Source organism: Derxia gummosa DSM 723 (assembly GCF_000482785.1).
GTDB lineage: Bacteria > Pseudomonadota > Gammaproteobacteria > Burkholderiales > Burkholderiaceae_E > Derxia > Derxia gummosa.
In genome coordinates, this window is sequence record NZ_AXWS01000014.1 from 56,859 (window position 1) to 113,267 (window position 56,409).

Sequence of the window (56,409 nt, forward strand, 5' to 3'; positions counted from 1 at the left end):
ACCGGGCTCATGCGGCACTCCGGCCGTCGGCGACGGCAGTGCCCGGCGGCACAGGCCACGCCGCCATCACACGCCCCATTGCGCGGCCGGCTCCATGCCCGCCAGCACCGCGAGCGTCTGCTGCATGAGCGCGACCTGCTTCTCGACGCCGTCCTTCACCGAGACGATGTCGATCGTGGTGATGACGAGCTGGCGGCCGGCGCGCACCACCTCGGCGTGACCGACGAGCTTCTCGCCCACGGCCGGCGCGAGGAAGTTGATCTTGAACTCGACCGCGACGATGCCGTCGTCGATGCCGGCCCTGGTGCAGCCGGCCGCACCGCCCACCGAATCTCCGAGCGTCGAGATGATGCCGCCGTGGTAGTAGCCGTGATGCTGGCTGACGGCCTCGGAGAACGGCAGCTCCATCGAGCAGCGTCCGGGCGCGAGGCTGACGATGTTCAGTCCAAGCAGGCGCGCGGGGCCTTGCGCGGCGTAGGCGGTGCGGATCTTGGCTTCGAGTCGGGGGTCGAGCGTGGCGGTCATCGTGGACGGGATCGGTGGCCGGGCGGGCCGGCGCTGGGTGGGAAGAAAGGCCTCGGGCGGCAGCATCTTGCCGCGCCGGCATGATGCCGGTGGCCGGACATGCCGGCTCGCCGACCGGCCGCCGAGAGGGTACAAGCGCCGGCAGGCCCTGTTCTATTCTCCATACCCCACCGCACGCCGCACCGCCCCATGAGCCACGCCGCCCTCGACTACCCGTTTTCCGAACCGCCGCCGCCCGCCACGCTCCAGCAGGTCGCGCCCGGCATCCACTGGCTGCGCATGCCGCTGCCGGTCGCGCTCGACCACATCAACCTCTGGCTGATCGAGGATGAATTCGAGGGCCGCCAGGGCTGGACCGTGGTGGACACCGGCATCGGCAACGACGCCACCCGCGCGCTGTGGGAGGAGGTGTTTGCCGGCTGGTTCGACGGCCATCCGCTGCTACGCGTGATCTGCACCCACATGCATCCCGACCACGCCGGCCTCGCCGGCTGGCTGTGCGAGCGCTGGAAGGCGCCGCTGTGGATGAGCGCCGCCGAATACCTCACCGCCTACGCCGCCTCGCACGGCGTGCGGCTGAACGACGGCGCCAGCATGGTCGAGCACTTCCGCACCCACGGCCTGCCGGCGTCCGACCACGAGACCATCCGCGATCGGGGCGGCTTCTATGCCAGCCATGTCACGCCGCTGCCGGGCAGCTATCGCCGGCTGGTGGCGGGCGAGGCCTCCCGGCTCGGCGGCCATGACTGGCGCGTGATCGTCGGCCTCGGCCACTCGCCCGAGCATGTGTCGCTCTACTGTGCGGGGCTTGATGTGCTGATCGCGGGCGACATGCTGCTGCCGCGCATCTCGGCCAACGTCACGGTGCCGGCCTGGGAGCCGATGTCGAATCCGCTCGCCGACTATCTCGACGGCCTGCGTGCCTTCCTTGCGCTGCCCGCGAGCATGAAGGTGCTGCCGTCGCACGGCCTGCCCTTCACCGGCGCGCACGGCCGCGTGAACGACCTGATCGAACACCACGCCCAGCGGCTCGATGAAACCCGCGCCGCCTGCGTCGCCGATCCCGGCGGCATCACTGCGACCGGGCTGGTGCCGATCCTGTTCCGCCGCAAGCTCGACATGCACCAGATGACCTTCGCGCTCGGCGAGGCGCTGGCGCATCTGCACTGGCTGTGGTTCGCGGGCGAGGTCGAGCGTGTGCAGACGGACGGGGTCTGGCGCTTCCGGGCGCTGAACGGCTAGCGCGCGGCTGCCCTTCGGCAGCCGGCCCGGGCCGGCCTCGCTGCTGACACCGCCCTGCCCCGATGGTGTCGCGGCGCGGGTGGCGGCGACCGAGCGCTGTGGCGCTCAGTCGTCGCCGCGCGGCTGGATGAGCGGCGAGGCCTCGTCGCCGTGGGCGCGCCAGCTCTGGATGCGGGTGGCGGGCGTGTCGTCGGCCTCGGCGGCGTCGATCGCCTCGGTCAGCGTCATCGGGCGCGCGAAGGGCGTGCCGGGCGGCGCGGATGGATTGCCGGCGCGTGTTGACGGCGCGCCCGCGCGCGTCGCCGGGCTGCGCGTCTGGGTATGCGGCGCGATGACCGTGGATGGCCCGTCGGCCGGGCGGACGGCGCGAACGCCGGGCGTGGTGGTGCGCGGATCGGACATGGCCGTCGGCGTGCCGGGGCGTGCCGCCTGGGCCCGCGTCGCGGGCGTGGCCTGCGCACGGGTCGTGGGCGCGCCCGCCTGGGTATCGGTCGCGCGCTGGGTGGTCGCGCCGCCCGCGCCGCTGCGCGGGGTCAGGCGCGGATGGCGGATCTTGCGCAGATCGACGCGCGGCTTGCGCGGCGCGTTGGAGAACAGCAGGTCATACAGCGCGTTGGGCAGCAGCCGCAGCAGCGTCGCCACCAGCCCCATGCGCCACGGGATCACCTGGAAGCTCGTGCCGCGCGCGATGGCCTTGGCGGCCGCCTCGGCAAAGGCGTCGGGCTGCATCAGGAAGGGCATCGGATAGGGATTGCCGCGCGTCATCGGCGTGTCGATGTAGCCCGGCGCGAGCGTGACCACGCGCACGTTGTAGTGCCGCATCTCCAGCCGCAGGCTCTCGGCATAGGCGATCGCCGCCGCCTTCGACGCGCTGTAGGCGCCCGCGCCCGGTAGACCGCGGATGCCGGCGACGCTGGCCATCGCCACCAGCGTGCCGCGCCGCTTGGCCTTCATCGCCTCCAGAAACGGCTGGAAGGTGGCGACCAGGCCCATGAGGTTGGTCTGCACGATCTGCTCGAACACGCCGAGGTCTTCCTGCAGCTCGGTGAGCGTGCCGGCCGAGATGCCGGCATTGGCGATGACGATGTCGGGACAGCCGAACTGGCGCATGTGCGCCATCGCGGCGGCGCGCAGCGCCTCGGTGTCGTTCACGTCGGCCACATGCACGCCGTAGCGCGAGCGTGTGAACGGCGCATGCGTCGGCAGCGAGGCGACGAGGGTGTTGAGCTTGTCCTCGCGCCGCGCCACCAGGCCGATGACCGCGCCCTCGCGCGCATAGCGCCGCACCAGCGCGGCGCCGATGCCGCTCGACGCGCCGGTGATGAACACGTTGAGGGGCCGCTGGCGGCCGTTGCGCGGCAATTCCGCCCCGACGTCGAGAAAGGGGATCAGCGACCGGAACGAAGCCGGTCGAGCACGAAGTCCATGGTCCGCACCGTCGCCTCGCGTGAGCCCGCCATCGAGGGTGCCGTCAAGAACCGGCCACCCAGGCCGACCGAAGGTGTGCCGTCGATCTTCCATGCGTCCACCACGCGGCGCTGGTTCTGCGTCCGGGCCTGGACGCCGAAGGAATTGAAGGTATCGGTCCATTTCTTCTTGTCGATCCCTTGCCTGGCGATGAAGTCGGCAATCGCGTCCGGCGTGTTGAGCACCACATGGTCGCGGTGCATGGCGTTGAAGACCGTGTCATGCAGGCGGTCGGCCTCACCCAGCGCTTCCAGGGCGTAATAAAGCCGGGTGTGGATCTCGGCGCGCGGGTCGAAGGCAACCGGGGCGCGCTTGATGACCACATCGGCCGGCTTGCGCGCGACCCAGGCCTCGAAGGTCGGCAGCCATTCGAAGCAGTGCGGGCAGCCGTACCAGAAGAAGTCGAGCACCTCGATCTTGCCGGCCGGCGTGCTCACGGGCTGGGGCGGGTCGACGCGACGGTATTCGCGGCCCTCGGTCGGCGCGGGTTGCGCGACGGCGGGCAGGCTCGCGGCCAGCGGCAAGGCGGCGGCGCCGAGCATCAGGCGACGGCGGACTTCGGAACTGGCGACGACGGACGGTAGGACTCGGTTGGCGGGCATGTCGGGCTGGCCGCGCGGGGCGGCGTGGGATCAAGTTAGTGGACAAGCCGGCGGGGGGTTCGGTCCCGGCGGCGGGAACGGTCACGCGGCGCGCGCGGGCCGACAAGCGTACGACCGTGGCGCCACGGGGGCGCGGTTGCGGCGCGGAGCGGATTCCGCGACCGGTGTGCCACGGGCCGACCAGCATCCGTCGCTCTCCGGCCCGCACGCATTACATGAACAGCGTGCGCTCACGGCGCGCGCACCACCGAGGCGTCGATGCCGTTCTGCGCCAGGGTCTGGCGCATGCGGTTGAGGTCGTCGAGCTTGAGCACCGGACCGATGCGCACGCGGTAGATCGGGTCGCCAGCGCCTTCGCGCGGGCTGACGCGGGCGTCATAGCCGAGCAGGGCGAGGCGCGCGCGCATGGCGTCGGCATCGGCTTCGTTGCGGAAGGCGCCGGCCTGGAGCAGGTAGCGGGTCTCGGGCGCGGTGGCCGGGGCGGCGGTCGTGCCGGGCGCGGGAATCGCGACCGCACCCGGCACGGCGGCGGGCGCGGCGCTTGCGGTCGGGGCCGCGCCCGCCGCCGGACGGGCGGCCGTCTGGCCGGTGGTGCTGCCCGGCGGCTGCGAACCGGCCGGTTGCGGCTGGCCCGCGGCGGCGCCGGTGGGCGCGGCGGGCGTCTCGCCGGGCTTGCGGCCGGGCATCAGGTCGTAGAACGAGAACTGGCGGTCGCCCTGGGGCTGGGCCGGCGCCGGACGGGCTGCGGCGGACTGGCCCGCCGCAGCCTGCGGTGTCTGGCCGGATGACTGTGGCGCAGACTGCCCTGCTGCCGGCTGGGCCACCTGCCCGGGCGCGGGCTGGGTCGGTGCCGGTTGGGTCGGAGCCGACTGGGCCACCGGCGGTGCGACGGTCGCGGACGGCATGCCCCCATCGCGGCCGTAGAAGGGCTTGTTGGGATCGGGCGGCGCGCCCGGCGTGTCGGGGCCGACCTTGACGTTAGGCCGGTTCACGAAGGGCACCGGCGCCTTGGTGATGAACAGCGCCACACCCACCGCGACCGCCAGCCCGGTCACGAGGCCGAGGATGAAGCCGAGGAAGGTGCCGCCACGCAGGCTGCGCGGCGGGGCGGAGGGAGGTCGTTTCATGGCTTTCCTTCTGAGACCGGCACGCCGGCCGGCGCGCGGCGCGAGGGTCCGGCCGGGCTGGCACCGCCGCCGCGAAGGCCGACGACATCCGCCCGGCCGCGCCTCACATCTTGTCGGGTGCGCTCACGCCGAGGAGGGCGAGCGCGTTGCGCAGCACCGTGCGCGTCGCCAGCAGCAGCGCGAGGCGCGCCGTCTTGAGCGCCGCGTCGTCCACCAGCACGCGCTCGGCGTTGTAGAAGCTGTGGAAGTCGGCGGCAAGCTCGCGCAGGTAGAAGGCGACGAGGTGGGGCGCGAAATCGTTGGCGGCGACGGCGAGCGTGTCCGGGTACTCGGCGAGGCGCTGCATGAGCGCGAGCGCCTTCTCGTTGCCCTCGCCCGCGAGCGGCGCGAGGTCGGCGGCGGCCAGCACGTCGTCGGCGATGCCGCCGGCGTTCAGCACCGAGCAGATGCGCGCATGCGCGTACTGCACGTAGAACACCGGGTTCTCGTCGGTCTGCTTCACCGCGAGATCGACGTCGAAGATGAATTCGGTATCCGCCTTCCGGCTCGCGAGAAAGAAGCGCACCGCATCGCGGCCGGTCCAGTCGATGAGGTCGCGCACGGTCACGTAGCTGCCGGCGCGCTTGGAGATCTTCACCTCCTCGCCGCCCTTCATGACCGTGACCATCTTGTGCAGCACGTAGTCGGGGAAGCCGTTGGCGATGCCGATGTCGAGCGCCTGGAGGCCGGCGCGCACGCGGGCGATCGTGCCGTGGTGGTCGCTGCCCTGGATGTTGACCGCCTTGGTAAAGCCGCGCTCCCACTTGGTGACGTGGTAGGCCACGTCGGGCACGAAGTAGGTGTAGGTGCCGTCGGACTTGCGCATGACGCGGTCCTTGTCGTCCTTCACCTTGCTGCCGGCGAGCTGGCCAAGGTCGGCGAAGTCGGTCGTGCGCAGCCAGAGCGCGCCTTCCGATTCATAGGTCTTGCCCGAGGCGACGAGCGCATCGACCGCCGCCTTCACCTTGCCGTCGGTGTAGAGGCTCGACTCCAGGTAGTAGTTGTCGAAGCGCACGCCGAAGGCTTGCAGATCGAGGTCCTGCTCGTGGCGCAGATAGGCCACGGCGAACTGGCGGATCGAGTCGAGGTCGTCGGCATTGCCGCTGCCGGTGAACTCGCGGTCGTCGGCATGCACGGTCTTGCCGGCGAGGAAGTCGGTGGCGATGTCGGCGATGTAGTCGCCGTTGTAGGCGGCGGCGGGCCAGCCTTCGTCACCGGGCTTGAAGCCCTTGGCGCGCGCCTGCACCGAGATGGCGAGGTTGCCGATCTGCACGCCGGCGTCGTTGTAATAGAACTCGCGATGCACCTTCCAGCCTTGGGTGGCGAGCAGATTGCAGATCGCGTCGCCGAGCGCGGCCTGGCGGCCGTGGCCGACATGCAGCGGGCCGGTCGGGTTGGCCGAGACGAACTCGACGATCACCTTGCCGGGGCCGGCGTCGGCGCCTTCCGCGCCGCGCGCGCTCGGCGCGAGGCCGAACCGCGCGCCCTGCTCCAGCACCTGGCGCACCACCTGCTGCTTGGCGCTCGCACGCAGGCGCAGGTTCACGAAACCGGGGCCGGCCAGCTCGGCCGATTCGATCAGCGCGGCGCCCTCGGCGTCTTCCTGAAGCGCCTTGACGATGTTTTCCGCGAGTTCGCGCGGGTTTTTCCTGAGCGGTTTCGCGATCTGGAGCGCGACGTTGGTGGCAATGTCGCCATGCGCGACGGCCTTCGGGCGTTCGAGCGCGATGTTGGGCGTGGCACCGGGGGCTGCGACCTGCACCGCGCGACCGATGGCGGCGATGAGGGCGGTTCTGAGTTCGGGAAGCATGAAAAGGCAATCGCGGAGGGCGGCGCGCGACGGCGGCGCCGGGCCGTGGATTGTAGCGAAGGGGTTGCCATGAATCGCCCGGCCTCCTCCGCCCTTTTCGCGGCTTTGGCCGCCGGCCTCCCGACCGATGATCTGCCTGCGGACCCGGTTACCGGGCGCCGTCCTTCAGCAGCTCCGTTTCAACATCCGCCCGCAGGGGGCCAGCACCATGATCGAAGAACATTTCCCGTATGCCGTCGGCGCCATCGTGTTCGCGCTCGCCGCGAACGGCATGTGGGTACCGGCCATCTTCGTGGGTGCGCTCGCGCTGATGGCCTCGCCGCTCATCTACGCCCGTGATCCGCACGAGTCGGACTACGAGGCCGAGGACGACCTGCGCCGCCACGACCGCCTGCACCGCGACATCCGCCGTCATCACGAAGACTGACCCCGACCGGCGCGGCGCGCGAACACCGCACGCATGAATCGCGCGCCCCACGGCGCACGACTCCCGCCGACCGGCCCGTCGCCGCGACGCGAACCGAAACACGCCCGCCCGGCTCCTCGCCACGCACGGGCGCACAATCGCCGCATTCGGTTTCAGGAGGCGGCGATGTCATTGGTCAGGTTCTCAAGCAAGGCTGCGGCCGAGGTCTTCATGCTCGAAGACCATGCGGCGCGGCTGCTGCAGGCGATCGGCAAGGAAGCCGAGCCGCGCGGTGTCATCACCGCCGTCCAGATTCCCGACGCCCTCGCCCGCCTGCGCGGCGCCATCCGTGCCGAGCAGCAGGCCGAGGTCGAAGCCGCCGCGCGCGGACTGCCGACAGTGGATGAAGACAACGACGAGGCGCGCGAGCGCCGCGCCAACCATGTGAGCCTCGACCGCCGCGCCTTCCCGCTCATCGACATGCTTGAGAAGTCGGCGGCCAAGGGGGTGGACGTGCTCTGGGGCGTGTAGGCCCTTCCAACAGCAACACTTCGCACGTGACAAGGCCCGGTGCCCGCCTCGCGGCGACACCGGGCCTTGTCATGAGCGCGCCGCATGCGCGACAGCGGCGCCTGACCGTTCGGACCCGGGCATGAAACCCGGGCTGACGACGGCTGCCGCCACTGCCACGCCACCGACTGTCAGCGCACGCTGCCGCGCCGGAAGAGATTGATGATCGCCAGCAGGATCACCGCGCCGAGCAGCGACACCACCAGCCCCGAAAGGCTGAAGTCGCCCGCGTTGATGGTGCCTGCGCCGATGAGCGGACTGATGAGCCAGCCGCCGAGCAGCGCGCCGACGATGCCGACGACAATGTTCAGGAAGATGCCCTGCTGGGCATCGGTACGCATGATGAGCGAGGCGATCCAGCCGAGGACGCCGCCGACGATGATCCAGGCGATGAAACCCATTGCTTCTCTCCCAGGGGGGTTGCGAGGTTGAAAGATGTCGTCGAAAGGCGGGTTCGACGTGGACGCAGTGTGGTGGCGGGCCGTCGGCCCGCGTGTAGGAATGGCCGCCGTCGCGCTGTCGGGCGCGCGCACCGCGGAGCCGTCGAATCGCCCGACTTTCCCTGCCCGCCCGGCGCACGCCGACGGCCCAAGTCTTCGAGGTTGCTGCATGAACCCCTCCCGCCCGCCCCGCTCCGATGCCGACATCGCCGAGGACGATCCGCTCGACGCGCCACTGCCCGAGCTCGAACTGCCGCCCGCGCTGGCGCGCGGCGAACGCCGCCTCGCCGGCCTCGCGCGCGCCGCCTGGCGGCTCCTGGCCGATGTGGGCGGACAGGGCTTGCGCACCCTCTTCTTCGAGCAGCACGGCGCGCGTCTGCCGACGCGCGAGGGGCCGGTCACGACACTGCTGTTCGTGCTCGCGGCCTACGCAGCCGCGTTGCGCTGGGTGCCGGAGTACGGCATGGGGCCGGGCAGCTTCTATGCGGCGTTCTCGCTGCTCGTGATCGCGGCCGCGAGCGCGAGTCGGCCCCAGCGCTTTCGCGTGGCGGCGGCGCTGTGCGCTGGCAGCGTGGTGCTCGACCTGTTCGCGGCGACGCTCTACGCGCTGTTCGCGGGGCAGGACTGGACGGTGCTGAACCTGACGACCGCAGGCTGGGGAATGCTCGCGGGCGTGGTGGCGATGCGGCGGATCGGGCGGCAGCGGGCGTGATGTCGCAAGCGCTTGCGCGGGATTGATCGCGGCCCCTGGCACGCGCCTGCGTCAAGCGATCACGGCGGCAGGAGCGCGATCAGGTGCTCGGCCGGCCCTCGCCCGGGGCGCGCACCGCGGCCCCATCGACCTGCGCCGCCTCAGGAGGCGCCGATCCCCGCTCCGCGGCGCCCCAGCGAACAGACAGGCCGCAGCCGCCCGATCACCCGTTCGCCGCGTGAATCGAATCCCGCACGATCGGATAGATCCCGTTCGTCCACTTCCGTCCGCTGAACACGCCGTAGTGCCCCACGCCGGTCTGGATGTGATGCGTGCGCAGATAGGGCCGCACGCTGCGGCACAGCTCCTGCGCCGCCATCGTCTGGCCGATCGAGCAGATGTCGTCGCGCTCGCCTTCCACCGTCAGCAACGCCGAGCGCCGGATCGCCGCCGGATTGACGCGCCGGTCGCGCCAGTTCAGCAGGCCGCGCGGCAGCAGATGCTCCTGGAAGATGTTGCGCACCGTCTCCAGGTAGAACTCCGCCGGCAGATCGGCGACCGCCAGGTACTCCTCGTAGAAATCGGCGATCTGCGCCGCCGCCGCGTCATCGCCCGCGACCATGTGGTCGTACATCGCCTTGAAGCTCTGCATGTGCCGCTCCAGGTTCATGCTCATGAACGCCGTGAGCTGCACGAAGCCCGGATACACGCGCCGCCCGAAGCCCTTGTGCGGCGCCGGCACCGTGCTGATGAGCTTGGTCTCGAACCATTCGATCGGCTTGCTCGTCGCCAGCTCGTTCACCTTGGTCGGGTTGATGCGGCAATCGACCGGGCCGGCCATGAGCGTGAGGCTCAGCGGCTGGGCCGGATCGTCGTCCTCGGCCATGATCGCCGCCGCCGCGAGCGACGCCGGGCAGGGCTGGCAGATGCTCATCAGATGGCTGCCCTCGCCCATCGCGCGCAGGAAATCCATGATGTGCTCGACGTACTCGTCGAAGCCGAAGCGCCCCGCCAGCACCGGCACGTCGCGCCCGTTGGACCAGTCGGTGATGTACACCTCGTGGTCGGTGAGCATGGTGCGCACCGTCTCGCGCAGCAGCGTCGCGAAGTGGCCCGACATCGGTGCCGAAAGCAGCACGCGCGGCTCCCCTTTCACGCCTTCCTTGCGAAAGCGCACCAGCTTTGCGAACGGCGTCTCGGTCACCACCTCCTCCACCACCGCGAAGCTGCCGCGCGGCGTCTCGACCTTCGCGATGCCGAACGGTGGCCGCTTGTGCGTCAGCCGCATGCGCGTGAACACGTCGCAGGCGGCACCGAAACGACGCAGCGCGCTCGGCTGCTCGATCTCGTAGCCGCTGTCGGCGAGGCCGCGCTCCATGGCCTGCGCGAAGGCGGCACCCGCCTGCGCGAACATGCGCCACGGCGCGATGAGGTCGTTCTGGAGCTGGTAGGCGGTGTAGGACATCGATCGTTCTTCCGTTGCGGCGCCGGGCGCCATGCGTTGGCGCATCGGCAGCAAGTTGCGGGCCACTTCATCGCAATGGCGCGGAGTTTGCGAGCCCGTCCGTCGGAGGATGCGCGGGAACAATGCCGGTGCATATGCCGATGGTCCCGACTGGAATGCGGCGCGTAATCTCGATCCGACGGCTGGCGATCCCGGCCCCGCATGGCGCATCCCTCACCCATTGCAGGCGCCAAGACCCGAACGGAGACCTTTCATGCCCCAGGCCACTTCCCCCGCGGTGCTCACGATCAGCAGCAAGAACTACTCGTCGTGGTCGCTGCGTGGCTGGCTGCTTGCCCGCCTCGCCGGCATCGACTTCGTCGAGAACGTCGTCTCGCCCGACGACCCGTCGGCGCGCGCCGAGCTGCTGCTGCTGTCGTCATCCATCCTCGTGCCCGCGCTCAAGCATGACGACGTGACCGTGTGGGACACGCTCGCCATCGCCGAGTACCTCAACGAACTCAAGCCCAAGGCCGGCCTGCTGCCCGCCGACCGCGCGGCGCGCGCGCATTGCCGCGCCATCAGCGGCGAGATGCATTCGGGCTTCAGCGCGCTGCGCTCGGCACTGCCCATGAACCTGCGCGGCCACTTCCCCGGCTTCAAGGTCTGGACCCGCGCCCAGGCCGACATCGACCGCATCTGCGCCATCTGGAACGACTGCATCAACCGCTACGGCGGCCCCTTCCTGTTCGGCAAGAAGCCCACCATCGCCGACGCGATGTACGCGCCGGTCACGACGCGTTTCCGCACCTACGACGTCAAGCTCGACCGCGTGAGCTACGCCTATTGCGACACCATCCTCGCGATGCCCGAGATGCAGGAGTGGATCGCGGGCGCGAAGGCCGAGCCGCTGGAATACGACGAACTGGAAGCCGAGTTCTGAACCGTCTGAAGCTGCGGCGCGCGGCGCCCGAGGTCACGCCGCGCGGCGAGCTGTGGCGCCGCGAGGAGCTGGTGAGCCTGCTGAGCGGCGCCGGCACGCTGGCGGGCTTGTGCATCACGGTGGTCGCGCTCATGAAGACCATCGGCGGTGGCACGGCCACGATCGTCGATGACCTGTTCGCGCTCGGCGCGTTGCTGTTCCTGCTGTGCGTGTACGCGATCTTCTGGGCGCTGCGCACGCGCCGGCCGCAGCTCGTGCGCCGGCTCACGCTGCTGGCCGACGCGCTGTTCCTCGTCGCGCTCACGCTCATGACGGGCGCGGCCTTCGTGCTGGTCTATACGGTGTGGTGAGGCCGGTCGGTGCAAGCCACCGGCAAATGCTTCGCGCCGCGCCCGCCATGCGCTCGGGCCACAACGCCCCACCGTTTGCACGGCCAAAAAAGTCCGACCCGAATACGAGCCGAAAGCAACATTCCGGAAACGCCCATTCCTGCAATTCGGCCGATTGTCGGGATCGGACAAAGGCGATCCGGCCATAAAAATTGCCGTGATAGCTTGCGTGGAATTCGTCCCATGGGATGTTTTCCACCTCCGGATCATGCGCCATTTCATCCTCGCTTCCGCCAAAGCAATCGCTCTGGCCGGAATGTGCGCAGGTGCAAGTGGCAGTGCTCACTCGCAGCAGGTTGCTCACGACGACCCGCGCATTGGTGGTGTCGCGATCGACCAGACTATTACGGTCAATGGTCAGCTCTATTACCGATATTTCTCGTCCTTCTGGCGCGACAAGGAAGCGGCTGATCGTTTCGTGATTTCAGTTCACGAAAAACCATCTGCCCGCTGGGGCAGCAGCATTTTTGTCGAATACCGGCAGCAGCGCATTCATCAGGCGCGTCTGCCCAATGCTTCCGGTCGTATCGAAGCAGTTGCGCGTGAAGCCGCCGAGCAGTGCTACCAGAATCTTCTCGATACCGAAGCCAGCCGCCTGCTTTTTCGCGAGGCGGATCTCGGCCCGGACGAACTCTGATTTCTCATGAAGCTTCGCTCCATTGCCCTTGCCACCGCGTGTTTCGCCTCGATCCCCGCCTTCTCCACCGAACTGGTTTATGTGCCGATCAATCCGGTTTTTGGCGGCAGCCCGCTCAACGGAGCGGTGCTGCTGAACAACGCCCAGGCAGAAAACAAGAAAGTCGATCCGGCCAGCAAAGCCGCCAGCAGTCGCACGAATGCACTCAAGGATTTCAATGATTCGCTTCAGCGCGTAATTCTGAGTCGACTCGCGTCGGCGGCTTCGACCAACATCTTCAATTCGGATGGCCGACTGATTCCGGGCACAATCGAGACCGGTGATTTCCGCATCACGATTCTCGATACCGGGGGCGGAGTGCTCAGCATTACCACGATCGACAAGGCCACGGGCGAATCGACCACGTTTCAGGTCAGCCAGTAATGGAGATTCCTGCCCGCAAATGGCTGGCACTTGTGGCTGGCCGGCATGCAGCCACAATGATCGCGGCAATCAATACGGTCATCCAGCTTGCGGCCTGTGCCGCCCCCGGGACTCCAGCCGCTCCTCACGGCAATGCGGCATTGACACCCGCAACCGCCATTACCCGCGATCTCGTGCAATTGCCTCCACCACGCGGACGGATCGTCGCTGCCGTATACGGATTCCGGGATCAGACAGGGCAATACAAGCCTTCGCCCGACAGCTCGTTTTCGACTTCCGTCACGCAGGGCGCAGCATCATTGCTGATAAAGGCACTGACCGATTCAGGCTGGTTCGTGGCCGTGGAGCGTGAGAATCTTCAGGATCTGCTCACCGAGAGAAAAATTATCCGCGCACTGGAGAACCCTGGCGACAAATCGGCGCCGGGTGTGAATCTCCCGCAGTTGATGCCGGCAAACATCCTGATCGAGGGCGGCGTCATCAGTTATGAATCAAACGTGCGGACCGGCGGCAACGGTGCGTTATATCTGGGCATCAGCCTGTCGGAGCAATATCGGATCGATCAGGTGAGCGTCACCTTGCGAAGCATCGATGTACGTACCGGACAAATTCTTAATTCGGTATCCACCACCAAGACCATCTATTCACAGGAACTCAAGGGCGGCATCAACCGATTCGTGAGTTTCAAGGAATTGCTGCAGATGGAAAGCGGCTACACGCGCAACGAACCGGCTCAGTTGTGTGTGCGCGAAGCCATCGAGGCGGCGGTCGTGCATCTGGTCGTGCGCGGCGTGCGCGACGGACTGTGGGCCTTCGACCGCTCTGAAGACATGGCGTCGCCCCTGGTTCGGCGCTATCTCGCTGAAGGCTACGACGGTGTGGCGCCATCGCTTGGTGCCACGTCCGTCGATGAGACCGACAAGGGAAGCTGATGACGACTTTGCATGTCCACACAGGGCTCCATTCAGCAAAGAGGGCCGATCTGGCAAAGACCGCCAGCCTTTCGATTGCCTGGATCTCATTCCCGCCAATTGGGTCGGCATCGCCCCGACGGCAATTCCCCGCGCTGCGACGGCCGGTCCACGCCCTGTGGATCGGCCTGCTGCTGTTCTCGGCCCAGGCTTTTTCGGCCGATCTTGTGGAAGGCCGCGAATTCGGTGCGGCCGATATTCCCTCAGCCGCGCCCCGCATTCCGCTCAGTGCGGTCATTCAGCAATCTGGGAATCGCAACCAGGCAATGATCGATCAATCCGGCCAGACACTGGACGCACGCCTGATCCAATCGGGCAATGACCAGTCCGTGACGATCCTTCAGTCCGGCATCGGCCATTCCGCCGACATCACGCAGCGGGGTGGCTCGAATTCGGCCGCACTGGCGCAGATTGGAGAAGCGAATCGGGCAATCCTGATACAGGACGGGATCGGCAATCGGATCGATGCGGCGCAGGCAAGCGCCGCCGGCGCCCTCCGTATCGAGCAGATCGGCAATTTCAATCAGGCCGACATCCGCCTGCGCAGCGGCAGTTCGCCGCTGTCGGTGGAGCAGCGCGGCCAGGCAATGACGACCCGGGTGATCCAGTTTTGAGGGCGCGGATCGCCATTTGACAAAGCCCCGACCAACCAACATCAGGAAGACGACATGAAGCGAATCCCGATCGCCGTCGCGATTGCCACGGCGCTTGCCGGCACGCCGCTGGCCGTCATGGCCGCCGAAGCCAGCATCAATACGACCGGCACGTCGAATCAGGCTTATGTGAGCCAATCCGGCAACCAGACCGAATCGGCCGTCGTCGTGCAAAGCGGCAACAACAACAATGTCGGCACACCGGGTTCTGGTGCCTATTACTACGCCAATGGCGGCATCAATCAGAATTACAGCAACAACGCCAAGGTCAGGGTCTATCAATCGGGCAGCAGCAATTCTGCGGGCGCTCGCCAGGATTACGTGACGAATGCGACGGCCACCATCCAGCAATCGAGCGGTGCCTACAGCAAGAGTGCTTCCATCACCCAGACTAATGGTTCCTCACTGACCGCCACGATCTATCAGAACAATACGCAATATGGTTCGGCTGCCATTGCTCAATCGGGCAACAACCAGCGCGCAAATGTCACTCAGCAAAGCGGCGCCAACTACACCAATGCCAGTCTGAGTCAATCGGGCTTCAACAATGCGGCGGCGGCGCAGCAAATTGGCTCAACGTCGTACTCAAGCTATTACGGCACGCCGAGCTCGTCCATCACGACTTCGCAGAGTGGCAATGACAATACGGCGTCCGGCCTTCAGGATCGGGTGAGCGGGGGGAATATCTCGATTTCACAATCGGGCTCCTTCAATACGGCCAATGCCACCCAGGAGCGCTCGACCGAAGGCTACTATTATTACGGCTATCCGTATTACTACTACGGATATGGCGCAGCGCCGATTGGCTCGTCCAGCATTTATCAGACCGGTTTCCTGAATAGCGCCAGCAGCGTGCAGCAAAGTGCCCAGTCGCTGTCCAGTTCGATTTCGCAATCGGGCAATCGAAATCGTGCAACGACGATGCAGATAGGCAGCTCCAATTCGGCGTCCATTTCGCAGTCGGGGGACGACAACATTGCGTCGGTGATGCAGACCGGGGCGTCCGGCAGCGCCAGCATCACTCAGGTCGGCAGCCTCCACGTCGCGTCCGTGCAGCAAAGCGCCGCGTCGTCGAGCACGGCCTGGATCTCGCAGACCGGCGCTGGCCAGCGTGCGTCAGTCACGCAGGTCGGCAGCGGTCATGCCGCTGGCATCTACCAGCGCTGATGCAGGGGCGGATCCGCAAGCGGCAAGCGCGCGCAGCCGGTCGGCCAGCCCCGAATGCCGCCGCGTGACGCGGCCGACGCAGGCCGCGAGCAGCGCCGGATCGGCCCAGAGCCTCAGTTCGCGGCGCGCGCGCGTCACCGCCGTGTAGATCAGCTCGCGCGCGAGCAGGCGCTGGGCGGCGCCCTCCACCGGCGGCGGCAGCACGATCTCGACACGGTCGAATTCCGAGCCTTGCGCCTTGTGGATGCTGAGCGCCCAGGCGGTCTCGCAGGCCGGCAGGCGCGTGACCGCGAAATCGCGCAGCTCATCGCCGAGGCGGAACCAGGCGCGCGGCCCGTCCTCGCCGTGCAGCACGAGGCCGACATCGCCGTTGGCGAGGCCGGTGCCGGGATCGTTGCGCGTGACGAGCAGCGGCCGGCCGTGCGGCCAGTCGCCGGCCAGGGCGGCATCGGCGCGGCCGGCGTCGGCGAGGCGGCGCGCGACCAGCCGGCCGAGCGCGGCATTGAGCGCGCGCGTGCCGCGCGGGCCGTCATGCACGGCGCAGAGCACGCGGGCGCGCTCGAAGGCGGCGAGCGCGGCGGCGGGTGCGCAGTCGGGCCGGGCCAGCTCGGCCAGCGTCGTGTCGAACAGCGGCAGCAGCTCGCGCGCGAGCGCGGTGTCGCCGAGCGGGCGGGGGTCGAGGCTGACGGGGGCGCCGCCGCCCGGTAGCGCGAGCGCGTCCAGCACGGCGGTGGCCTTGCCCGAGCGCAGCGCGGCGGCGAGCCGGCCGACCGGGCTGTCGGCCGCGAAGCGCTGGCCGGCGGCGAGTCTCGCAATCGCTTGCGGCAGCGGCGGCGCATCACCAGCGGCGAGCTCGGCGAGGACCAGGCCGGTCTCGACCGAGGCGAGCTGGTCGGGATCGCCGAGCAGCACGAGCCGGGCGCCCGGGCGCACCGCGTCGGCCAAGCGACGCGCGAGCGTGAGGCCGAGCATCGAGACTTCGTCGATGACGACGAGGTCGGCGTCGAGCGGCCGGCCGGCGTGATGGCGGATGGCGTCGGCCTTGCCGGGCACGAGGCCGAGCAGCGCATGCACGGTGCGCGCGGGCGGCAGATGGCGGCGCCGCGCCACGAGGTCGGCCGGCAGCAGCGCGAGCTGGCTCGCGAGCGCCTCGTTCATGCGCGCGGCGGCCTTGCCGGTGGGCGCGGCGAGCAGCACGCGGGTATCGGGCTCGGCCTCGAGCACGGCGGCGATGCAGCGCGCGACGGTGGTGGTCTTGCCCGTACCCGGCCCGCCGGTGATGACGACGAGCCGCTGCGCGAGCACGCGCTCGACGGCGGCGCGCTGGGCCGGGTTGGGGCGCAGGCCGTGGAAGAGACGATCGACGAGGGCGGAGACGGCGCCGGTCGCGGCGGGAGAGGTGCCGGCCGGCGCTTGCGCCGGCGGTGGAAGCAGCTCGGCGAACAGGTCGCCGGTGACGCCTGCGGGCAGCGCCGCGCCAGCGCCGGCCGGCATCGGCGGCGCGACCGGATCGGCCTCGCCCGCAAGCGCGTGCAAGGCGACCGCGAGCCTCAGTTCGGAATCGAAATGCCGCGCGAGGTAGAGCCGGCCGTGGTCGTCGAGCACGAGCGGACGGTCGGGCGGTGGCGCGACGCGCTCGCCGGGCGCGATGGCCGGGCCGGCATCGGCGGTGGACGCGGCCTCCACGGCCTGCCCGTCGGCGCGCACCGCGAGCACGACCGGCGAGGCGAGCAGCACGCGGCGCAGCGCGGCGGCGCCGAGGCCGGCGCTGGCGGCGAGTTCATCGAGTGGCAGGCAGGCGTGGCCGGCCGCGTGGGCCTCGACCAGGGCTTCGGTGGCGACGGCGAGATGGCGCTCGGCCGCCGCCGCGCCGCCGAGCCGGGCGTGATGGAAGCCGATGAGCCTGCCGAGCGCGCCGCCGAGGCCGGGCGTGGCGCCATCGAGCAGCAGGCCGATGCCGGGACGGGCGATGCTCATGCGGCCTCCTTGCGGCCTTGCGCCGGCCGGTCACCCCAGGGCAGCGCGCGGTCGAAGGCGAGCAGCGCCGCCACGTCCACGGGCACATGGCAGACGCCGTTGCCGGGCAGCGCGGGCGTCATGCCGCGCAGGAAGAGGTAGAGCGCGCCGCCGAGATGGCGCGCCGGGTCGTAGCCGCGCAGCCGCAGGCCGAGCCAGCGGTGCAGCGCGAGCAGGTAGAGCCAGGCCTGGAGGCGGTAGCCCTCGGCTGTCATGGCGGCGTCGAGCGCTGCGGGGCGGTAGTCGGACAGGCGGTCGCCGAGCCAGTTGGACTTGTAGTCGGCGAGCCACCAGCGGCCGTCGTGGGCGAACACGAAGTCGATCACGCCGCGCAGCCAGCCGCCCGCGATGCCGAGCCGGCCGGTATCGACCGGTGGCAGCGCGACGCCGTGCTGGCGCAGCGCGTCGAGGCCACGTTCGAGCGCATGCGGTGAAAGCGGTATCGCAAATTCGACTTCACGCGCGGTATGGGCGCGCGGAAGGCTGGCGAGACTGGCGCCGGCCGACGCGGCAACCGCGCGCGGGACGCCGGACGCGCCGGACGCGCCGGTGCCGGGTTCGGCCAGGGCGGCGAACAGCGGCGCGGCGCCGATCGCGTCGATCCAGCCGGCGAAGGCGGCGCGGCGGTCGGCGGGGCCGGCGGCCGGCGCGGCGTCGGCGGGTGCGACCGAGGGCGGCGCCTCCGCCGTGCCGCCGAGGTCCATGCCCCCGCCGGAATCAGCCGTGCCGGTGAGCGCGCCGCGCGGCCAGGGCAGCGCGGGCTGGCGCGCGGCGGGGCGGGTCCAGTCGAGCGGCTCGAGGAAGGCGTGCAGCTCGACGCCGGCCTCGGGACCGCGCGGCCAGTGCCAGCGCAGGTCGGCGTCAGCCTGCACCTCGGCAGCGCGCAGTACATCGGCGGTGCGACGCGCCTCGGCCGCCACCGCGAGATCCGCGGCGGCATCGGCGTCGGGGCCGGTCGGTGCATCGACGGCGCGCCCGGCTTCACGCAGCGCGCTGCCGGCGAACTCGTCGCGCTCGGCGGCATGGTCGCCGGCGTCGCCCCGGCCGTGCAGCAGGCCGGTGAAGCTGGTGTAGCGCCAGGCCGGCGCGATCCAGCCGGGCGGCGCGGCGGCGGCGAGCGCGAGATCGTCGGCGCCCTCGGCGAGCAGCGGGCCGATGTTGCGCGGCTCGGGCGGCGGCGCGACGGCGATGGCCTCGGGCGCGCGCTCGCGGATCGCGTCGAGCGCGGCGCGCACCGCGTCGGGCTCGGCCTCGCCGTCGAGCCCGAGCAGCCAGCCGAGCGCCGATTGCGCGAGGCCGTCGAAGGGGCCGGCCACCGCGAGGCAGGCCTGCCTGGCGCGCGTGACCGCGACGTAGAGCAGGCGCAGCGCCTCCTCGGCTTCCTCGTCCCAGGCGGCGAGCGTGGCCGCGTCGTCGGCCGCGAAATGCAGCGTCGGCGCGCGCGTGGCGGGGTCGTGGAAGAACACCGGCCCGGCCGCCGCGACGGCCGACTTCGGCCCGCCCTCGGCCTTGGGCGGCTTGCGCGCGGCCCAGAGAAAGGGCAGCACGACCACCGGGTACTCCAGGCCCTTGCTCTTGTGGATGGTGACGATCTGCACGAGGTTCTCGTCGCTTTCGAGGCGCAGCTGGGCGGTCTCGCCGGCGCTGCCGGGCGCGTCGATGCGCGCGGCGAGCCAGTCGGCCAGCGCCTCGGGGCCGGGCAGGTCGCGCGCGGCGGCATCGCACAGTTCCATGAGGTGGGCGCAGTTGGCGAGCCGGCGTTCGCCGTCGGCGAGCACGCCGAGCCGGCCGGCGAGGTCGTGGGCGAGCGCGAGGCCGCGCAGCATGGCGAACACGCCCTGGGCGAGCCAGACCTCGCGCGCGGCGGACAGCAGCTCGAAGCCGTCGGCATGGCGCGGGAGGACGGAGGACGGGCCTGCAAGCGCTTGCGGCGCGTCCGGGGCGGTACCCGACGCGGCGGTGCCGGGGCGGGCCGCGCCGGCACCGGATACGCCCGGCGCGGCGACGCCCGCCATGCCGGACGGTACCGGCGCGCTGGCCGCCTCGTCGGCCAGCGCGCGCCGCCCTTCGAGCACCTCGGCGGCGCTCCAGCCGAACCACGGCCCGGCGAGCGCGGCGCGCGCGGCGACGCTGTCGCGCGGGTTGGCGGCGCCGCGCAGCAGGTCGAGCAGCGCATGCGCCTCGGGCGTCTCGAACACCGCGCGCCGGGCGCTGAGCGCACAGCCGATGCCGGCCGCGAGCAGGCTGCGGCGCATCAGTTCGCCCTCGGCGTTGGTGCGCACGAGCACGGCGCAATCGCCGGGCGCGAGCGGACGGCCCTGGATGCGGGCGCCGGTGCTGCTGTCGCTGCCGGCCCGCTTCGCCGTCGCGCCGGCCGCCAGCAGCTCGGCCAGCGCCGCCGTGGCCGCGCGCGCCGCGTCGCCGAGCCGGTCGGCCTTGGTGTCGGCGGCCGCGTCGAGCCAGAGCCAGCGGAAGGGCGCGGGCGCCACGCCGTCGACGAGCAGCGGCGGCACCGTGGCGCCGGCCTCGGCGGGCGGATAGGGCAGCCTGGGCAGGCGAAACGGATGCTCGCGCGCGAACAGCGCGTTGAAGGCGGCGAGCAGCGGCGCGGTCGAGCGGCGGTTGTGCACGAGGCTGCCGGCCGACTCGGCGCGACCGATGGCGTCGTAGTAGGCGTCGAGGTCGGCGCCGCGAAAGGCGTAGATCGCCTGCTTCGGGTCGCCGACGAACAGCGCGAGCGCGCTGTCGCCGCGCTCGCCGTAGATGGCGCGGAAGATGGTGTTCTGCGTCGGGTCGGTGTCCTGGAACTCGTCGATGAGGGCGGCCGGATAGCGCTCGGCCAGCGCGGCGCCGAGCGCCTCGCCGCGCGCCGGATCGAGCAGCGCGTCGCGCAGCCGCGTGATGAGGCTGGAGAAGCCGAGGCCACCGGCGCGTTCGAGCCGCCCGGGCAGCTCTCTGCAAACGCTTGCAAACGCGTCGCGCAGCGCCCACGCGACGACCTTGCGGCCGGCGCCGGTCTCCTCGACGGCGGCGGCGCAGAAGGCGTCGATGCGCGCGCACAGCGGCTGCGTGAAGCGCGCGGTGGCGCCCTTCTTCATGCGCGAATGCAGGCGCTCGGCGCCGAAGCGGGTGAAGGCATCGAGCGCGTCGGCGTCGGGCAGCGCGTCGCTCCAGACGGCGGCGTCGATGCGCGCCTGCCAGCCGTCGATCCAGGCGGCGCGGTAGGCGGTGCCACTCAGGTCCTTGCAGGCGCGCACGGCGTCGGCCAGCACGGCGCCGTCGCGCTGCCAGTCGGCGCGCAGCGCGGCCCAGTCCCGCGCCAGGCCGGCCAGCGCGCTGCCGAGTTCGGGCGGCTCGCCGCCGAGGCAGGCCGCGCCCTCACGGTTGAGCAGCGGGCCGATTCTTTCGGCCAGCACGGCGGGCGCCTCCCAGGCGGCCTGGACGCGCGCGGCGAGCCAGGGATGGAGCGGCGCCGGGCACCAGGCGGCGTCGGTCGGATCGTGGGCGACGACCTTGCGCCGCCACCAGTCGGCGACGGTCTCGCGCACCGCGCCGGCGATGTCGTCGAGCAGTTCCAGCTCGAAGCGCTGGCGGCCCGAGAAGGCACGCTCGGCGAGCGCGCGCTGGCAGAAGCCGTGGATCGTGAAGACCGAGGCTTCGTCATAGCTGCGCAGCGCGGCGACGAGCTGGCGACGGGCAAGCGCGAGATCGGGCAGCGCGGCGGTGTAGCGGGCGCAGAAGCCGTCGTCGTCGGGCTGGCGAAGGCTTGCGGAGCCGCCGGGCGCGAGGTCGCCGGACGACGCCGGATCGTGGGCGTCGCGGGCGGCGGCGAGACGCCATTCGACCCAGCGCAGCAGCAGGTCGAGCCGGTCGCGGATGCGCGCGCGCAGTTCGGCCGTGGCGGCCTTGGTGAAGGTGACGACGAGGATGCGGCCGATCTCCAGCCCGCGCTCGATCACGAGCCGCGCGACCAGGCCGGCGAGCGTCCAGGTCTTGCCGGTGCCGGCGCTGGCCTCGATGTAGCGCAGGCCGGTGAGCGGAGCGTCGAAGGCGGGGATGGCTGGCGCGATGGCGGCCGGCGTGCCGGCGTGAAGCTGATCGGGCGGCGTCATTGCAGTTCCTCTTCCCAGGCCTTGAGCCGCGCCCCGATGACCTTCTGATTGATGACGACCGCGTCGAACGCGGCGCCGTAGAGCCGCAGCGCGAGCGTGGGGAAGTCTTCGGTCCAGGGTGTGGCGACGCTGGCGGCGAAATCGGCGGCGTCGGGGATGTGGTCGGGCGTGCCGCCGAAGATGAGGCGCCAGGCGCCGTCGTCGCGTTCATGCGCGCGGTCGCCGGCCCAGAACTGGGCTTCGGCGGCGGCGCGTGGCGGCGGCTCGCCGCGCTCCTTCCAGCGGCCGAGCAGGCCCCAGGCGGTGCGCGCCGGGCACCACGGCGGCGCGGTGAGGCCGAGGCGCGCGTCGGCCACGAGACGTTCGAGCGGCGCGCGCCAGTTGCCGTCGGGCAGCTCGACCATCAGCGCCTCGCCGTCGGCGCAGAGGTGGATGGTGGGGCCGACCTGCCGGCCGGCGTGGGCGCAGGCGAGCAGGTGCGCGACCCACAGTTCGGCCCGCATGCGCGCCGAGCCGCCGCGCTCGACGAGGTTCCAGGCGCCGAGCGCGTGGATGTAGGGCAGGCGCGCGACGACGCGCTCGGCGCCGAGCCTGACGAGCACGTTGCGCGGCGGCTCGCTCGCGGCGAGCAGCGGCAGCGCGCGGCGTTCGAGCGCCTGGGCCTGCTCGACGATGCGCTCGCCGAACAGCGCGCCGGGCACGCCGGACGGGATGCGCGCGTCGGCCTCGGCGCGACCGCGCAGGCTGGCCGCGTCGGCGCCCGCGAGCAGGCGACGCGCGAAGTCGTCGGCGAGGCCGGCGGCGCCGAAGCGGTCGAGCGCGAAGGGTTCTTCGGGCTCGGGCGCGGCCTCGTGCCAGGCGGTGGCGAGGCCGAGGCGACGGCGCAGGAAGAAGCGCGCCGGATGGGCGAGGAAATCGCGCAGGAAGCCTGCGTCGAGGTCGGCGCCGGAGTCGGCGGGCGCGGGCAGCGGCGCGGGCAGGAAGGGCCGGACGGCGAGCGGGCCGAGCGCGCGGGCGCTCGCGGGGCGCGTGACGTTGGCGGCGGCGGCGACCAGCTCGGTGCGAAAGCTGCGCTGCGGCGGCGTGCGCGCGGCGCCCTCGCCGGCCGGCGGCGGCGCGCCGAACAGGCGCGGGCTGAAGGCGTGCAGCGGGTGGTCGATGACGAGGCGCTCGCGCAGCGGGAGCGGCCTTGCAATCGTTTGCACTGCGGCCGCGTCCGCGCCGGACGACGCGCGCCCCGCAGCGCCAGCCGTCGCATCCGCCGTGCCGTCATGTCGCCCGATCCAGTCGAGCAGCTCGGCCACGACGATCGCGGGCGGCAGCTCCTCGCCCGTCTGCGCGTCGAAGCCGCGCCACGACAGATGCACGGCCTCGCGCGCGCCGAGCAGCGCGGCGAGGAAGGCGGCGCGGTCGTCGATGCGGCGGGCGCGCTCGTTGCCCTTGGGGTCGGGCGCGAGCAGGTCGAACTCGACGCGTTGCGGGCTGCGCGGGATGGCGGCGTCGTCGAGGCCGAGGATGGCGATGACGCGGTAGGGGTGGTGGCGCAACGCGCCGTAGGTGGTGAAGGTGATCTGCCCCTGCGGCACGGCGCCGGGCGCGCTCGCGTCCAGCTCGCAGGCGAGGCGGTCGCGCATGAGCGCGAATTCCACCGGCGCCTCGTGGCCGCCGGCCGCCGCGTTGCGCGCGACGCGACCAAGCGCCTGTTGCAGCCGGGCCATCGCGTCGGGCACGTCGTCGGGCGCCGCAAGCGCTTGCATGAAGATGGCGCCGAGCCAGTCGGCCCAGTCGCGCACCGGGCGCGGGCGGGCGATGCCGGCGCGCAGCTCGGCCACGACGCGGGCCCAGTCGAGCAGGCCGCCGAGGGCGTCGAAGGCCGAATCGTCGAGGCCGGCGTGCGGCAGCGTGCCCGCGAACACGCCGTCGCCCGCGCCGCGCTCGCCGAAGGCGATGCCGAGCAGCAGCCGCTCCAGGCCCCAGGCCCAGGTATGGCGCGGATCGGCCGGCGCTTCGTGGGAGGCGCGGTCGGCGGCGTCGAGCGCCCAGCGCACGCCGGCGCCGGCGAGCCAGTCGGGCAGCAGGGCGAGCGCGCTGTCGTCGAGGCCGAAGCGGCGCGCCACCGGCGGCAGGCGCAGCAGGTCGAGCGCGGCATCGACGCCGAGGCGCGAGCTGGCGAAGTCGAGCAGCGCGAGCGAGGCCTGGCCGAGGCCGCCGTCGCCGGGCTGCGCGAGGCCCGACACCGCGTAGGCGATGCGGCGCTCGCGCGGCTGGGTGCCGAACACGGCGTGGATGGCGGGCGCGGCCACGTCCAGCTCGGGCAGCCAGACGAGGATGTCGCCGGGCTTGAGCGTGCGGTCGGCCGCGAAGCGCGCGAGCAGCGCGTCGTGCAGCGCCTCCAGCTCGCGCACGAGGCCGTGGCAGCGGTGGAAGCTGAGCGAGCGGTCGGGCAGCGGGTCGGGCGCGGCGGGCTGGCCGGCGGCCGGCGGCTCGCGCGCGGCATCGGCGCGGCGGGCCGGGCGCGCGGCGGACGACGAGGCGGGCGCGGCGAGCGTCAGCCGCACCGCGTCGTCGAGGTCGAACACCGAGCGCTGGATCTGCGCGAGCAGGCTGCTGCCCTCGGGCGGCGGCTCGTCGAAGAAGTCGATCGGCTCGCTCACGGGCGGCGGCGGGCGCTTCGCGGCCTCGGCGGTGGACGGGTCGAGCAGGCGGTCGAGGTCGCGCGCGGCGTCGATCGCCTGGGCGCCGAAGGCGGCGAGCAGGCCGTGGCCGATGTCGTGGGCGTCGGCGGCGTCGGGCTCGTCGCGTTGCAGGCGGGCGCGGCGCTTCTCGCTCACGAGGTCGGCGAGGTAGTGCGGCGACGGCGTCTGGGCGTAGACGATCACGTCGGTGTGGCGCGCGAGCGCCATGAAGGCGCGCCAGTAGATCGGCGCCATCGCGGGCAGCGCGAACAGGTGCAGGCGCGGCGGCAGCGCGCAGTCGGTGCCGCGCTGGTCCAGCTCGGCGATGAGGCGGTCGAGCGGATGCACATGCCCCTCGAAGCCGAGCCGCGCGACGATGCGCCGCCACAGCGCGGCCTGCCAGGCCTGGGTCGCGGGCTGGCCGGCGGCGGGCACCTCGCGGCCGGCGGCCCATTCGCCGAGCCATTCGGGGCGGATCGACAGATAGCCGTCGAACACGCGCGCGAGCCGCTCGGCGAATTGCAGGCGCGCGAGCGGGTCGGCGGCGTCGAGGTAGGCGAGCAGTGGCGCGAGGTCGGCGACGCTGGCGCCGGCGATGGCGCGCGCGCCGTCCGGGGCGGTGCCGCGCATGCCGGCGCCGGCCGGCGGCGCGGCGGCGCCCGGGGCCGAAGCGCCGCCCTCGCCCGCCGCGCGCGCCTCGGCCGCGAGTCGCTCGGCCTCGTCGAGCAGCCGCCACACCAGCGCGCCGGGCGCGAAGGGCGGGTCGGCATCGGTGCCGGGCACGCATTCGACCGCGATGTTCCACAGTGCCTGGGCCGCGTAATCGACCGCGAGGCTCACGCCGATGCCACGCGTCTGCGCCATCCGCTGGAGCAGCCAGCGCCCGGTGCCGAGGCTGCCGACCACCACGCGTTCGGGCGCGAGCAGTTCGGCCGGATCGGCGGGCGGGCGGCGGTCGAGCAGACCGAGAAAGACCTGGGCGAGCGGTTCGAGCGACTGGCTGCGGATGATCTGGAGCATCGGGCGAGTATGCCGGGCGTGTCCGGCGCGAGGCGGTGACGGGTCTGTCGATGGCGAGGTGCGGGCAGCCGCGGCGCAGCGGCAGGAACCGCTGCGCCTGCCGGGCCGACGGGCGCGGCGCGCTGCCGTCTGACACAAGCCCCCTGCCCGGGCAAGCCTGGCGCGCCCTGTCCGTCGGCATTCACCCGCACGGGCGAGCGGGCGTGACTTCCTCCACGCCGGACGAAATCCGCGCGGCAGCGAAATGCGCCGAGCGGCGGCATCCGCCGCCGCGCCACCGTCATTCCCTCCCCAGGAGAACCGCCATGCCCGCCCTGCCCCGCCTCACCAGCGCCGCCCTGCTCGCCCTCGGCCTCGCCGCCGCGACCGTGCCCGCGCTCGCCGCCGACGACGCCGCGCCGACCAAGCCCAAGGCCACCAGCAAGCTCGGCGAATGCAGCCACGCCGCGAAGGAGAAGGGCCTCAAGGGCGACGCGCGCAAGGCCTCGATCAAGGAATGCATGGCCGCCGGCAAGACCGACAAGGCCGCGCCGGCCAAGGCGTCAGCGAGCTGATCGGCACCAGCCGGCGCGGCGAGGCGGCCATCGCGCGGCCTCGTCCCCGCGCGCGGGCCACCCGCAACACCCGCTTGCATCCGCAACAGAGTTCTCCGCGCCCGCTTCAGCCGGCCGCAAGGCCGGCGCTGATCGAATGACCCCGCCGTCGCAGCACACGACGGCAACCGATCAGACCAGCAAGGAGAAACCTCATGTCGAACTCCCTCCGCACCGCCCTCGTCGCCGCCAGCCTCGCGCTCGCCGGCCTGGCCTCGGCTCACGCCGCCGACGCGCCGGCCGCCAAGCCGCACACCGCCCGCTACGAATGCGCGAAGGACGCGAACCAGCAGGGCCTGAAGGACGACGCCCGCAAGAGCTTCATCAAGGACTGCGTGGCGAAGAAGAAGGCCGAGGCCGCGCCCACCGCCGCCGCCGCGCCGCAGAAGTGATCGGCGGCGCCTTCGCCCACAGTCCCGTCCCCGCGCCGGCCCGCCAGCATCCGCGTGGCCGCGCCTTCGCAAGGAGCCCCAGCATGAACACCCGCAACCGCGCCATCCACGCCACCGCCCTCGCCTTCGGCCTCGCGCTCTCGCTCGCCGGCGCCGCGCGCGCCGCCGATGCCGACGACAAGAAGCACAGCCATCTGCACGAGTGCAACCGCAACGCCGACGAGAAGAAGCTCACCGGCGATGCGCGCAAGGACTACGTCAAGCAATGCGTCGTCACCCTCGCCAAGGACGCGAAGACGATCGAGGACAAGAAGGAGGACGCCGGCAAGAAGTGATGCCGCGCCGGATCAGTCGTCGGCGAGCTTGCCGAGCCGGCGCCGGGCTTCGTCGATGAAACGGCGCTGCTCGGCCGGCGTGCCGAGCGGGAAGGTTTCGGTGTCGAGGCCGGACAGCGTCATGAGTTCGGCGCGCGCCTTCTCCTTTCCGCTCGCGGCGATCAGCTTCGCGAACAGCCGGTTCTGGAGCATGAAGCTGTTGCGCGGGCTTTCGCGCAGCGACCGCTGGCCGCGCAGTTCGCGCGCGGCCACGGCGAGCGGATCGGCCGGCGGGGGCGCGAGCCAGTCGGAAGGGATCTGGATGTCGTCGCTCATGGCTCTCATCTCACCAGCTGGTTGATCTCGATGATCGGCAGCAGCACCGCCAGCACGATCACCAGCACGATCACGCCCATCAGCAGGATGAGCGCGGGTTCGAGCAGGCTCGTGAGCACCATGGTGCGCCGGGTCAGGTCGTCGCCCTGGCCGGTGGCGGCGCGTTCGAGCATCTCGGGCAGGTTGCCGGTGCTCTCGCCGGAAGCCATCAGATGGATGAGCACGGGCGGGAACAGCCCGCGCTTCGTCCCGCCGTCGCCCTTGGCGCCGGCCGCGAGCGCGCGCGCCAGCGACGAACCTTCGCGCACCCGCACGATCGCGGCGTCCACGTCGCGCCGCATGGCCGTGTTGCCGACGGTGCGCCCGCCAGCCTCCAGCGCGCGCAGGATCGGCACGCCGCCGCCCACGAGGATGGCGAGCGTGCTCGCGAAGCGCGCGGTGTTCAGGCTCTGCACGAGGCGGCCCATCACGGGGAGCGTCAGCACCCAGGCATCGAAACGCGCGCGGAAGCTCTCGACGCCCAGCGCGCGCTTGAACCCGTAGCCGATGCCCGCGACGCCCAGCCCGAGCAGCCAGCCGTCGGCACGCAAGAAGTCGCTGAGCCAGATCATCACCAGCGTGAGCGTGGGCAGCTTCTGCTTGGTCTGGTCGAACACCGCGACCACCTGCGGCACGACGTAGGTGAGCAGGCCGATCACCACCAGCAGCGCCACCGTGCTGACGATGGCCGGGTAGACGAAGGCCATCGTCACCTTGCTCGTGAGCGTGTTGCGCTCTTCCACATAGGTGGCGAGCTTGTCGAGCACGCGGCCGAGGTCGCCGGAGGTTTCGCCGGCGGCGACGAGCGCGCGGTAGATGTCGGGGAAGTCGCGCTTGCGGCGTTCGAGCGCGCCGGCCAGCGTCGAGCCACCGAGCACGTCGGTGCGCACGCCGGCGAGCAGGTCGCGCACATGGTTGCGCTCGGCCTGCTCGATGAGCGCCGACAGCGCGCGTTCCAGCGGCAGGCCGGCGCCGAGCAGGCTCGCGAGCTGGCGCGTGAGCAGCGCCAGCTCGGTGTTGGACAGCTTGCGTCCGCGCAGGCGCGGCGCGCCGTCGGACTGGGCGGTACCCGCGGCATCGGCCGAGATCGGCTCGACCGTGAGCGGCGCCAGCCCGCGCGCGCGCACCAGCGAGCGCGCATGCCGGGCCGATTCGGCCTCGATCACGCCGGAGTCGGTCTTGCCTGCATCGGTCAGGGCTTCGAAACGGAATGCAGCCACGCCTGTCCTCGAAAAATCGGGTCACACATCATAAGACGCGGGAACACGGCGGCCGGGCGCGGGCTGCCGGGCGCGCCCAGACTGGCCGGCCATCGCCGCCCCCGAGGACAACGCCAATGACCCCGCCGCTCCAGCCTTCCCTCGAACTCGCCGTGATCGGCAACTCGCGCATCGGCGCGCTCATCGACACCCGCGGCGACGTGGTCTGGATGTGCGTGCCGCGCTTCGACGGCGATCCGGTGTTCTGCGCCCTGCTCGACGGCCAGTCCGTGCCGCGCATGCCACCCGAGGCCGCCGACCCGGACGATCCCGCCAACGCCGCGTCGCCCGTGGTCGCCATCCACGGCGAACCGCGCGCCACGGCCGAAGCAACCACGGCCGGCGCCGCGCCCGAGAGCCGCAACCCGCCCGTCCGCGCGCGTGGACGCTTCAGCATCGACATCGAGCATTGCGCCGCCGTCGAACAGGAATACCTGCGCAACACGCCGATCCTGCGCACCGTCAAGCGCGACGGCGCGGGTAACGCGATCGAGATCCTCGATTTCGCGCCGCGCTTCTACCAGTACGGCCGCATCTTCGCGCCGGTGACGCTGGCGCGCGTGGTGCGCCGGCTCGCGGGCCGGCCGCGCATCCGCGTCGATTTCGACCCGCGCTGCGAGTACGGCGCCGCCACGCCTCAGATCACCTTCGGCAGCCACCACATCCGCGCCCTCATCCCCAGCCACGCGATGCGCCTGACCACCGACGCCTCGATCAGCGCGGTGCTGGAAAAGCGCGCCTTCATCCTGGAGAACGAGGCCAGCTTCATCTTCGGCCCCGACGAGACGCTGTCGCAGGCGCCGAGCGAAGCCGGCCGCCACCTGCTGAGCGAGACCACCGCCTACTGGCACCGCTGGGTGCGCAACCTCGCCGTGCCCTTCGAATGGCAGGACGCCGTCATCCGCGCCGCCATCACGCTCAAGCTCAACGCCTTCGAGGACAGCGGCGCGATCATCGCCGCGCTCACCACCTCCATCCCCGAGGCGGCCTACACGGTGCGCACCTGGGACTACCGCTACTGCTGGCTGCGCGACGCCTACTTCGTGGTCAACGCGCTCAACCGCCTGGGCGCGACCAGCTCGATGGAGCGCTATCTGCACTACCTCGAGAACATCGTGGCCGAGGCCGGCAACGACCAGCTCCAGCCCTGCTACTCGATCAACGGCGACGCCTTCCTGGAGGAACTGAGCATGCCCGGCCTGGCCGGCTATCGCGGCATGGGGCCGGTGCGCAAGGGCAACCTCGCCTACCTCCAGGTCCAGCACGACGTGTACGGCTCGGTCATCGTCGGCGTCACGCATGCCTTCTTCGACCAGCGGCTCGCGCGCACCGGCGACGAGGCGCTGTTCCGCCAGCTCGAACGGCTCGGCCACCAGGCCTGGGCCAATCACGACAAGCCCGACGCCGGCATCTGGGAGTTCCGAGGCCGGCAATCGGTGCACACCTTCTCGTCGATGATGTGCTGGGCCGCCTGCGACCGGCTCGCGCGCATCGCGCGCCAGCTCCACCTGCCCGACCGCGAGCATTTCTGGGCCGACCGCGCCACCCACATCCATGCCGTCATCTGCGAGCGCGCCTGGAGCGAGCGCATCGGCGGCTTCTCGGCCGTGTTCGGCGGCGACGTGATCGACGCCAGCCTGCTGCTCATGGGCGAACTCGACTTCCTGCCCGCCGACGATCCGCGCCTGCGCGGCACCGTGCTCGCCATCGAGGCCCATCTGCGGCGCGGCGACTTCCTGCTGCGCTATGCCGAGCCCGACGACTTCGGCACGCCCGAGGTGGCCTTTCTGGTGTGTGCCTTCTGGCTCGTGCAGGCGCTCGCGCGCATCGGCGAGACCGAGCGCGCGCGCGAGCAGTTCGAGCAGCTGCTCGCCTGCCGCAACCGCTTCGGCCTGCTGTCGGAGGACATCGACTTCGGCAGCCGCGAGCTGTGGGGCAACTTCCCCCAGACCTACAGCATGGTGGGGATCATCATGTGCGCGATGCGACTGAGCACCCGCTGGGAGGACGCGTTCTGACCGTTCCTCCTGATGGGAAGGCAGACGTGGACAGTTCCGGCTACCCTCCGGGCTCGGTCCGCCGCCGGCGGACCTCAGCAAACAACAAGACATGTGCGTGTGGCTGGCCGCAGCAGCCCCGCGCCTGCCCGCGATGCCCTGGTTTCCGTCCGCGATCGCCCACGCCTTCCGCCTACGTCGCCGCGCGCGCCGTGGGCTGGCGGCACAGGTGGCGCGGCTCGGCGGCTGGCTCGCCGCCCTGCTCTGCGCCCTGCCGGCCGGCGCGCATGACGCCACCGAGCTGAGCCTCGAGGAGCTGGCCGCCGAGCCGGTGTTCAGCGGCTCGAAGTTCCCGCGCCGCATCGCCGACGTGCCCGGCGCGGTCAGCGTCATCACCGCCGACGACATCCGCGCCCACGGCTGGCGCAGCTTCGACGAGGTGCTCGGCGCGCTGCGCGGCGTGTTCGTCAGCAACGACCGCAACTACTACTACCTGAGCGCGCGCGGCTTCGGCCGGCCCGGCGAATACAACCCGCGCTTCCTGTTCCTGCTCGACGGCCAGCGGCTCAACGACGACGTGCTCGGCCAGGCCCCGGTCGGGCGCGACCTGCCGATCGATGTCGGCATGATCGAGCGCGTCGAGTTCATCTCCGGGCCGGGCTCGGCCTCGTTCGGCAGCGGCGCCTTCATCGGCACGGTCAACATCGTCAGCCGCGAACCGGCCTCGATGCCCGGCTGGCGCGCGCTGGCCGGCGCCGGCAGCAACGGCATGCGCGAGGCCCGCGCGAGCTGGGGCGGCAGCCTGGCCGACGGCACGGCCGACCTGGTGCTGTCGGCCGGGCGCTACCGCAGCCAGGGCGCGCGACTGCATTTCGACGAACTCGAGGGCATCGACGGCAGCAACGCCACCAGCGCCCCCGGCCGCGACGCCGAGCGCGCCGACAACCTGCATGCGCGACTGCGCGCCGGCGCCACCACCTTTACCCTCGCCGCCAACGAGCGCGAGAAGCAGGTGCCCACGCCGGCCTACCGCACGATCTACGCCGATCCCGGGTTCGAGACCGGCGAGCGGCGCGTGCTGCTCGGCGCCGAAACCGGCTGGAACGCCGCGCCCGACCTGCGCCTGAGCCTGCTCGGCGGCTGGATGTCGATGCGCGGCAGCGGTCACTACCCCTACTACAGCCCGGTCTCGGGCGATCCGGTCGTCGTCGCCCAGGGCTGGGGCAATGACCGCGGCAATCTCGAACTGCGCGCCGACTGGACCGGCCTGGCCAACCACCGCATCGCCGGCGGCATTGAACTGAAGCGCAACTTCCGCCGCGTGCAATCGGTGATCGGTCCCTTACAGGGCCGCGAGCGCAACGACCCGGGCAGCCTCGCCGGCGTGTACGCCGAGGACGGCTGGCGCTTCGCCGAGCACTGGCAGCTGGATCTCGGCCTGCGCGCCGACAGCTACTTCAACGACGGCGGCACCCAGATCAGCCCGCGTGCGGCGCTGATCTGGCAACCGACCCAGACCACCAGCGTCAAGCTCGTCGGCAGCCGCGCCTTCCGCACCGCCAGCCAGTTCGAGGAAATCTTCCTGCCCCAGGTGCTCCAAGGCACGCCGCGCCAGTTCGCGCCCGAGACCATCCGCGACACCGAGCTGATCGTCGAGCACTACGCCAGCAACAACTGGCGCAGCCAGGCGAGCTTCTGGACCTATGACGCCAGCCGGCTCATCGGCACCCGCAAGGAAGCCTTCGGCGGCGCAGACATCACCGGCGAGGGCACGCGGCGCGGCCACGGCATCGACCTCGAAACCGAATTCGCGCTCGACGGCGGCACGCGGCTGCGCGCGAGCGCGGCCTGGCAGACGCTGCGCTCGACCTGGGGCTCGCCGACGGCCGCGCCGTATTCGGCTGGGCCGTTCCAGGCCTCGGCCGCCGCCGATGGCGGCCCGATCGTCGGACTCATGCCGGCCAGCTTTCCGCGCGGCGGCACGCCCAACGCGCCGCGCCTGCAGGGCGGCATGCAGCTCAGCCATCCGCTCGGCATGGGCGAGGCGCGCGGCGCGGTCGAGCTGCGCGCGATCGGCAGCCGGCTCGGCCCCGACGGCGCGCCGGTGGCCGGGCGCGCCATCGTCAACGTCAACCTGTCGGCGCTGCCGCTCGGACGCCGCACCACGCTCGATGTCGGCGCCTTCAACCTGTTCGACCGTCGCAGCTACGACGTGGCGAGCGCCGACAACGTCGGCTACGACGGCGAGCAGCTGCGCCGCATCCCGCAGGACGGTCTGATGCTGCGCGCGCAGCTACGGGTGGCGTTCTGATGCTGCACGCCCTCGGTCGTACCTTCGGCGCGCCCCTGCGCCTGCTGCTCGCGCTGGCCTTCGGCCTCGCCTCGCCGGCCCAGGCCGCGGGCGAGGGCGAGGTGAAGGCCGGCTATCTGGCCAACTTCGCCGCCTTCACCGAATGGCCGCCCGAGCGTGCCGGCAACGGCATGCTGCGCCTGTGCCTGCTGGGCGCCAGCGAACTCGACCATGCGCTCGAACGCATCGACGGGCGGCTCGTGAACGGTCGGCCGATCCATCTGCTGCGGCTGGCCGAGCCGGTCGGGCTCGATCGCTGCCAGATGCTGTTCATCGGCCGGGGCGCGCGCGCCAGCCTGCCCAACGTGCTCGACGCCCTGGCCGGCCAGCCAGTGCTGACCGTGGCCGACAGCGACGGCTTCGCGCGCCGCGGCGTGATGATCAACATGGTGCTCACCGCCGACCGCGTGGGCTTCGAGATCAACCGTGCCGCCCTGGCCCAGACCGGCCTCGCGGTCAGCGCGCGCCTGCTGCAACTCGCCCGCGAGGTCTACTGACATGCCCTTGCGCGCCCGACTGTCCGACACCCTCGCCGCGCGCCTGGCGCGCATCAACCGGCGCAGCGCGCTGCTGACCTTCCTGCTTGCGGCCACGCTGGTCGGCGGCACGGAGATGCTGTTCGTGCGCGACGACGCGATCCAGTCGGGCCGCCGCGTCGCCGGCCTGCTCGCGCGCAACAGCGGCGCCGCCCTCGCCTTCGACGACGCGCGCGTCGGCGGCGATGTGCTCGACTCGCTGCGCGGCGACCCGGCGGTGGGCAGCGCCGTCATCGTCGGTCTCGACGGCCATGTGCTCGCGCGCTTCACGCGCGGCGGCATCGAGGACACCACGGCCGGGCACGGCGAACCTCTCGCCGACGACAGGGCCGCCGCCGACGCCGACGAGCGCTTCGGCGTGCTCACGCTGCGCTTTCGAGAACCGGTGGTGGTGGCCGGCGACACCATCGGCCATGTGGTGCTGGTGGAGGACATCGCGCCGGTCATCCGCCATGTGGCGCTGCGTGCCGGCGCGCTGGCCGGGCTGCTGCTGCTGGCGCTGCTGCTGTCGGCGCGGCTGCTCGCGCGCCAGCAGGCCGAGGTCGCGCGCCCGCTCGGCCAGCTCACGCGCCTGACCGAGCATGTGCGCACCACCGGCGACTACGCGCGCCGCAGCGGCATCGACCGCGCCGACGAGATCGGCCGGCTCGCCTCGGCCTTCGACGCAATGCTCGGCCAGATCCAGGACCGCGACCGCCAGCTCGCCCAGCAGCGCGACGGCCTGGAGCAGCTGGTGCAGGAACGCACCGCCGACCTGCTTCGCGCCACCGAGGAGGCGCGCGCCGCCAACCGCGCCAAGAGCGAATTCCTCGCCGTCATGAGCCACGAGATCCGCACCCCGCTCAACGGCGTGATCGGCATGACCGAGCTGCTCGGCACCACCACGCTCGACGAGCGCCAGCGCCGCTACGTGACGGCGGCGGCGGCCTCGGGCCGGCATCTACTCGGGCTGCTCAACGACATCCTCGACTTCTCGAAGGTCGAGGCCGACCGGCTCGCGCTCGCGCCCGAGCCGGTGGAGCCGGGCCGGCTCGCGCGCGAGGTGATCGAAGCCTTCCTCGCCGAGGCCGCCGCGCGCGAGCTGCGCATCGAATGCGACATCGCCGCCGACGTGCCGCTGTGCGTGCGCGCCGACGGCCTGCGGCTGCGCCAGGTGCTGGTCAACCTCGTGGGCAACGCGATCAAGTTCACGCCCTCGGGCTGGGTGCGGCTGGAACTCACGGCCGCGCCGGCCGAAGGACCGGACAAGGTCTGGCTGCGCTTCGCCGTGGCGGACAGCGGCATCGGCATCGCGCCCGACGCGCGCGAGCGCATCTTCGACGCCTTTACCCAGGCCGACAGCTCCACCACGCGGCGCTACGGCGGCACCGGCCTCGGCCTCGCCATCAACGCCCGGCTGGTGCGCCTGATGGGCGGCGAGCTGAAGGTGGACAGCCAGCTCGGCGCGGGTTCGAACTTCCATTTCGCGGCGGTGTTCGACTGCCTCTCGCCCGCGCACGAACATGCCGCCACCGCGCGCGCCGCCGCCGCGCCGCGCCGCCAGCGCGTGCTGGTGGCCGAGGACAACGCGGTCAACCAGGAAGTCATGCGCGCGATGCTCGACTGCTGCGGCGTCGACATCACCCTCGCCGCCGACGGCCGCGAGGCCGTCGCCGCCGCGCGCGGCACTGCCTTCGACCTCGTGCTCATGGACTGCCTGATGCCGGTGCTCGACGGCTACGAGGCCACGCGCCACATCCGCGCCATCGAGCAGGCCGAGGCCCGCGTGCCGGCCGCGATCATCGCCGTGACGGCCAACGCCACCGAGGATGACCGCCGGCTCTGCCTCGCCGCCGGCATGGACGACTTCCTCGCCAAGCCGGTCTCGCTCGACGCGTTGCGCGCCGTGCTCGACCGCTGGCGCGACGGGCGCGGACGGGCCGGCGAGCAGGCGGCCTGAGCGACGGCACCGCCGGCCCGGCCGCTCGCGTCCCAGCCGCCCGGCGCGAGTGGCACGCGCACCCCGGCACGGGCCGCGAGCGAACGCCCCGCGCCCGCGCACCCGCCGCCGCGCGCCCTACTTCGCCACCGCCGCCATCTGGTACACCAGCGCCGCGCCGCCGCCGCCGAGCAGCGGGCCGACCACCGGAATCCACGAATAGCCCCAGTCGCTGTCGCGCTTGCCGGGGATGGGCAGCAGCGCATGCACGAGGCGCGGGCCGAGGTCGCGCGCCGGACTCATCGCATAGCCGGTCGGCCCGCCGAGCGAGATGCCCAGGCCCAGCACCAGCAGCGCCACCGGCAGCGCGCCCATCGCGCCCAGCCCCACCTGCGGCGAGGCCATGCACAGCACCGCGAACACCAGCGCGAAGGTGGCGATCGCCTCGGTCAGCAGGTTGTGCGGCACGCTGCGGATGGCCGGGCCGGTGCAGAACACCGCCAGCTTGAGGTCGGCGTTCTCCTCGGCCGCGAAATGCTGGCGGTAGGCCAGCCAGACGATGAAGGCACCGAAGGCGCCGCCCGCCATCTGCGCCGCCACGTAGCCGGGCACCCGCGCCCAGTCGAACTTGCCGGTCAGCGCCAGCGCCACCGACACCACCGGATTGAGATGCGCGCCGCTGTACGACGCGGCGATGAACACGCCGACGAACACCGCCACGGCCCAGCCGAACACGATGACGATCAGATCGGAACCGCGCCCCTTGGTGCGGGCGAGCAGGACGTTGGCGACGGCGCCATCCCCGAGCAGGACGAGCGCGGCCGTGCCGATGAATTCGGCGAGAAGCGGTGACATGGGAACTCCGGTGTTTGTGCTTGGAATCGTTGTGGGACCGGCCCGCCGCCGGTGCCGGCGGCTTGAAGGCCGGAGGGCGCGCGCCGTCTCCTGCGCGCGCCGGGCAAGCCGGCCATGCCGGCCGGATCGGGCCGGGCCGATCGGGGCTCGGGCGCCCCGGTCGGCCACGGCTCCGCCGTGCTTCAGGCGTCGGCCCAGGCCTTGGCGGCGGTGACGGCGCGGTGCCAGCCCGCGAGCCGGCGCTCCACCTCGGCGGCGGGCAGGTCGGGCGCGAAGCGGCGGTCCTGCGCCCATTGCGCGCGGATCTCGCCCACGTCCTTCCAGTAGCCGACGGCCAGGCCGGCGAGGTAGGCGGCGCCGAGCGCGGTGGTCTCGGTCACGGTCGGGCGCACCACGTCCACGCCGAGCATGTCGGCCTGGAAGCGCAGCAGCAGGTTGTTGGCGACCGCGCCGCCGTCCACGCGCAGTTCGCGGATCGGCGTGCCGGCGTCGGCCTCCATCGCCTTGAGCACATCGACCGACTGGTAGGCGATGGCTTCGAGCGCGGCGCGCACGAGATGGGCGGTGGTGGTGCCGCGCGTGATGCCGAACACCGAGCCGCGCGCCCGCGGGTTCCAGTGCGGCGCGCCCAGGCCCGCGAAGGCCGGCACGAGATACACGCCGTCGGTGCTCTCGACGCTGGCGGCGAGCGCCTCGGTCTCGCCGGCGCTGCGGATCAGGCCCAGGCCATCGCGCAGCCATTGCACGACCGCGCCGCCGATGAAGATGCTGCCTTCGAGCGCATAGGTGACCTCGTCGCCGAGCTTCCAGGCGATGGTGGTGACGAGGTTGTTGCGCGACTCGATCGGCTGGCTGCCGGTGTTCATCATGAGGAAGCAGCCGGTGCCGTAGGTGTTCTTGACCATGCCCGGCTCCAGGCACATCTGGCCGAACAGCGCGGCGTGCTGGTCGCCCGCGATGCCGGCGATGGGGATGCGCGAGGCGAACACCGTGGTCTCGGTCGGCTGGATCACCTCCGACGAGCCGGTCACGCGCGGCAGCATCGAGCGCGGGATGTCGAACAGGGCCAGCAGCTCCTCGTCCCATTGCAGCGTGTGGATGTTGAACAGCAGCGTGCGCGCGGCGTTGGTCACGTCGGTCACATGGCTGCCGCCGCGCGAGAAGTTCCAGATCAGCCAGCTGTCCACGGTGCCGAAGGCAAGGCGGCCGGCCTCGGCGGCTTCGCGCGCGCCGGGCACGTTGTCGAGGATCCAGCGCACCTTGGTGGCCGAAAAGTACGAGTCGATCGGCAGGCCGGTCCTGGCGCGGATGGCGGCTTCGAGGCCGCGCGCCTTGAGCTGGTCGCAGAAGTCGGCGGTGCGGCGGTCCTGCCAGACGATGGCGTTGTAGACGGGCTTGCCGGTCTCGCGGTCCCAGACGATGGTGGTTTCGCGCTGGTTGGTGATGCCGATGGCGGCGATGGCGGCACCGTTCAGCCCGGCATGGGTGACGGCCTCGGCGGCGGTGCCGGCCTGGCTGCTCCAGATGTCGGCCGGGTCGTGCTCGACCCAGCCCGGCTGCGGATAGATCTGCGGGAATTCCTTCTGCGCGACCGACACGATGCGGCCGGCGCGGTCGAACAGGACGGCGCGCGAGCTGGTCGTGCCCTGGTCGAGCGCGAGGATGTACTGGTCTGGCATGTCTGCTCCTCCAAATGGCATGGATGGGATGGAACGCGCGGCCGGGTTGTGATGGATGTTGTGCGCCGGCCGGCGGGGATGGGCCGTCAGGCCGGCTGAGGAGCGGGCATCGGGCTGGGCGGTTGCGATGAGAGATGACGCGCGAGCCAGTCCTCCAGCGCCGCCTTCGAGGCGGGCGTGGCGTGCAGGCCGAGCTTGCTGCGGCGCCAGAGGATGTCGTCGGCGGTGCGCGCCCATTCCTCGGCGGTCAGATGGCGCAGCTCGGCTTCGCGCAGCCCGGGACTGATCTCGGCGCCGAGGTCGTCGAGGCAGCGCGCATCGCCAAGCACCCGCGTGACGCGCGAGCCGTAGCTGTGCGCGAGCCGCAGCGCCATGCGCTCGGGCAGCCAGGGATGGTCGCGCCGCAGCCGCGCGAGGAAGGCGCCGAAGTCGGCGCCGGGCAGGTCGCCGCCGGGCAGCGGGGCGGTGGCGGTCCAGCCGGAGCGGGCTGCGACGGAAGCGCCGGCAGGCGCGTCGGCCGCGGCGGCCTGTCCGATGGCCACGCCGCTGCCCGTCCTGCCCTGCGCCGCCGCGCTGCCGGCCACGCCCAGCGCCGCCGCCATGCGGTCGGTCGCCTCCTCGGCGAGCTTGCGGTAGGTGGTGATCTTGCCGCCGAAGATGTTGAGCAGCGGCGCCGCGCCGGCCGGCGCATCGAGTTCGAGCTGGTAGTCACGCGTGACGGCCGAGGCGCTCGCGCCTTCCTGTTCCAGTAGTGGTCGCACGCCGGCATAGCTCCAGACCACGTCGGCGGGACTGATCTGCTGGCGGAAGTTGGCGTTGACCGCGCGGCAGAGGTAGTCGGTCTCGGCCGCCGAGATGCCGACCTGCGCCGGGTCGCCCTCGTACTCGACATCGGTGGTGCCGATGAGGGTGAAGTCGCGCTCGTAGGGGATGACGAAGACGATGCGCTTGTCGGGGTTCTGGAGGATGTAGGCGTGGTCGTGGTCGAACAGCCGGCGCGTGACGATGTGACTGCCCTTCACGAGCCGCACGCGGTTGGCGGCCGGGCGGCGCAGCTGGTGTTCGAGCAGCGAGCCGGCCCAGGGCCCGGCGGCGTTGACGAGACCGCGCGCGCGCACCGTGATCTCGGCGCCGTCGTCGGCGCGGCGCAGCCGGGCCAGCCAGCGGTCGCCGTCGCGGCGCGCGCCTTCGAGGCGGGTGCGGGGCAGGATCGCGGCGCCGCGCTCGGCGGCATCCATCGCGTTGAGCACGACGAGCCGGGCGTCATCGACCCAGCCGTCCGAATAGACGAAGCCGCGCTTGATCGAGGCGTCGAGCGGCGCGCCGGCCGGATGACGCGCCATCGTGATCGATTCCGAACCCGGCAGCAGTTCGCGGCGCGCGAGATGGTCGTAAAGGAACAGGCCGGTGCGGATCAGCCAGGCCGGGCGCAGATGCGGCCGGTGCGGCATGACGAAGCGCATCGGCCAGATGATGTGCGGCGCGGCGCGCAGCAGCAGTTCGCGCTCCTGGAGCGCCTTGCGCACCAGCCCGAACTCGTAGTACTCGAGGTAGCGCAGGCCGCCGTGGATGAGCTTGCTGCTCGACGACGAAGTATGCGCCGCGAGGTCGTGCTGCTCGCAGAGCACGACCGACAGACCGCGTCCCGCCGCGTCGCGCGCGATGCCCGCGCCGTTGATGCCGCCACCGACGACCAGCAGGTCGCAGTCCTTTGTCTCGCTCACGTTTTCTCCTTTCGCATGCGCGGTCACGAGCGAACATCGCAAGCGCGAAAGCGAAAATACAAGTCGTTTTGCGAACTCTATGTGCGCGATAGCGAAAAGTAAACCGAGGGAAACGAAAACGCGCGATGACTGTCCCGCGACGCAAAGCGCAAGGCGCGATCACGCCGATGGCGGGAGACGATCAGGGCAGACGCCTGAAGAACACAGACGGGCAATGGCCCGGGCGCGCCGGCGCGGCCCCGGTCCGGTCGGACCTCAGTCCGCCACCACCACCTGCGTCCCGGCGCGCGCGAGCATCCCGCTCCAGCTTTCGGGCGGTGCCGCATCGGTGAACAGGATGTTCACCTGCGAAAGATGACCGCCGCGCACCAGCGCCGGCCGGTCGAACTTGGAATGGTCGGCCACGAGGAAGACCGCTCGGGCACCCTCGATGATGGCCTCGGCCACGCGGGTCTCGCGCGCGTCGAAGTCGCGCAGCGTGCCGTCGGCCTCGATGCTCGACGTGCCGATCACCGCGAAATCCACCTTGAACTGGCGGATGAAGTCGATCGCCAGCCCGCCGATCACGCCGAGGTCGCGCGCGCGCACCACGCCGCCGGCCACGATCACCTCGCACTCCTCGTAGCCCGCCATGAGCGTCGCCACGTTGAGGTTGTTGGTGATGACGCGCAGCCCGCGATGCCCCGACAGCGCGCGCGCCACCTCCTCGGTCGTGGTGCCGAGGTTGATGAACAGCGAGGCGTTGTCGGGGATGTGGCGCGCGGCGGCGCGCGCGATGCGGCGCTTCTCGTCGGCCAGCAGTTCGCGACGGTCGTCGTAGGCGAGGTTCTGCGAGCCGGTCGGCAGGCTCGCGCCGCCGTGCTGGCGCCGCAGCAGGCCCAGTTCGGCGAGCTGGTTGATGTCGCGCCGCACGGTCTGCGGCGTGACGTCGAAGGCACGCGCCAGCTCGTCCACCGAGGCGAAGCCTTCGCGGCGCACGCGCTCGATCAGATCCTGCTGGCGCGCGTTCAGCTCGGGGCGGGCGTCGGGCATCGGCCTCAGAGCGCTGGGCCGCCGGGCGGCGGCATCTCGATCTTGACCTCCAGCACCTCGTAGCGGTCCTGGCGCTCCAGGTTCACCTTGATGTCGTCCGGATTGATCTTGACGTACTTGCTGATGACCGCCAGCAGCTCCTGCTGGAGCTGGGGCAGGTAGTCGGGCGCGCCGGCGCGGCCGGTGCGTTCATGGGCGAGGATGATCTGCAGGCGTTCCTTGGCAACGCTGGCAGATGTCTTCTTCTCGCCGAAGAGGACCTTGAGCCAGGACATGGCTTACCTCCCGCCGAACAGCCGCTTGAGGAAGCCCGGCTTCTCGTAATCGACGAAGCGCAGCGGCGCTTCCTCGCCGAGGTAGCGGGCCACCACGTCCTTGTAGGCCTCGGCCACGTCGGCGCCCTTGAGGTGGATGGCCGGAATGCCCTGGTTGGACGCCTGGAGCACCGCTTCCGATTCGGGCACCACGCCGATCAGCTTGATGCGCAGGATGTCCTCCACGTCGGCGATCGACAGCATCTCGCCGTCGGACACGCGCTTCGGGTTGTAGCGCGTGAGCAGCAGGAATTCCTGCACCGGCTCGGCGCCCTCGACCGCGCGCCTCGACTTGCTCGACAGGATGCCGAGGATGCGGTCGGAATCGCGCACCGAGCTGACCTCGGGATTGGTGACGATGAGCGCGTCGTCGGCGAAGTAGGCGGCCATGAGCGCGCCGCTCTCGATGCCGGCCGGCGAGTCGCAGACGATGTACTCGAAGCCCATCTCCTTCAGCTCGTCGATCACGCGGCCGACGCCTTCCTGCGTGAGCGCGTCCTTGTCGCGCGTCTGCGAGGCGGGCAGTACCCACAGGTTCTCGCAATGCTTGTCGCGGATGAGCGCCTGGTTGAGCGTGGCCTCGCCGTGGATGACGTTGATGAGGTCGTACACCACGCGCCGCTCGCAGCCCATGATGAGGTCGAGGTTGCGCAGGCCGACGTCGAAGTCGATGACCGCGGTCTTGTGGCCGCGCAGCGCGAGGCCCGAGGAGAAGCTGGCGCTGGTCGTGGTCTTGCCCACGCCGCCCTTGCCTGAGGTGACTACCACGATGCGAGTCATCGGCTTGTTTCCTGTCTGATTGTGTGTCGATGATCCGGGCCGTCCTGGCGGGCCCGCGCTGGATATCGCTGTTGGTTACTGGGCCCGGAGCGGTTCGACGATCAGCTTGTCGCCGTCGAGCCGCACCTGGGCGAGCTGGCCGCGCACTTCGGGCGGCAGCGGCGTGTCGGTGGTGCGGTAGACGCCCGCGATGCCGATCAGCTCGGGGTCGAGATGGGTGCAGAACACGCGCGCCGTGGTGTCGCCGCGCGCGCCCGCCATCGCCTTGCCGCGCAGCGGCCCGTAGATGTGGACGTTACCGTCGGCGATGACCTCGGCGCCGTTGCTCACGAGGCCGATCACCACCGCGTCGCCGCCGCGCGCGTAGACGCGCTGGCCCGAGCGCATCGGGCGGTCGATGACGATGGTGTTCGGCGCGGGTTCGGGGGGGTGCGCGTCGGCGGCGACGGGCTGCGCCGTGACGCTGGCGTCCGGCGCGACGCTGCCGGCGGGGTCGACGCCGCCGCCCGTGGCAGGCGGCGCGGCCGACGCATCGGCCTGGGTGGCCGGGCCGCTCGGCGTGAGTGCCGCGCCGTCGCGGCCTTCGTGGCCGGCCGCGCTGGCGCCGCGCGGCGCGACCGGCGCGCGCAGCGGCAGCGGCGCGATGCCGGCCTCGGCGGCGGCGAGCAGGTTCTCGCCCACGGCCACGGCGCCGATCGGCTGCATGCGGTATTCACGCAGCAGGGCGATGAGTTCGGGCCAGTCGAGCCGCTCGTCGAGCGCCATCGTGTCGACGACCACCGGGTCGTTGTCGAAGAAGGAGCCGGCGGCGGCGAGCCGGCTCGCGAGCGCGGCGCGCAGCTCGGCCAGATCGGCGGTGGCGATGACGACGCGCACGGCGTCGAAGCTCGCGCTCTTGATGCTGAAGGGGGCGGTTTCGGTCTTGCTCATGAGGCTCGGGGGCGGCGCGCGAAGCGCTGGCGCACATCCGGCGGCAGTGTAGCGGCAATCAGCCCTTGCGCCGGGCGAGGACTTCTGCCGGGGCGCCACGGTCCACGAGGCGACCGTGATCCATCACGAGCACCTCGTCGAAGTGGTCGAGCAGGTGCAGCCGGTGGATCGACGAGATCACGCAGGCATCACCGAAGCGCTCGAAGAGGTTGGCGTACACCCGCGCCTCGGTGGCCGGGTCGAGCGCGGCCGTCGGCTCGTCGAGCAGCACGATCGAGCTGTCGGCGGCCGCCGCGACGCCGCGCGCGAGCGCGATGCGCTGGCGCTGTCCGCCCGACCAGTTGGCGCCGCGCTCGGCCACCTGGGCGTCGAGGCCGGCGCCGGGCTTCTCGGCCTCGGCCAGCAGGAAGACGTCGGCGCAGGCGGTGGCCAGCGCGCGCGGCAGCTCGGCGCGCGTGACCGGGCCGGCGTGGGTGGCGGCGAGTTCGAGGTTCTCGCCGAGCGTGCCCTCGAACACCTCGGCGTCCTGCGGGATGAGCGTGGCGAGCGACAGCAGCCCCGCCGCGACCCGCCTCGGCTCGGCCGTCACGCGGTGGCCGTCGGCATGCAGCTCGCCCTGCTCGGGCCGGTACAGCCCCGACAGCAGCCAGAGCAACGTGCTCTTGCCCGAGCCGCTGCCGCCGATGAGCGCATAGCGCCGGCCGCGTTCGAGCACCAGCCGGTCGAGATCGAGGCCGCCGTCGGACTTGGGGTAGCGGAAGCGGAGCGCGCGCAGTTCGAGCTGGCGCCAGCCGGCGGGCGGGAGCACGGCGGACGACGACGCGGCGGCAGCGGGCACCGCCGCCGCGACATCACGCGCGGCGGCCGGCCGTGTGTCGGTCGCATCGGCGGGCGCGACGTCGGCCGTTCGGGCCGTCGCCCCCGCCGGCCGCGCCGCCGCGTCGCGGGCCTCGGCCTCGCCGGCGGCCCGCGTCTCGGCCGCGACCGCCTCGCGGATCGGGTCGGCGCTGGCGTAGTCGGCGCCGTGGCGCGCGAAGCTCTGGTAGTGCGCCGCGATCGAGGTGATGACGCCCGCCGCCTGGTTGGCGTAGGCAAACACCATCACCACCGAGCCGAGCGCGAGCGTCGGCGCGCTCGCGTCGCGCGCGGCGGGCATCACCTCCGCCGCCGTGATGCCGCGCGCAGCGAGCCACGCATACAGCCCGACCAGCCCGCAGGCCAGCGTCTGGCTCAGCAGATCGACGCTGCACCACTTGCCTTCGTTGACGACGATCGACTTGCGCAGCGGCTCGTAGATGGCCAGCAGCCGGCGCTCCAGCAGCGCCGCCACGCCCTGCATCTGGCGCAGCGCCAGCACGCTCACGAGGTTGCCGAAGCTGTCGTTGAGCGCCGCCTGGTAGCGCCGCTCGGTCGCGTTCTCCTCGCGCGCCAGCACCATCATCCGGCGGTCGAACAGCACGATCACGAGCCAGATCAGAGCGAAGCCCGCCATCGCCACCATGCCCACCGTGCGCTCGATGAGCCAGAGCGCGACGATCGGCCCGATCACCTGGGCCGCGTTCTGCAGCAGGATGAACTGGCTCTGCGCGAAGTTGAACATCGCCTCGGTCGTCTGCCGCACGCGGTGCGAGGTCTCGCCCGAGTGGTGATGCACATGCCAGCCGAGCGGCAGCCGGAACATGTCGCCCACCAGCTCGGCCGCGAGCCGCTGGCGCACCGCCAGCGCCACATTGCGTTCGAGGATGCGGCCCGGCCCGTGCAGGCACCAGCCGAGCGCGGTCGCGCCCAGCACCGCCAGCAGCCACAGCGCCGCGTCATGCAGCCCCGGCAGACCGCGCGCCTGGAGCGTGTTGATGGCCTTGCCCGACAGCCAGGGCACGGCCAGCTTGGCGCCCTGCGACAGCAGCAGCGCGGTGAAGGCCAGCACGATGCGGCCGCGCAGCCCCGCCGCCAGCCGCCACAGATCGAGATAGAGACGTCGCATGCGCGGCAGTTGACGCCGCGCACGCCGCCAGCGTCAACGCGGCGCGGCTTCCGGTGACATTCGCGCCGGCCCGGCGGAGCGCGGCGCCGGCCGGCTGGCGCGCGGGCGGCGCGGCGCGGCCACCGGCGTCGGACCCGCCGGGCCGCGCACCGCCAGGCACCGCTCGGCGCGGAAATTCCGCCCCGAAACACCCCGCAATTCCGGGCATCGCGGCGGCGCGCGGCCAACACAATCGCGGCAATCTCCCCTCATTCCCGGGCCGCCCGCCCGACCGCCATGCTCAACAACTTCAAGGTCGGCCATCGGCTCGGCGCCGCCTTCGGCCTGATGCTCGCGATGCTCGTCGCGATGACGACCTTCGCGCTAGTCTCGGCCGGCCGGCTCAATGCCAACACCGAGTACTTCGCCACCAACCTCGTGCCCTCGATCCGGCTCGCGGCCCGGATGAACGAGCTGGCGCGCACCGCACGCTCGAACGAGACCCAGACGCTCATCGCCGCCGACGCCGCCGAGCGTGACCGCCTCATCGACGTGATGCGCGCGCGCAAGGCCGACATGCTCAAGATGCTCGACGACTACCGCGCCCACCTCAGCGACGACACCGAGCGCGCCCTGTACGACACGGCGCGCGCCGAGTTCGACCGCTACTGGCCGATCCAGGACAAGGTCGTCGCGCTCGGCCTCACCGATCCCGCCGCCGCGCGCCAGCTCCATCTCTCCGCCGGACACGACCAGTTCGGCAAGGCGCGCGACGCGCTCGGCGCGCTGGCCGACTACAACGTCAAGCTCGGCGATGCGCGCGCGGTGGCGTCGGCCGAGGGCTACCACGATGTGCGGCTGACGCTGATCGGCGCGCTCGTCGTCTGCATCGGCATCGGACTGGGCGCCACGGTCGTCATCACGCGCTCGATCACCCGGCCGCTCGACGAGGCCGTGGCCGTGGCCGACCGCGTCGCCGACGGCGACCTGAGCGCCGCGCCGCATGTCGAGCGCCGCGACGAACTGGGCCATCTGCTCGACACCCTCGCCCGCATGACCGAAAGGCTCGCGGGCGTGGTGCGCGAGGTGCGCGACAGCACCGACGCCGTGGCCGGCGCCTCGCGCGAGATCGCCACCGGCAATGCCGACCTGTCGGCGCGCACCGAAGCCCAGGCCGCCAGCCTCCAGCAGACCGCCGCCTCGACCGAGGAGATGGCCGGCACCGTGCGCGCCAGCGCCGACAACGCGCGCCAGGCCGAAAGCCTCGCCAACGGCACGACCGACGCGGCGGTACGCGGCGGCAGCGCGGTCGAGCGCGTGGTCGAGACCATGAACGGCATCAGCGAATCGAGCCGGCGCATCGCCGACATCATCGGCACCATCGACGGCATCGCCTTCCAGACCAACATCCTCGCGCTCAACGCGGCCGTCGAAGCCGCCCGCGCCGGCGAGCAGGGGCGCGGCTTTGCCGTGGTGGCCAGCGAGGTGCGCGCCCTCGCCCAGCGCAGCGCCGAGGCCGCGCGCGAGATCAAGACGCTCATCCTCGATAGCAACGGTCGCGTCGAGGCCGGCACGAACATCGTGGCCGAGGCCGGCCGCACGATCGGCGACGTGGTGACGCAGGTGCGCCGCATGAACGACCTCGTGAGCGAGATCAGCAGCGCCTCGGGCGAGCAGGACACCGGCATCGGCCAGATCAACCTAGCCGTCAGCCAGCTCGATCACGCCACGCAGCAGAACGCTGCGCTGGTCGAACAGACCGCCTCGGCCGCCGAAAGCCTCAAGCACCAGGCCGCGCGTCTGGCCGAGGTGATGAGCGGATTCCGGCTCGGCGCGCGCTGAGTCAGCAGGCCACGAGATTGCGCGGCCGGCCCGCCTCCCAGGCCTCGATGTTGTCGATGAGCTGATCCGCAAGCCCTTGCATGGCCTCGGCGCTGGCCCAGCCCACATGCGGCGTGACGATGAGGTTGGGCAGGCGCAGTTGCAGCAGCGGATGGTCGGCCGGCGGCGGCTCCACGCTCAGCACGTCCAGCCCGGCGCCGCCCAGATGGCCCGATTGCAGCGCCTCGGCCAGCGCGGCTTCGTCCACGAGGCCGCCGCGCGCGGTGTTGATGAGCAGCGCGCCCGGCTTCATGCGCGCGAACTGCTCGCGGCCCATGAGGCCGCGCGTGTCGGGCGTCTGCATCACATGCAGGCTCACCACGTCGGCGCGCGCCAGCAGCTCGTCGAGGCTCACGAACTCGATCGCCGGATCGGGCTTGATGCTGCGGTTGTGCACGATGACCTTCATGCCGAAGGCGAGCGCCAGATCGGCCACCGCGCGGCCGAGCGCGCCGAAGCCGATCAGCCCGATGGTCGAACCCGCGAGGTCGCGGATCGGCCGGGTGATGGCGCAGAAGCGGTCGGACTTCGGCCAGCTGCCGGCTTCCATGTCGGCGCGGTAGCCGACGAGGTTGCGGCGCAGCGCCAGCAGCAGCGCGAACACATGCTCGGGCACGGCGGCGAGCGCGTAGTCGCGGATGTTGCTCACGACGATGCCGCGCCGGCTGCATTCGGCCAGATCGACGTTGTCGGTGCCGGTCGCGGCGATGGCGATCATCTTCAGGTCGGGCAGTTGCGCGAGCGCCTCGGCATCGACCTTGACCTTGTTGACGATGGCGATGGTCGCGCCCTGAAGCCGCTCGGCCACGTCGGCGCGGGCGGTGTTCGGATGCTCGCGCCAGTCGTGGGCGAAGGCCGGGCGGCGCACGTTGGCGGGCAGGCTGTCGCGGTCGAGAAAGACGATGGAATGCATGGCTGGATAAGTGGTCTGGCCGGTGGAAGCCGCGACGGTAGCGCGATTGCGCGCCGGGGTGCGGCGCGGCCCCGCGCGCGGTGCGACGCACCGCACCGGCCGCGCCCCGCGCCGCGCGGCTGCGCCACGTTCAGCGCGCCGCCGTCACCCGCCACACCGTGTTGCCGACGTCATCCGCCACCAGCAGCGCGCCGTCCCGGCCGATGGCCACGCCCACCGGGCGGCCCTGGGCCTCGCCGTCGTCGTTGAGGAAGCCGGTCAGCACATCCACCGGCATGCCCGTCGGGCGCGCGCCCTCGAAGGGCACGAAGATCACGCGGTAGCCCGACGGCGGCCGGCGGTTCCATGAGCCGTGCTGGCCGACGAACATGCCGCGCGCGAAGGCCGGCGGCAGCGTGTTGCCGCCCGACCAGGCCAGCCCGAGCGAGGCGGTGTGCGGCCCGAGCGCGTAATCGGGCCTGATCGCCTTCGCCACCATGTCGGGGCGCGCCGGCTTCACGCGCTCGTCCACATGCTGGCCGTAGTAGCTCCAGGGCCAGCCGTAGAAGGCGCCCTCCTTCACCGAGGTCATGTAGTCGGGCACGAGGTCGCTGCCGAGTTCGTCGCGCTCGTTGACGGCCACCCACAGCGCGCCGCCGTCGGGCTGCCAGGCGAGGCCGACCGGATTGCGCAGGCCCGAGGCGAACACGCGCGTCGCGCCGCTCGCCGTGTCGATGGCGAGGATGGCGGCGCGGTCCCGCTCGGCGTCGAGGCCGTTCTCGGCGACGTTGCTGTTAGAGCCGACGCCCACGTAAAGCGTGCGGCCGTCGGGGCTGGCGATCAGGCTCTTGGTCCAGTGATGGTTGCGCGGGCCGCCGGGCAGGTCGGCCAGCTTGCGCGCCGAGGCCGGGTCGAGCGCCGCGCCGCCGCGCCACGGAAACGCCAGCACCGCGTCGGCCGCCGCCACGTAGAGCGTGTCGCCGACGAGCGCCATCCCGAACGGCGAGTTGATGCCCTCGACCAGCGTCTGCCGCACCTCCGCGCGACCATCGCCGTCGGCATCGCGCAGCAGCACGATGCGGTTGGGGCTGGCGACGCCGGCGCCGGCACGCTTCATCGCCTGCTTCTGCACCCAGCCGCGCAGTCCCTCGCCGCCGCCCTCGCCCTTGGGCGGCGCATTGCTCTCGGCCACGAGCACGGCGCCGTCGGGCAGCACGTGCAGCCAGCGCGGATGGTCGAGTCCGTCGGCGAAGCGCCCGACCGCCAGCCCTTGCGCCGCGACCGGCTTGCCGCCGGCCGGCCAGCCGACGGCCTTGGCGACATTGACGGTCCGGATGAGCGAGCTGTCAGGCGCGGGCAGTTGCGGATCGGGCCCCATGCCGGCGCTCACCGGCAGTTGCGCGGTGTCGGCATGCGCGGCCGGCAGCGCGAGCACGGCGGCGCAGGCCGCGAGCGCGGCGGCGGAAAGGGCAAAGCGGAATTTCATGGCGACGGCACCCGGAGTGCGCCTTGCGGCGGAACCGGCAGTCTGGTGCGCGCGCGGACGCGGAACTGTCGGCGCGATGGCTGTCGCGCGGTCGGCCGGCGCGCAAGCCGTCGGCGCGGGCAGGAAGAGCGCGTCCACCGGCGTGCGCGGTCGGTCGGCGTGCGCGGTCGGCGCGAGCGACGACCGCATCGGTCAGCGCGACGGCTGCCGGCGCGGCCCGATCACGGCGCGGCCATGCCACGCACGGCGCCGGCCTGGCCGCGTGCCGGCGACGACTGGCCCCTGTCCGCCGTCGCGGAAGACGCGACCGGCGCGTCACGCTCCGTCATGCGGGCGCCCTGGCGCGCGGCCATGGCCACCGCGAGCGCCACGCTGCCCTTGCTGCCAGCCCGTCGCACGCTTTCGTGCGCGGCGCCGGCCTCGGACCGGGCGGCGCAGCACCATGTCGGGCAGCTCGGCCGGATCGGTGCCGCGCGCGATCGCCGGCACCGATCCGGCCACCGGCGTGAAGCCGCGCTGGGCCAGCGCCACGCGCCGCAGCGGCTCGAGCGGCAAGGGCATCCACCAGCGCAACCGACCCGGCGCACGGCTCGCGGAAGCATCCGAAAACATGGTCGAGGCGCGGACGAGGCCCATGCGGGAAGGACTTTCCAGGGGTTCTTGTGGCATGCGTTCCGGCGTGCGGAGGCCCCGGATGCGCCCGCGTATTGCGCACCGGCCGACAAAAATGTGCCGTGGAGAAATTCCCGGCGCGCATCCCATGCGGATGGCGCCACTGGACTGCTTCACGAAGCAGCGCGGCGCGCTGCCCGCCCGCCTTCAGTCGCGCGTCACGCGGATGATTTCCTCGACCGAGGTGGCGCCGCTGTCGATCCAGCGCTGGCCGTCGTCGCGCATGCTGCGCATGCCGCGTTGCAGGCCGAGCCTACGGATTTCCAGCTCGTTGGCGGCGTTGTGGATGAGGCCGCGCTGGTCCTCGTCGATGACGAGCAGCTCGTAGATGCCCGAGCGCCCGATGTAGCCGCTGCGATGGCAGCGGTCGCAGCCCACGGCGCGCCAGACCTTGCGGCCCTCGGGCGTGGTGTCGGGTTTCTTGCAGTGCGGGCAGAGCCGGCGGATGAGCCGCTGCGCCATCACGCCCAGCACCGTCGAACTCAGCAGGAAGGGCTCGACGCCCATGTCGGCCAGCCGCGTGATCGCACTGGCCGAGTCGTTGGTGTGCAGCGTGGCGAGCACCAGGTGGCCGGTGAGCGAGGCCTGCACCGCGATCTGCGCCGTCTCCAGGTCGCGGATCTCGCCGATCATGATCACGTCCGGGTCCTGGCGCAGGATGGCGCGCAGGGCCTTGCCGAAGGTCATGTCGATGCGCGCGTTCACCTGGGTCTGACCGATGCCGGGCAGGTCGTACTCGATCGGGTCCTCGACGGTCATGATGTTCGTCGTCGTCGCGTCGAGCCGCTGCATCGCGGCGTAGAGCGTGGTCGTCTTGCCCGAGCCGGTCGGCCCGGTCACGAGGATGATCCCGTGCGGCTGGTTCACGAGCCGGTCGAAGGTGGCGAGCGTGTCGGGCGCCATGCCGAGCTTGCTCAGGTCGAGCCGGCCGGCTTCCTTGTCGAGCAGACGCAGTACCGCGCGTTCTCCGTGGCCGGTGGGCAGCGTGCTGACGCGCACGTCCACCGGCTTGCCGGCGACGCGCAGCGTGATGCGGCCGTCCTGCGGCAGGCGTTTTTCGGCGATGTCGAGCTGGGCCATGATCTTGATGCGGCTGATCAGCGCCGCATGCAGCGCCCGGCGCGGCCGCGCGATGTCGCGCAGCGTGCCGTCGATGCGGAAGCGCACGACCGAGTGCGTCTCGAAGGCCTCGATGTGGATGTCGCTCGCGCCGTCGCGCGAGGCTTGCGTGAGCAGCGCGTTGATCATGCGGATGATCGGCGCGTCGTCCTCCACCTCCAGCAGGTCTTCCACCGCCGGCGCGTCCTGGAGCAGGCGGGTGATGTCGATGTCGGCCTCGGCCTCGTCGACGATGCGCGCGGCCTCGCCGTCCGATTGCGCATAGGCCTGGCGCAGCGCGGCTTCCACCTCGGGCACGGTCTTCCACGCGGTCGGCAGATTGCCGAGCCGGCGCGTGACTTCGGCCAGCGCGTCGGGGTCGGTCTGCTCGCAGATCCACGCCTCGGGCGGCTGGCCGCCGCGCACCACCAATGCGAGCTTCGCGTCGCGGGCGAAGGCGTAGGGCAGCAGGCGGGCGGCGTCGATGCCGTCGGCCGGCGCGGCGGCATCGACGCCGCCCGCGCCCGGCGCCACGGACAGATCGTCGGCGCCAGAGGCCGCGCCGTTGCGGTCGGCGGCGGCGGTCGAGGCGAGGGTCACGGTGCTCGCGGTGTCGGCGACGAGGCCAGGACTGTCGGTACGGCTCATGAGGCGACTCCGAAGTGCGCGACGCGCACCGTCATTGCGCGGGGGCGTCGGGATTGGCCGGCACGGTGGGCGCCGGACGCGGCTCGGCGCCGCCCGGGGCCATGCGCTGGCTCGGCTGGCCGGCCGCGTTGGCGCCGCCGCCCTGGGGCGTGGTGGCCGACTCGGGCGTGCGCGCGTCGCCGGGCGCGGGCTGCATCAGCATCGCGGGCGGCTTGATCGTGTAGCTGCCGTCGAGCGCCGGCAGCTGCATGCCGCGCGTGTCGGGCAGGATGAAGCTCGGCGCCGGTTGCTGCTCGCTGGTGCGCACGCGCATGTAGTCGTAGCGGTCGACCGTCACGCTCTGCGAATCGGCGAGGTTGCGGATGATGCGCGGCCGCAGGAAGACCATGAGGTTGGTCTTCTTGCGCTCGCGGCTGCTGTAGCGGAACAGCGCGCCGAGGTAGGGAATGTCGCCGAGCAGCGGCACCTTGCTGACCGAATCGGTGATCTCGTCCTGCACCAGACCGCCCAGCACGATGATCTGGCCATCGTCCACTACCACGCTCGAATCGATCTGGCGCGTGTTGGTGATGATCCCCGACGACAGCGTGGTGCTCACCACCGCCGACACTTCCTGGTGGATCTGCATGCGCACGCCGCCGCCTTCCGACACCGCCGGCTTGACGTGCAGCGTCAGGCCCACGTCCTTGCGCTCGATGGTCTGGAACGGGTTGACCGTGCTGCTGCTGGAGCTGGTGCTCGACGCGTTGGTGTACTGGCCGGTGATGAAGGGCACGTTCTGGCCGACGACGATCTTGGCTTCCTCGTTGTCGAGCGTGAGCAGGTTCGGCGTCGAGAGGACGTTGGCGTTGGTGTTGGTTTCGAGCGCGCGCGCGAGCACGCCGAAGTTGGTGTACGTGGTGCCGTTGATCGTGATGCTGCCGCGCACCAGACCGAGGTTGAGACCCTGCCCCACGCTCGCCACGTTGGCGGCGGCGGTCAGGATGTTGGTGCCGGTGCTGCCGAAGTTGGTACCGCCGATGAGGTTGGTGCCGCTGCCCGTGAGACCCGACAGGTCCTGCCACTGGATGCCCATCTCGGCCGTCTTGTCGGCCGACACCTCGACGATCAGCGCCTCGATGAACACCTGGGCGCGACGCGCGTCGAGCTTCTCGATAATGTCGCGCAGGTTGCGATACACCGGCTCGGGCGCCGTGATGATGAGCGTGTTGGTGGCCGGATCGGCCTGCACGATGCCGCCCTGCTGGCCGGTCGTGCCGCTGGCGCCGAAGCCGCTCTGCGAACTGCTGCTGCCGCCGAGGAAACCGCCGCTGCTGCCGCTGCCCGTGCCGCCGAAGCCGCTCGTGCTGCTGCTGCCGCTGCTGCCGAAGCTGCCGGAGTTGCCGCCGAGGCCGCCGCTGCCGCTCGTGCCACTCGTGCCGCCGGTGCCGCTGCCGCCCGACAGGAAGCCGCTGCCCGACGAACTGTTGGTGTTCGAGCCCGAGGTATCGGCGTTGATGATGGCGCGCAGCGTCGCGGCCAGCTTCACCGCGTCGGCGTTCTTGAGATAGACGACGTTGATGTTGCCGCGCCCCGCGCTCGGGATGTCGAGCTTGGCGACGAGGTTGCGCACGCTGTCGGCGCGCGCCTTGCTGCTCGCGCGCAGCAGCAGCGCGTTGCTGCGCTGGTCGGCCACGATCGTGACCTTCTGGCCAGGGTCGGTCTGGCCGCCGCGCTGACTGTCGTCGACCATGCGCGTGAGCAGCGCCGCCATGTCCACCGCGAGGCCGAACTTGAGCGGAATGACTTCCAGCTCGGCCGCCGCCGGCACGTCCACGCTGGTGATGATCTTCTCGATGCGCCGGATGTTCTCGGCGTAGTCGGTGATGACCAGCGAGTTGTTGGACGGGTAGGCGGTGATGGTGTTGTTGGGGCTGATGAGCGGCCGCAACACCGGCACCATCGCGCTCGCCGACTCGTAGTTGAGCCGGAAGATCTGCGTGACGATCTGGTCGCCCCGGTTGCCCGGCACCAGGCCCGCGACCGGGCCGCTCTGGAGCTTGGCGTCGGCCTCGGGCAGCACTTTGGCGTAGCTGCCGTCCTCCACCACCGAAAAGCCTTGCAGCCGCAGCACCGACAGCAGCATGCGATAGGCCTCGGCGCGCGGCACCGGATTGGGCGTGGCGAGCGTGACCTGACCGCGCACGCGCGGATCGACGATGAAGGTGCGGTTGGTCATCTGGCCGATCGCGCCCACGACGGCGTCGAGATCGGCGTTGACGAAGTTGAGCGAGACGAGGTCGCTGCCGCCCGCGTTGGCGCCGGCCGGCGCGGCGGCCTGGGCCGCGCCGCCGGCGGCGGCCATGCGCATCGCGCCGCTCGCCGCGGCCGTGCCCGCGATGCCGCCGGTCGCCCCGCCCGCCATGCCGATGGCGCCGCGCGCGGTCGTGCCGGCGCCGGCCGCGCCGCCCGCCTGCGGCAGCGGGCCATTGGCCACGGTGCTGCCCGAAGCCGCCGCGAAGCCGGCGACACCGGCCGCCATCGCCGCGCCGCCGCCGGCCGAGGCGCGCACGAGCTTCGCGCCCCCCTCGGCCGGCGACCGCGCGCGACCGCCGTCGCTGGTCACGAAGCCGCTCGCCGGCACCGGGCCGTCGGCGAAGCGCGGCGTCTCGGCCGCGAGCTTCGCGCGGGCCGGCCGGCCGTCGGCGCGGGCGAGCTGGCGAGTCTTCTGGCGCGGGCGAGCCGAGGCGGCCGACGCCGGCTTCGCGCCGGCCTGGGCGGTCTGCGCCGGCTTGCCGCCGGCCTGGGCGACCGCCGGCGTGCCGGCGGCGAAGGCATCGGGCGTGGCGACGCCGAGCGGCGCGACCAGCGCGAGCACCGCGAGGGCGCGACCGTTGAACGCAGCGGAAATCGCGGCGGCGATCGAGGCGGCGGGTTGTCTCATGAGCTTCCGATCCGGAGCGCGACGCCGTCGCCATTCGACGGGCCGAGCAGGTTCATCAAGGGTTGGAGTTGGGCGCGCTGGTCGGCGGCGGCCGAGGCCCGGCCATTGAAGCCGAAACGCCCGCCGCGCTGCCAGTGGCCGTTGCCTTCGAGGCTGAGCGGGCCTTGCAGCGTCGCGAGCGCGAGCGCGAATCCGTTGGGGTCGGGCAGGACGTCGAGCCGGTAGCTGCCGAGCGGCGCCACCGCCGACACCGCCGAGCGCGCGTCGCGCCATTCGAGGCTGATCGGCCCCTGCGGCAGGCCGCGCTCCCAGGCGAGCGCCTGCCAGCCGGCTTCGAGCCGACCGCCCAGCCGCAGCGTGTTGAACGGCGCGCCGATGCCTTCGAGCGCCTCGACCGGCAGCGCCATGCGCCCCGGCGACAGCGCCAGCGGCCCGGTCGCGCCAAGTTCGAGCAGCACCGGGTTGGAAAACACGCGTTCGCCCGCGAGTTCGAGCTTCAGGCGCAGCGGACCGAACGACAGGCCGGCGAAGCGCCATTCGACCGCGCCGGGAAAGGCGCTGATGCGCTCGTCGTCGGTGTTGCCGCCGCTGCGGAAGGCCGGCCGGCCGCCGCCGTGCCAGACGGTGCCGGTGGTTTCGAGCAGCAGCGCACGTCCGCCCGAGCCGAGTTCCAGCGCGCGTCCGAGCCAGCTCGCCGGCAGCGCCGGCAGCGCGCCCGCGAGCAGGCCGAGCAACCCCGCGAACGCGAAGGCCAGCAAGCGCGGGACGAGACGCAGGCTCATGCGATCACCGGCGCAGCGTGAACTCGGCGTTCACCTTGCCGCCGGCGCCGGCCTTGCCCTCAACCGGCGTGATGGCCGCGCCCTCGATCGTCACGCCGAGGTCGGCGACGACGCGCGCGAGCCAGTCGGCGATCTGCGGATAGGGCGTCTCGGAGAACTTCACCACCAGCACGCCGGCGGCGTTGGTGGCGAGGTCGGCGCGCAGGCCGCCTTCCTGCAAGGCGGCCTCGATGGCCGGGCGCAGCGGCCCTTCGGCCTGGAGGTTGCGCTGGGCGCGCGGCGGATTGGCCGCGATGCCCGCGACCTCGGCGGCCTCGGCCTGGAGCCGGGGCAGATCGCGTTGCACGCGCTCGCGGCCGGCGAGGGCCGGATCGACGAGCAGGGTCCAGAACAGCGCGAGACCGACGGCGACGGCGCCGATCACGAGCATGCGGCGGTCGCGCGGCGGCAGCGCGGTCCAGCGCGCGTCGAACCGGGCGCGCGCGGCGTCGAGCGCCGGGAGGTTGAGGCGGGCGCTCATGCGGTCTCCGGAGACGGGCGGGCGGCGCGGCTCATGACGCCTCCCGCTTGCGCAGCACGAGGATCTGGCTGCCGTCGCCCTGGGGCTCGGCGACGGCGTCGTAGCCGCGCGCGCGCAGGGCGTCGAGCAGCTGCTCGGTCATGGGCGCGACCGCCGGCGCGAGGCTCGCGCGCAGCGTGCCGGCGGTGAAGTTGAGCGTGCGCAGGCTGCCGGTCGCGTCATTGGGCGGCAGCAGGCCGGCGAGCGCCGTGGTCAGTTCGAGGTAGCGGTCCTGGCCGGCGGTGCTGGCCAGTTCGACCTGTCGTCGCGCCTGGCGCAGCGGATCGACCACCAGCGGCACCTCGGGAAAGGCGGTGCGGAAGTCGGTTTCCATCTGCGCGGTGATGCGGGCGTGCTCGCGGCGCAGGCGCAGCCAGTCGGCGTTGAGGCCGACGGTCCACACCAGCAGCGCCGCCGCCGCGAAGCCGATCGCCCAGCGCCAGGGCCGCAGGGTCTGACCGGCGCCGCGCGTGCTGCGCGCGAACTCGAATTGCAGCAGCGAAGCGTCGGGCAGCGCGGGGGCGGCGTCGGTCCAGCGCCAGTCCGAAGGCGCGAGCGCGAGGCCGAGCGCGTCGGACCAGCGCGCGCAGAGGTCGGCGTCGAGGCCGGCGCAATCGAGGCTGGCGACGGCGCCGGACCTGAGCCGCGCGGCCGCGAGGCGCAGCGCGGGCGGCGGGTCGGCGGGCGCGCGGGCCGCCGATGCGCTGCCGGCGACGGATGCGGCCGGGCCGGTCGCCACGGTGGTGCCCGCGCCATCGAGCGCGAACGGCAGCACGCCATCGGCATGCCGCAGCCAGGCCTCGCCGCCCTCGGCGCAGAGAAAGGGCACGGACGGCGCGAGCATCGCCTCGGTCACGACCACGACGCGGCGGGCGGCGCGCAGTTGCGCGACGCGCTGGGCCGCGCGCAGCCAGCGCCGGTCGAGCACCGCCACCTCGCGCAGGCCGTCGGCGCCGATGCCGGGCAGCACCGCCGCAAAGCTCTCGGCCGGATCGCCGATGACCGAGTCCTCGACCAGATTGGGCAGCACGCGGCGCAGCACCGCCGGCTTCACCGGCGGCAGCTTGAGCCGCAGCAGCCGCGCGGCG

At 72.0% G+C, this 56,409-nt stretch carries 47 protein-coding genes and 1 pseudogene (2 of these 48 running past the window's edge); 19 read left to right on the forward strand and 29 right to left on the reverse strand.

Features of this window, described 5'->3' with window-relative positions; all coding sequences use genetic code 11:
- Together H566_RS0113790 and H566_RS0113795 are read right to left on the reverse strand one after the other, a co-directional pair.
- Positions 1–11, reverse strand: the 5' portion of a protein-coding gene (locus H566_RS0113790; RefSeq protein WP_028311895.1) for a YchJ family protein. The gene continues 391 nt to the left of window position 1, outside the view; 11 of the gene's 402 nt are visible here — the first part of the coding sequence; its start codon is at positions 9–11; its stop codon lies beyond the left edge, outside the window.
- A gap of 55 nt (positions 12–66) precedes the next feature.
- Complete coding sequence (locus tag H566_RS0113795; RefSeq protein WP_084545101.1) at positions 67–591, reverse strand: PaaI family thioesterase; 525 nt, start codon at positions 589–591, stop codon at positions 67–69.
- Positions 592–714: 123 nt separating this feature from the next.
- Here H566_RS0113795 and H566_RS0113800 point away from each other — a divergent pair, with 123 nt between their 5' ends.
- The gene (locus H566_RS0113800; protein WP_028311897.1) at positions 715–1,767 is read left to right on the forward strand and encodes an MBL fold metallo-hydrolase; all 1,053 of its coding nucleotides are present in this window, start codon (positions 715–717) and stop codon (positions 1,765–1,767) included.
- Between the two features lie 567 nt (positions 1,768–2,334).
- On the opposite strand, the pseudogene H566_RS30070 reads toward H566_RS0113800, so the two are convergent.
- From H566_RS30070 to argS, 4 genes and pseudogenes are all read right to left on the reverse strand, one after another.
- Positions 2,335–3,129, reverse strand: a pseudogene (locus H566_RS30070) (SDR family oxidoreductase); the annotation flags it as partial.
- Between the two features lie 26 nt (positions 3,130–3,155).
- On the reverse strand, positions 3,156–3,836 hold the full coding sequence (locus H566_RS0113810; RefSeq protein ID WP_245591360.1) for a thiol:disulfide interchange protein DsbA/DsbL: 681 nt from the start codon (positions 3,834–3,836) through the stop codon (positions 3,156–3,158).
- Positions 3,837–4,066: 230 nt separating this feature from the next.
- A complete protein-coding gene (locus H566_RS0113815) occupies positions 4,067–4,963 on the reverse strand; it encodes an SPOR domain-containing protein (RefSeq protein WP_028311899.1) in 897 nt (298 codons plus the stop codon).
- 103 nt (positions 4,964–5,066) lie between these two features.
- Positions 5,067–6,812, reverse strand: a complete 1,746-nt coding sequence (argS, locus tag H566_RS0113820; protein WP_028311900.1) for an arginine--tRNA ligase — start codon at positions 6,810–6,812, stop codon at positions 5,067–5,069.
- 208 nt (positions 6,813–7,020) lie between these two features.
- On the opposite strand from argS, the gene H566_RS0113825 reads away from it, so the two are divergent.
- Together H566_RS0113825 and H566_RS29450 are read left to right on the forward strand one after the other, a co-directional pair.
- On the forward strand, positions 7,021–7,239 hold the full coding sequence (locus H566_RS0113825) for a hypothetical protein (protein ID WP_028311901.1): 219 nt from the start codon (positions 7,021–7,023) through the stop codon (positions 7,237–7,239).
- Between the two features lie 165 nt (positions 7,240–7,404).
- Positions 7,405–7,749: a DUF1840 domain-containing protein gene (locus H566_RS29450; RefSeq protein WP_028311902.1), complete on the forward strand. Its 345-nt coding sequence runs from the start codon at positions 7,405–7,407 to the stop codon at positions 7,747–7,749.
- Between the two features lie 170 nt (positions 7,750–7,919).
- On the opposite strand, the gene H566_RS0113835 is transcribed toward H566_RS29450, so the two are convergent.
- Positions 7,920–8,189, reverse strand: coding sequence for a GlsB/YeaQ/YmgE family stress response membrane protein (locus tag H566_RS0113835; protein ID WP_028311903.1), 270 nt, complete (start codon positions 8,187–8,189; stop codon positions 7,920–7,922).
- A gap of 208 nt (positions 8,190–8,397) precedes the next feature.
- On the opposite strand from H566_RS0113835, the gene H566_RS0113840 reads away from it, so the two are divergent.
- The gene (locus H566_RS0113840) at positions 8,398–8,940 is read left to right on the forward strand and encodes a hypothetical protein (RefSeq protein ID WP_028311904.1); all 543 of its coding nucleotides are present in this window, start codon (positions 8,398–8,400) and stop codon (positions 8,938–8,940) included.
- 202 nt (positions 8,941–9,142) lie between these two features.
- On the opposite strand, the gene H566_RS0113845 is transcribed toward H566_RS0113840, so the two are convergent.
- A complete protein-coding gene (locus H566_RS0113845) occupies positions 9,143–10,384 on the reverse strand; it encodes a polyhydroxyalkanoate depolymerase (RefSeq protein ID WP_028311905.1) in 1,242 nt (413 codons plus the stop codon).
- A gap of 253 nt (positions 10,385–10,637) precedes the next feature.
- Here H566_RS0113845 and H566_RS0113850 point away from each other — a divergent pair, with 253 nt between their 5' ends.
- The 7 genes from H566_RS0113850 to H566_RS0113875 all read left to right on the forward strand — a co-directional run bounded on the left by H566_RS0113850 (position 10,638) and on the right by H566_RS0113875 (position 15,546).
- Positions 10,638–11,306, forward strand: coding sequence for a glutathione S-transferase (locus H566_RS0113850; RefSeq protein ID WP_028311906.1), 669 nt, complete (start codon positions 10,638–10,640; stop codon positions 11,304–11,306).
- A gap of 71 nt (positions 11,307–11,377) precedes the next feature.
- Positions 11,378–11,656 carry a hypothetical protein gene (locus tag H566_RS0113855; RefSeq protein WP_028311907.1) on the forward strand — a complete coding sequence of 93 codons (279 nt, stop codon included), beginning with the start codon at positions 11,378–11,380 and terminating at the stop codon, positions 11,654–11,656.
- Positions 11,657–11,864: 208 nt separating this feature from the next.
- Positions 11,865–12,332: a CsgE family curli-type amyloid fiber assembly protein gene (locus H566_RS28415; RefSeq protein ID WP_156924441.1), complete on the forward strand. Its 468-nt coding sequence runs from the start codon at positions 11,865–11,867 to the stop codon at positions 12,330–12,332.
- Positions 12,333–12,338: 6 nt separating this feature from the next.
- Positions 12,339–12,755, forward strand: a complete 417-nt coding sequence (locus H566_RS0113860; RefSeq protein ID WP_028311908.1) for a curli assembly protein CsgF — start codon at positions 12,339–12,341, stop codon at positions 12,753–12,755.
- Positions 12,755–13,687: a CsgG/HfaB family protein gene (locus H566_RS25120; RefSeq protein ID WP_245591361.1), complete on the forward strand. Its 933-nt coding sequence runs from the start codon at positions 12,755–12,757 to the stop codon at positions 13,685–13,687. Before H566_RS0113860 ends, H566_RS25120 begins: the two co-directional genes overlap by 1 nt.
- The gene (locus tag H566_RS28420) at positions 13,687–14,340 is read left to right on the forward strand and encodes a hypothetical protein (protein WP_084545105.1); all 654 of its coding nucleotides are present in this window, start codon (positions 13,687–13,689) and stop codon (positions 14,338–14,340) included. The genes H566_RS25120 and H566_RS28420 overlap by 1 nt, the downstream gene beginning before the upstream one ends.
- Before the next feature lie 54 nt (positions 14,341–14,394).
- The gene (locus H566_RS0113875) at positions 14,395–15,546 is read left to right on the forward strand and encodes a hypothetical protein (protein ID WP_028311909.1); all 1,152 of its coding nucleotides are present in this window, start codon (positions 14,395–14,397) and stop codon (positions 15,544–15,546) included.
- Here H566_RS0113875 and recD read toward each other — a convergent pair.
- From recD to H566_RS0113890, 3 genes are read right to left on the reverse strand one after another with little or no spacing between them, the layout of a single operon-like run.
- Positions 15,496–17,523 (reverse strand): exodeoxyribonuclease V subunit alpha, encoded by a 2,028-nt coding sequence (gene recD, locus H566_RS25130; protein ID WP_051378767.1) that lies wholly within the window; start codon positions 17,521–17,523, stop codon positions 15,496–15,498. The two genes, H566_RS0113875 and recD, sit on opposite strands and share 51 nt — an antisense overlap.
- On the reverse strand, positions 17,520–21,674 hold the full coding sequence (locus tag H566_RS0113885) for a UvrD-helicase domain-containing protein (RefSeq protein WP_028311910.1): 4,155 nt from the start codon (positions 21,672–21,674) through the stop codon (positions 17,520–17,522). The genes recD and H566_RS0113885 overlap by 4 nt, the downstream gene beginning before the upstream one ends.
- Positions 21,671–25,369, reverse strand: coding sequence for an exodeoxyribonuclease V subunit gamma (locus H566_RS0113890; protein WP_028311911.1), 3,699 nt, complete (start codon positions 25,367–25,369; stop codon positions 21,671–21,673). The genes H566_RS0113885 and H566_RS0113890 overlap by 4 nt, the downstream gene beginning before the upstream one ends.
- Positions 25,370–25,674: 305 nt before the next feature.
- Here H566_RS0113890 and H566_RS29455 point away from each other — a divergent pair, with 305 nt between their 5' ends.
- The 3 genes from H566_RS29455 to H566_RS29090 all read left to right on the forward strand — a co-directional run bounded on the left by H566_RS29455 (position 25,675) and on the right by H566_RS29090 (position 26,689).
- The gene (locus H566_RS29455; protein WP_034411812.1) at positions 25,675–25,923 is read left to right on the forward strand and encodes a PsiF family protein; all 249 of its coding nucleotides are present in this window, start codon (positions 25,675–25,677) and stop codon (positions 25,921–25,923) included.
- A 194-nt stretch (positions 25,924–26,117) separates the two neighbouring features.
- Positions 26,118–26,354 carry a PsiF family protein gene (locus H566_RS25140; RefSeq protein WP_034411905.1) on the forward strand — a complete coding sequence of 79 codons (237 nt, stop codon included), beginning with the start codon at positions 26,118–26,120 and terminating at the stop codon, positions 26,352–26,354.
- 83 nt (positions 26,355–26,437) lie between these two features.
- Positions 26,438–26,689, forward strand: coding sequence for a PsiF family protein (locus H566_RS29090; RefSeq protein ID WP_034411814.1), 252 nt, complete (start codon positions 26,438–26,440; stop codon positions 26,687–26,689).
- Positions 26,690–26,701: 12 nt separating this feature from the next.
- Here the strand turns inward: H566_RS29090 and H566_RS0113910 are convergent, their stop codons facing one another.
- Both H566_RS0113910 and gspF read right to left on the reverse strand, forming a co-directional pair.
- Positions 26,702–27,004: a hypothetical protein gene (locus H566_RS0113910; RefSeq protein ID WP_028311912.1), complete on the reverse strand. Its 303-nt coding sequence runs from the start codon at positions 27,002–27,004 to the stop codon at positions 26,702–26,704.
- A gap of 5 nt (positions 27,005–27,009) precedes the next feature.
- Positions 27,010–28,263 (reverse strand): type II secretion system inner membrane protein GspF, encoded by a 1,254-nt coding sequence (gene gspF, locus H566_RS0113915; RefSeq protein WP_028311913.1) that lies wholly within the window; start codon positions 28,261–28,263, stop codon positions 27,010–27,012.
- Positions 28,264–28,379: 116 nt separating this feature from the next.
- On the opposite strand from gspF, the gene H566_RS0113920 reads away from it, so the two are divergent.
- The 4 genes from H566_RS0113920 to H566_RS25155 all read left to right on the forward strand — a co-directional run bounded on the left by H566_RS0113920 (position 28,380) and on the right by H566_RS25155 (position 35,124).
- Positions 28,380–30,320 carry a glycoside hydrolase family 15 protein gene (locus H566_RS0113920; RefSeq protein ID WP_028311914.1) on the forward strand — a complete coding sequence of 647 codons (1,941 nt, stop codon included), beginning with the start codon at positions 28,380–28,382 and terminating at the stop codon, positions 30,318–30,320.
- 97 nt (positions 30,321–30,417) lie between these two features.
- A complete protein-coding gene (locus tag H566_RS0113925; RefSeq protein WP_169732537.1) occupies positions 30,418–32,610 on the forward strand; it encodes a TonB-dependent receptor plug domain-containing protein in 2,193 nt (730 codons plus the stop codon).
- The gene (locus tag H566_RS25150) at positions 32,610–33,146 is read left to right on the forward strand and encodes a YfiR family protein (RefSeq protein WP_051378768.1); all 537 of its coding nucleotides are present in this window, start codon (positions 32,610–32,612) and stop codon (positions 33,144–33,146) included. Before H566_RS0113925 ends, H566_RS25150 begins: the two co-directional genes overlap by 1 nt.
- Position 33,147: 1 nt before the next feature.
- Entirely contained in the window at positions 33,148–35,124 is a 1,977-nt protein-coding gene (locus H566_RS25155) for an ATP-binding protein (RefSeq protein ID WP_051378769.1), read from the forward strand.
- A 117-nt stretch (positions 35,125–35,241) separates the two neighbouring features.
- Here H566_RS25155 and H566_RS0113940 read toward each other — a convergent pair whose 3' ends face one another.
- The 8 genes from H566_RS0113940 to H566_RS25165 form a co-directional block, all read right to left on the reverse strand.
- Positions 35,242–35,958 carry an MIP/aquaporin family protein gene (locus H566_RS0113940; RefSeq protein WP_028311916.1) on the reverse strand — a complete coding sequence of 239 codons (717 nt, stop codon included), beginning with the start codon at positions 35,956–35,958 and terminating at the stop codon, positions 35,242–35,244.
- A gap of 182 nt (positions 35,959–36,140) precedes the next feature.
- Entirely contained in the window at positions 36,141–37,637 is a 1,497-nt protein-coding gene (gene glpK, locus H566_RS0113945) for a glycerol kinase GlpK (protein WP_028311917.1), read from the reverse strand.
- Between the two features lie 86 nt (positions 37,638–37,723).
- Positions 37,724–39,361 (reverse strand): glycerol-3-phosphate dehydrogenase, encoded by a 1,638-nt coding sequence (gene glpD, locus H566_RS25160; RefSeq protein ID WP_051378835.1) that lies wholly within the window; start codon positions 39,359–39,361, stop codon positions 37,724–37,726.
- 255 nt (positions 39,362–39,616) lie between these two features.
- Entirely contained in the window at positions 39,617–40,393 is a 777-nt protein-coding gene (locus H566_RS0113955; protein ID WP_034411818.1) for a DeoR/GlpR family DNA-binding transcription regulator, read from the reverse strand.
- 5 nt (positions 40,394–40,398) lie between these two features.
- Positions 40,399–40,668: a cell division topological specificity factor MinE gene (gene minE, locus H566_RS0113960; protein WP_028311919.1), complete on the reverse strand. Its 270-nt coding sequence runs from the start codon at positions 40,666–40,668 to the stop codon at positions 40,399–40,401.
- Between the two features lie 3 nt (positions 40,669–40,671).
- Positions 40,672–41,487: a septum site-determining protein MinD gene (gene minD, locus H566_RS0113965; protein ID WP_028311920.1), complete on the reverse strand. Its 816-nt coding sequence runs from the start codon at positions 41,485–41,487 to the stop codon at positions 40,672–40,674.
- A 75-nt stretch (positions 41,488–41,562) separates the two neighbouring features.
- Positions 41,563–42,417, reverse strand: coding sequence for a septum site-determining protein MinC (minC, locus tag H566_RS0113970; protein ID WP_028311921.1), 855 nt, complete (start codon positions 42,415–42,417; stop codon positions 41,563–41,565).
- Between the two features lie 58 nt (positions 42,418–42,475).
- Positions 42,476–44,401 carry an ATP-binding cassette domain-containing protein gene (locus H566_RS25165; protein WP_034411820.1) on the reverse strand — a complete coding sequence of 642 codons (1,926 nt, stop codon included), beginning with the start codon at positions 44,399–44,401 and terminating at the stop codon, positions 42,476–42,478.
- 276 nt (positions 44,402–44,677) lie between these two features.
- Between H566_RS25165 and H566_RS0113980 the strand changes: the two genes are divergently transcribed.
- Positions 44,678–46,222, forward strand: a complete 1,545-nt coding sequence (locus H566_RS0113980) for a methyl-accepting chemotaxis protein (protein WP_028311922.1) — start codon at positions 44,678–44,680, stop codon at positions 46,220–46,222.
- Position 46,223: 1 nt separating this feature from the next.
- On the opposite strand, the gene H566_RS0113985 is transcribed toward H566_RS0113980, so the two are convergent.
- From H566_RS0113985 to gspL, 8 genes are all read right to left on the reverse strand, one after another.
- Entirely contained in the window at positions 46,224–47,174 is a 951-nt protein-coding gene (locus H566_RS0113985; protein WP_028311923.1) for a D-2-hydroxyacid dehydrogenase, read from the reverse strand.
- 130 nt (positions 47,175–47,304) lie between these two features.
- A complete protein-coding gene (locus H566_RS0113990) occupies positions 47,305–48,639 on the reverse strand; it encodes a PQQ-dependent sugar dehydrogenase (protein ID WP_028311924.1) in 1,335 nt (444 codons plus the stop codon).
- 315 nt (positions 48,640–48,954) lie between these two features.
- On the reverse strand, positions 48,955–49,200 hold the full coding sequence (locus H566_RS0113995; protein ID WP_028311925.1) for a hypothetical protein: 246 nt from the start codon (positions 49,198–49,200) through the stop codon (positions 48,955–48,957).
- A 258-nt stretch (positions 49,201–49,458) separates the two neighbouring features.
- The gene (gspE, locus tag H566_RS0114000) at positions 49,459–51,057 is read right to left on the reverse strand and encodes a type II secretion system ATPase GspE (RefSeq protein ID WP_084545110.1); all 1,599 of its coding nucleotides are present in this window, start codon (positions 51,055–51,057) and stop codon (positions 49,459–49,461) included.
- Between the two features lie 31 nt (positions 51,058–51,088).
- Positions 51,089–53,980, reverse strand: coding sequence for a type II secretion system secretin GspD (gene gspD / locus H566_RS25170; RefSeq protein WP_051378770.1), 2,892 nt, complete (start codon positions 53,978–53,980; stop codon positions 51,089–51,091).
- The gene (gene gspN / locus H566_RS25175) at positions 53,977–54,762 is read right to left on the reverse strand and encodes a type II secretion system protein N (protein ID WP_034411822.1); all 786 of its coding nucleotides are present in this window, start codon (positions 54,760–54,762) and stop codon (positions 53,977–53,979) included. Before gspN ends, gspD begins: the two co-directional genes overlap by 4 nt.
- A 4-nt stretch (positions 54,763–54,766) precedes the next feature.
- Positions 54,767–55,282 (reverse strand): type II secretion system protein GspM, encoded by a 516-nt coding sequence (gene gspM, locus H566_RS0114015; RefSeq protein WP_028311927.1) that lies wholly within the window; start codon positions 55,280–55,282, stop codon positions 54,767–54,769.
- A gap of 31 nt (positions 55,283–55,313) precedes the next feature.
- On the reverse strand, positions 55,314–56,409 hold the 3' portion of the coding sequence (gspL, locus tag H566_RS0114020; RefSeq protein ID WP_028311928.1) for a type II secretion system protein GspL. Its footprint extends 179 nt past the window's final position; the window shows 1,096 of its 1,275 coding nt (coding positions 180–1,275); its start codon lies beyond the right edge, outside the window; it ends in the stop codon at positions 55,314–55,316.

What these genes read in the sequence shown, in the direction of transcription:
- H566_RS25140 (WP_034411905.1), top strand. Translation starts at nt 26,118, where the DNA reads ATGTCGAACTCCCTCCGCACCGCCCTCGTCGCCGCCAGCCTCGCGCTC.
- H566_RS0113940 (WP_028311916.1), bottom strand. Translation starts at nt 35,958, where the DNA reads ATGTCACCGCTTCTCGCCGAATTCATCGGCACGGCCGCGCTCGTCCTG.
- H566_RS0113910 (WP_028311912.1), bottom strand. Translation starts at nt 27,004, where the DNA reads ATGAGCGACGACATCCAGATCCCTTCCGACTGGCTCGCGCCCCCGCCG.
- H566_RS0113985 (WP_028311923.1), bottom strand. Translation starts at nt 47,174, where the DNA reads ATGCATTCCATCGTCTTTCTCGACCGCGACAGCCTGCCCGCCAACGTG.
- H566_RS0113840 (WP_028311904.1), top strand. Translation starts at nt 8,398, where the DNA reads ATGAACCCCTCCCGCCCGCCCCGCTCCGATGCCGACATCGCCGAGGAC.
- H566_RS0113815 (WP_028311899.1), bottom strand. Translation starts at nt 4,963, where the DNA reads ATGAAACGACCTCCCTCCGCCCCGCCGCGCAGCCTGCGTGGCGGCACC.
- recD (WP_051378767.1), bottom strand. Translation starts at nt 17,523, where the DNA reads ATGAGCATCGCCCGTCCCGGCATCGGCCTGCTGCTCGATGGCGCCACG.
- H566_RS29455 (WP_034411812.1), top strand. Translation starts at nt 25,675, where the DNA reads ATGCCCGCCCTGCCCCGCCTCACCAGCGCCGCCCTGCTCGCCCTCGGC.
- H566_RS25165 (WP_034411820.1), bottom strand. Translation starts at nt 44,401, where the DNA reads ATGCGACGTCTCTATCTCGATCTGTGGCGGCTGGCGGCGGGGCTGCGC.
- H566_RS0113845 (WP_028311905.1), bottom strand. Translation starts at nt 10,384, where the DNA reads ATGTCCTACACCGCCTACCAGCTCCAGAACGACCTCATCGCGCCGTGG.
- H566_RS0113875 (WP_028311909.1), top strand. Translation starts at nt 14,395, where the DNA reads ATGAAGCGAATCCCGATCGCCGTCGCGATTGCCACGGCGCTTGCCGGC.
- H566_RS0113995 (WP_028311925.1), bottom strand. Translation starts at nt 49,200, where the DNA reads ATGCCCTTGCCGCTCGAGCCGCTGCGGCGCGTGGCGCTGGCCCAGCGC.
- gspD (WP_051378770.1), bottom strand. Translation starts at nt 53,980, where the DNA reads ATGAGACAACCCGCCGCCTCGATCGCCGCCGCGATTTCCGCTGCGTTC.
- H566_RS0113825 (WP_028311901.1), top strand. Translation starts at nt 7,021, where the DNA reads ATGATCGAAGAACATTTCCCGTATGCCGTCGGCGCCATCGTGTTCGCG.
- H566_RS28420 (WP_084545105.1), top strand. Translation starts at nt 13,687, where the DNA reads ATGACGACTTTGCATGTCCACACAGGGCTCCATTCAGCAAAGAGGGCC.
- H566_RS25150 (WP_051378768.1), top strand. Translation starts at nt 32,610, where the DNA reads ATGCTGCACGCCCTCGGTCGTACCTTCGGCGCGCCCCTGCGCCTGCTG.
- glpK (WP_028311917.1), bottom strand. Translation starts at nt 37,637, where the DNA reads ATGCCAGACCAGTACATCCTCGCGCTCGACCAGGGCACGACCAGCTCG.
- H566_RS0113795 (WP_084545101.1), bottom strand. Translation starts at nt 591, where the DNA reads ATGCTGCCGCCCGAGGCCTTTCTTCCCACCCAGCGCCGGCCCGCCCGG.
- H566_RS0113980 (WP_028311922.1), top strand. Translation starts at nt 44,678, where the DNA reads ATGCTCAACAACTTCAAGGTCGGCCATCGGCTCGGCGCCGCCTTCGGC.
- H566_RS25120 (WP_245591361.1), top strand. Translation starts at nt 12,755, where the DNA reads ATGGAGATTCCTGCCCGCAAATGGCTGGCACTTGTGGCTGGCCGGCAT.
- H566_RS0113835 (WP_028311903.1), bottom strand. Translation starts at nt 8,189, where the DNA reads ATGGGTTTCATCGCCTGGATCATCGTCGGCGGCGTCCTCGGCTGGATC.
- gspE (WP_084545110.1), bottom strand. Translation starts at nt 51,057, where the DNA reads ATGAGCCGTACCGACAGTCCTGGCCTCGTCGCCGACACCGCGAGCACC.
- gspN (WP_034411822.1), bottom strand. Translation starts at nt 54,762, where the DNA reads ATGAGCCTGCGTCTCGTCCCGCGCTTGCTGGCCTTCGCGTTCGCGGGG.
- H566_RS0113885 (WP_028311910.1), bottom strand. Translation starts at nt 21,674, where the DNA reads ATGACGCCGCCCGATCAGCTTCACGCCGGCACGCCGGCCGCCATCGCG.
- H566_RS0113810 (WP_245591360.1), bottom strand. Translation starts at nt 3,836, where the DNA reads ATGCCCGCCAACCGAGTCCTACCGTCCGTCGTCGCCAGTTCCGAAGTC.
- H566_RS0113800 (WP_028311897.1), top strand. Translation starts at nt 715, where the DNA reads ATGAGCCACGCCGCCCTCGACTACCCGTTTTCCGAACCGCCGCCGCCC.
- gspM (WP_028311927.1), bottom strand. Translation starts at nt 55,282, where the DNA reads ATGAGCGCCCGCCTCAACCTCCCGGCGCTCGACGCCGCGCGCGCCCGG.
- H566_RS0113920 (WP_028311914.1), top strand. Translation starts at nt 28,380, where the DNA reads ATGACCCCGCCGCTCCAGCCTTCCCTCGAACTCGCCGTGATCGGCAAC.
- H566_RS0113890 (WP_028311911.1), bottom strand. Translation starts at nt 25,369, where the DNA reads ATGCTCCAGATCATCCGCAGCCAGTCGCTCGAACCGCTCGCCCAGGTC.
- H566_RS0113955 (WP_034411818.1), bottom strand. Translation starts at nt 40,393, where the DNA reads ATGCCCGACGCCCGCCCCGAGCTGAACGCGCGCCAGCAGGATCTGATC.
- argS (WP_028311900.1), bottom strand. Translation starts at nt 6,812, where the DNA reads ATGCTTCCCGAACTCAGAACCGCCCTCATCGCCGCCATCGGTCGCGCG.
- H566_RS0113850 (WP_028311906.1), top strand. Translation starts at nt 10,638, where the DNA reads ATGCCCCAGGCCACTTCCCCCGCGGTGCTCACGATCAGCAGCAAGAAC.
- H566_RS29450 (WP_028311902.1), top strand. Translation starts at nt 7,405, where the DNA reads ATGTCATTGGTCAGGTTCTCAAGCAAGGCTGCGGCCGAGGTCTTCATG.
- H566_RS25155 (WP_051378769.1), top strand. Translation starts at nt 33,148, where the DNA reads ATGCCCTTGCGCGCCCGACTGTCCGACACCCTCGCCGCGCGCCTGGCG.
- minD (WP_028311920.1), bottom strand. Translation starts at nt 41,487, where the DNA reads ATGACTCGCATCGTGGTAGTCACCTCAGGCAAGGGCGGCGTGGGCAAG.
- H566_RS0113860 (WP_028311908.1), top strand. Translation starts at nt 12,339, where the DNA reads ATGAAGCTTCGCTCCATTGCCCTTGCCACCGCGTGTTTCGCCTCGATC.
- minE (WP_028311919.1), bottom strand. Translation starts at nt 40,668, where the DNA reads ATGTCCTGGCTCAAGGTCCTCTTCGGCGAGAAGAAGACATCTGCCAGC.
- H566_RS0113990 (WP_028311924.1), bottom strand. Translation starts at nt 48,639, where the DNA reads ATGAAATTCCGCTTTGCCCTTTCCGCCGCCGCGCTCGCGGCCTGCGCC.
- H566_RS29090 (WP_034411814.1), top strand. Translation starts at nt 26,438, where the DNA reads ATGAACACCCGCAACCGCGCCATCCACGCCACCGCCCTCGCCTTCGGC.
- minC (WP_028311921.1), bottom strand. Translation starts at nt 42,417, where the DNA reads ATGAGCAAGACCGAAACCGCCCCCTTCAGCATCAAGAGCGCGAGCTTC.